General features: G+C 56.5%; 46 protein-coding genes (1 of these 46 running past the window's edge). 21 read left to right on the top strand and 25 right to left on the bottom strand.

The features are described 5' to 3' along the window. The 3 genes in view from ORG26_RS12485 to ORG26_RS12475 are tightly spaced (at most 57 nt apart) and all read left to right on the top strand, a layout consistent with a single transcriptional unit that may run on beyond the window. Positions 1 to 557, top strand: the 3' end of a protein-coding gene (locus ORG26_RS12485; RefSeq protein ID WP_266362204.1) for a sodium/sugar symporter. The gene continues 1,081 nt to the left of window position 1, outside the view; the window shows 557 of its 1,638 coding nt (coding positions 1,082-1,638); the start codon falls outside the window, past its left edge; its stop codon occupies positions 555 to 557. Between the two features lie 9 nt (positions 558 to 566). Further along, positions 567 to 1,673, top strand: a complete 1,107-nt coding sequence (locus tag ORG26_RS12480; protein WP_266362202.1) for a serine hydrolase domain-containing protein — start codon at positions 567 to 569, stop codon at positions 1,671 to 1,673. Positions 1,674 to 1,730: 57 nt separating this feature from the next. Then, positions 1,731 to 2,603, top strand: a complete 873-nt coding sequence (locus ORG26_RS12475) for an inositol oxygenase family protein (protein ID WP_266362200.1) — start codon at positions 1,731 to 1,733, stop codon at positions 2,601 to 2,603. A gap of 77 nt (positions 2,604 to 2,680) precedes the next feature. On the opposite strand, the gene ORG26_RS12470 is transcribed toward ORG26_RS12475, so the two are convergent. From ORG26_RS12470 to atpD, 9 genes are all read right to left on the bottom strand, one after another. Continuing rightward, positions 2,681 to 3,598 carry a DUF1207 domain-containing protein gene (locus ORG26_RS12470; RefSeq protein WP_266362198.1) on the bottom strand — a complete coding sequence of 306 codons (918 nt, stop codon included), beginning with the start codon at positions 3,596 to 3,598 and terminating at the stop codon, positions 2,681 to 2,683. 55 nt (positions 3,599 to 3,653) lie between these two features. Beyond that, on the bottom strand, positions 3,654 to 5,030 hold the full coding sequence (locus ORG26_RS12465; protein WP_266362196.1) for a dipeptidase: 1,377 nt from the start codon (positions 5,028 to 5,030) through the stop codon (positions 3,654 to 3,656). 82 nt (positions 5,031 to 5,112) lie between these two features. Next, positions 5,113 to 5,766, bottom strand: a complete 654-nt coding sequence (gene plsY, locus ORG26_RS12460; protein WP_266362194.1) for a glycerol-3-phosphate 1-O-acyltransferase PlsY — start codon at positions 5,764 to 5,766, stop codon at positions 5,113 to 5,115. A gap of 294 nt (positions 5,767 to 6,060) precedes the next feature. Then, the gene (locus tag ORG26_RS12455) at positions 6,061 to 10,818 is read right to left on the bottom strand and encodes a hypothetical protein (protein WP_266362192.1); all 4,758 of its coding nucleotides are present in this window, start codon (positions 10,816 to 10,818) and stop codon (positions 6,061 to 6,063) included. 42 nt (positions 10,819 to 10,860) lie between these two features. Continuing rightward, positions 10,861 to 11,709, bottom strand: a complete 849-nt coding sequence (gene prmA, locus ORG26_RS12450) for a 50S ribosomal protein L11 methyltransferase (RefSeq protein ID WP_266369403.1) — start codon at positions 11,707 to 11,709, stop codon at positions 10,861 to 10,863. 188 nt (positions 11,710 to 11,897) lie between these two features. After that, the gene (locus ORG26_RS12445) at positions 11,898 to 12,650 is read right to left on the bottom strand and encodes a DUF5672 family protein (RefSeq protein ID WP_266362190.1); all 753 of its coding nucleotides are present in this window, start codon (positions 12,648 to 12,650) and stop codon (positions 11,898 to 11,900) included. Between the two features lie 6 nt (positions 12,651 to 12,656). Continuing rightward, on the bottom strand, positions 12,657 to 13,649 hold the full coding sequence (locus tag ORG26_RS12440; RefSeq protein WP_266362188.1) for a glycosyltransferase family 2 protein: 993 nt from the start codon (positions 13,647 to 13,649) through the stop codon (positions 12,657 to 12,659). 121 nt (positions 13,650 to 13,770) lie between these two features. Further along, the gene (gene atpC, locus ORG26_RS12435) at positions 13,771 to 14,013 is read right to left on the bottom strand and encodes an ATP synthase F1 subunit epsilon (RefSeq protein ID WP_266362186.1); all 243 of its coding nucleotides are present in this window, start codon (positions 14,011 to 14,013) and stop codon (positions 13,771 to 13,773) included. 92 nt (positions 14,014 to 14,105) lie between these two features. After that, a complete protein-coding gene (gene atpD, locus ORG26_RS12430; RefSeq protein WP_266362184.1) occupies positions 14,106 to 15,629 on the bottom strand; it encodes a F0F1 ATP synthase subunit beta in 1,524 nt (507 codons plus the stop codon). Positions 15,630 to 16,035: 406 nt separating this feature from the next. Between atpD and ORG26_RS12425 the strand changes: the two genes are divergently transcribed. From ORG26_RS12425 to ORG26_RS12410, 4 genes are all read left to right on the top strand, one after another. Next, the gene (locus ORG26_RS12425) at positions 16,036 to 19,044 is read left to right on the top strand and encodes a tetratricopeptide repeat protein (protein WP_266362182.1); all 3,009 of its coding nucleotides are present in this window, start codon (positions 16,036 to 16,038) and stop codon (positions 19,042 to 19,044) included. 48 nt (positions 19,045 to 19,092) lie between these two features. Then, on the top strand, positions 19,093 to 19,587 hold the full coding sequence (locus ORG26_RS12420) for a hypothetical protein (protein WP_266362181.1): 495 nt from the start codon (positions 19,093 to 19,095) through the stop codon (positions 19,585 to 19,587). Between the two features lie 111 nt (positions 19,588 to 19,698). Next, positions 19,699 to 20,421: an ABC transporter ATP-binding protein gene (locus tag ORG26_RS12415; protein WP_266362179.1), complete on the top strand. Its 723-nt coding sequence runs from the start codon at positions 19,699 to 19,701 to the stop codon at positions 20,419 to 20,421. A gap of 169 nt (positions 20,422 to 20,590) precedes the next feature. Next, complete coding sequence (locus ORG26_RS12410; RefSeq protein ID WP_266362177.1) at positions 20,591 to 21,265, top strand: SGNH/GDSL hydrolase family protein; 675 nt, start codon at positions 20,591 to 20,593, stop codon at positions 21,263 to 21,265. An 80-nt stretch (positions 21,266 to 21,345) separates the two neighbouring features. Here the strand turns inward: ORG26_RS12410 and ORG26_RS12405 are convergent, their stop codons facing one another. Next, the gene (locus ORG26_RS12405) at positions 21,346 to 22,326 is read right to left on the bottom strand and encodes a toxin-antitoxin system YwqK family antitoxin (RefSeq protein ID WP_266362175.1); all 981 of its coding nucleotides are present in this window, start codon (positions 22,324 to 22,326) and stop codon (positions 21,346 to 21,348) included. Positions 22,327 to 22,428: 102 nt separating this feature from the next. On the opposite strand from ORG26_RS12405, the gene fcl reads away from it, so the two are divergent. After that, the gene (fcl, locus tag ORG26_RS12400; RefSeq protein ID WP_323134246.1) at positions 22,429 to 23,370 is read left to right on the top strand and encodes a GDP-L-fucose synthase; all 942 of its coding nucleotides are present in this window, start codon (positions 22,429 to 22,431) and stop codon (positions 23,368 to 23,370) included. A gap of 90 nt (positions 23,371 to 23,460) precedes the next feature. Here fcl and ORG26_RS12395 read toward each other — a convergent pair whose 3' ends face one another. Next, entirely contained in the window at positions 23,461 to 24,096 is a 636-nt protein-coding gene (locus ORG26_RS12395) for an acetyltransferase (protein WP_266362173.1), read from the bottom strand. A gap of 211 nt (positions 24,097 to 24,307) precedes the next feature. Between ORG26_RS12395 and ORG26_RS12390 the strand changes: the two genes are divergently transcribed. The 4 genes from ORG26_RS12390 (at position 24,308) to ORG26_RS12375 (ending at position 30,746) form a co-directional block, all read left to right on the top strand. After that, entirely contained in the window at positions 24,308 to 25,150 is an 843-nt protein-coding gene (locus tag ORG26_RS12390; protein ID WP_266362171.1) for a UDP-2,3-diacylglucosamine diphosphatase, read from the top strand. After that, a complete protein-coding gene (locus tag ORG26_RS12385; RefSeq protein ID WP_266362169.1) occupies positions 25,147 to 26,346 on the top strand; it encodes a glycosyltransferase family protein in 1,200 nt (399 codons plus the stop codon). Before ORG26_RS12390 ends, ORG26_RS12385 begins: the two co-directional genes overlap by 4 nt. Positions 26,347 to 26,431: 85 nt before the next feature. Next, on the top strand, positions 26,432 to 27,697 hold the full coding sequence (sbcD, locus tag ORG26_RS12380) for an exonuclease subunit SbcD (protein WP_266362167.1): 1,266 nt from the start codon (positions 26,432 to 26,434) through the stop codon (positions 27,695 to 27,697). Beyond that, the gene (locus ORG26_RS12375; RefSeq protein ID WP_266362166.1) at positions 27,669 to 30,746 is read left to right on the top strand and encodes an AAA family ATPase; all 3,078 of its coding nucleotides are present in this window, start codon (positions 27,669 to 27,671) and stop codon (positions 30,744 to 30,746) included. Before sbcD ends, ORG26_RS12375 begins: the two co-directional genes overlap by 29 nt. A 75-nt stretch (positions 30,747 to 30,821) precedes the next feature. On the opposite strand, the gene ORG26_RS12370 is transcribed toward ORG26_RS12375, so the two are convergent. From ORG26_RS12370 to ORG26_RS12330, 9 genes are all read right to left on the bottom strand, one after another. After that, positions 30,822 to 32,993, bottom strand: coding sequence for an outer membrane protein assembly factor BamB family protein (locus ORG26_RS12370; RefSeq protein ID WP_266362164.1), 2,172 nt, complete (start codon positions 32,991 to 32,993; stop codon positions 30,822 to 30,824). A 135-nt stretch (positions 32,994 to 33,128) separates the two neighbouring features. Beyond that, positions 33,129 to 33,953 (bottom strand): enoyl-ACP reductase FabI, encoded by an 825-nt coding sequence (locus ORG26_RS12365; protein ID WP_266362162.1) that lies wholly within the window; start codon positions 33,951 to 33,953, stop codon positions 33,129 to 33,131. 126 nt (positions 33,954 to 34,079) lie between these two features. Next, positions 34,080 to 35,117: an alpha/beta hydrolase gene (locus ORG26_RS12360; protein WP_266362160.1), complete on the bottom strand. Its 1,038-nt coding sequence runs from the start codon at positions 35,115 to 35,117 to the stop codon at positions 34,080 to 34,082. A 72-nt stretch (positions 35,118 to 35,189) separates the two neighbouring features. After that, the gene (locus ORG26_RS12355) at positions 35,190 to 36,545 is read right to left on the bottom strand and encodes a methyltransferase RsmF C-terminal domain-like protein (protein WP_266362158.1); all 1,356 of its coding nucleotides are present in this window, start codon (positions 36,543 to 36,545) and stop codon (positions 35,190 to 35,192) included. 112 nt (positions 36,546 to 36,657) lie between these two features. Further along, positions 36,658 to 39,177 carry an endopeptidase La gene (gene lon / locus ORG26_RS12350; protein ID WP_266362157.1) on the bottom strand — a complete coding sequence of 840 codons (2,520 nt, stop codon included), beginning with the start codon at positions 39,175 to 39,177 and terminating at the stop codon, positions 36,658 to 36,660. 156 nt (positions 39,178 to 39,333) lie between these two features. Further along, complete coding sequence (locus ORG26_RS12345; protein WP_266362155.1) at positions 39,334 to 39,819, bottom strand: DUF6702 family protein; 486 nt, start codon at positions 39,817 to 39,819, stop codon at positions 39,334 to 39,336. An 83-nt stretch (positions 39,820 to 39,902) separates the two neighbouring features. Beyond that, complete coding sequence (gene rseP, locus ORG26_RS12340; RefSeq protein WP_266362153.1) at positions 39,903 to 41,234, bottom strand: RIP metalloprotease RseP; 1,332 nt, start codon at positions 41,232 to 41,234, stop codon at positions 39,903 to 39,905. Between the two features lie 110 nt (positions 41,235 to 41,344). Continuing rightward, complete coding sequence (locus tag ORG26_RS12335) at positions 41,345 to 42,514, bottom strand: 1-deoxy-D-xylulose-5-phosphate reductoisomerase (RefSeq protein ID WP_266362151.1); 1,170 nt, start codon at positions 42,512 to 42,514, stop codon at positions 41,345 to 41,347. Positions 42,515 to 42,535: 21 nt separating this feature from the next. After that, complete coding sequence (locus tag ORG26_RS12330; RefSeq protein ID WP_266362149.1) at positions 42,536 to 44,038, bottom strand: GH3 auxin-responsive promoter family protein; 1,503 nt, start codon at positions 44,036 to 44,038, stop codon at positions 42,536 to 42,538. A 298-nt stretch (positions 44,039 to 44,336) separates the two neighbouring features. Here ORG26_RS12330 and ORG26_RS12325 point away from each other — a divergent pair, with 298 nt between their 5' ends. From ORG26_RS12325 to nadD, 7 genes are all read left to right on the top strand, one after another. Beyond that, the gene (locus ORG26_RS12325; RefSeq protein WP_266362147.1) at positions 44,337 to 45,362 is read left to right on the top strand and encodes a rod shape-determining protein; all 1,026 of its coding nucleotides are present in this window, start codon (positions 44,337 to 44,339) and stop codon (positions 45,360 to 45,362) included. Positions 45,363 to 45,467: 105 nt separating this feature from the next. Beyond that, the gene (gene mreC / locus ORG26_RS12320) at positions 45,468 to 46,307 is read left to right on the top strand and encodes a rod shape-determining protein MreC (RefSeq protein ID WP_266362145.1); all 840 of its coding nucleotides are present in this window, start codon (positions 45,468 to 45,470) and stop codon (positions 46,305 to 46,307) included. 97 nt (positions 46,308 to 46,404) lie between these two features. Then, entirely contained in the window at positions 46,405 to 46,911 is a 507-nt protein-coding gene (locus tag ORG26_RS12315) for a hypothetical protein (protein WP_266362143.1), read from the top strand. A gap of 264 nt (positions 46,912 to 47,175) precedes the next feature. Then, positions 47,176 to 47,775, top strand: coding sequence for a sigma-70 family RNA polymerase sigma factor (locus ORG26_RS12310; RefSeq protein ID WP_323134244.1), 600 nt, complete (start codon positions 47,176 to 47,178; stop codon positions 47,773 to 47,775). 85 nt (positions 47,776 to 47,860) lie between these two features. Continuing rightward, entirely contained in the window at positions 47,861 to 48,163 is a 303-nt protein-coding gene (locus tag ORG26_RS12305) for a hypothetical protein (RefSeq protein WP_323134243.1), read from the top strand. Between the two features lie 9 nt (positions 48,164 to 48,172). Beyond that, positions 48,173 to 48,772, top strand: a complete 600-nt coding sequence (gene gmk, locus ORG26_RS12300; protein ID WP_266362140.1) for a guanylate kinase — start codon at positions 48,173 to 48,175, stop codon at positions 48,770 to 48,772. Between the two features lie 89 nt (positions 48,773 to 48,861). Then, a complete protein-coding gene (nadD, locus tag ORG26_RS12295) occupies positions 48,862 to 49,434 on the top strand; it encodes a nicotinate (nicotinamide) nucleotide adenylyltransferase (RefSeq protein ID WP_266362138.1) in 573 nt (190 codons plus the stop codon). A gap of 123 nt (positions 49,435 to 49,557) precedes the next feature. Here the strand turns inward: nadD and ORG26_RS12290 are convergent, their stop codons facing one another. The 3 genes from ORG26_RS12290 to cysS are packed head-to-tail and all read right to left on the bottom strand — an operon-like array spanning position 49,558 to position 52,536. Then, positions 49,558 to 49,965, bottom strand: a complete 408-nt coding sequence (locus ORG26_RS12290; protein ID WP_266362136.1) for a hypothetical protein — start codon at positions 49,963 to 49,965, stop codon at positions 49,558 to 49,560. Between the two features lie 28 nt (positions 49,966 to 49,993). Further along, positions 49,994 to 50,998: a M28 family peptidase gene (locus ORG26_RS12285; RefSeq protein ID WP_266362134.1), complete on the bottom strand. Its 1,005-nt coding sequence runs from the start codon at positions 50,996 to 50,998 to the stop codon at positions 49,994 to 49,996. Between the two features lie 47 nt (positions 50,999 to 51,045). After that, complete coding sequence (gene cysS / locus ORG26_RS12280) at positions 51,046 to 52,536, bottom strand: cysteine--tRNA ligase (RefSeq protein ID WP_266362132.1); 1,491 nt, start codon at positions 52,534 to 52,536, stop codon at positions 51,046 to 51,048. Positions 52,537 to 52,708: 172 nt separating this feature from the next. On the opposite strand from cysS, the gene ORG26_RS12275 reads away from it, so the two are divergent. Next, the gene (locus ORG26_RS12275) at positions 52,709 to 53,893 is read left to right on the top strand and encodes a hypothetical protein (protein WP_266362130.1); all 1,185 of its coding nucleotides are present in this window, start codon (positions 52,709 to 52,711) and stop codon (positions 53,891 to 53,893) included. A gap of 108 nt (positions 53,894 to 54,001) precedes the next feature. Next, positions 54,002 to 54,916: a PfkB family carbohydrate kinase gene (locus ORG26_RS12270; protein WP_266362128.1), complete on the top strand. Its 915-nt coding sequence runs from the start codon at positions 54,002 to 54,004 to the stop codon at positions 54,914 to 54,916. A gap of 105 nt (positions 54,917 to 55,021) precedes the next feature. Here ORG26_RS12270 and ORG26_RS12265 read toward each other — a convergent pair whose 3' ends face one another. Beyond that, positions 55,022 to 56,299 carry a M16 family metallopeptidase gene (locus ORG26_RS12265; protein WP_266362126.1) on the bottom strand — a complete coding sequence of 426 codons (1,278 nt, stop codon included), beginning with the start codon at positions 56,297 to 56,299 and terminating at the stop codon, positions 55,022 to 55,024. Between the two features lie 81 nt (positions 56,300 to 56,380). Beyond that, complete coding sequence (porV, locus tag ORG26_RS12260; RefSeq protein WP_266362124.1) at positions 56,381 to 57,628, bottom strand: type IX secretion system outer membrane channel protein PorV; 1,248 nt, start codon at positions 57,626 to 57,628, stop codon at positions 56,381 to 56,383. Between the last annotated feature and the right edge of the window lie 43 nt (positions 57,629 to 57,671).

Genomic DNA, 57,671 nt, shown 5'->3' with positions numbered 1-57,671 from the left:
AGTGCAACAGTATCTCCACCATTTTCACCCTCGACATTTACAAAAAATTCTTCAACCCGGCGGCTTCGGAGCAGAAGCTGGTGCGGGTGGGACGATGGGCGGTCGTCGGGGCCTTCCTCATTGCGATTGTCATTGCGCCCATGCTGCGCTCCTTCGACCAGGTGTACCAGTACATTCAGGAATACACCAACTTCCTGACGCCCGGGGTTTTCTCGATTTTTCTGCTGGGACTTTTCTGGAAACGAACGACTACCCGCGCGGCGATGGCGGTGGCGCTGCTGACAATTCCGTTCTCGACCCTGCTTAAATTCTGGCCGGAACTCATGGGCAGTTTCGGGGTAGAGGCCGGGGAAATTCCGTTCCTGCACCGCACCATGTGGGTGTTCTGTCTGGATGTGCTGCTGATGGTTTTCCTGACGCTGACGGACTCGGCCAGCCGACAAAAACAGAAAGCCCTGGTGGTGGACCGGCAGTTGTTCCGCGTCACGCCATCTTTTGTGGCCGGATCGGCCGTAATTGTGGCCGTGCTTGCCGTTTTATATACCGTCTTTTGGTAGATTTAAGGTATGAAACGCGTGTTGCTGATGATGTTGCTGCTTGGTATGGTCCTGACGTCTGCCGCTCAGACGCTGCCGGTGGAACTGGATTCGCTGATGAGCCGCAGCTTTCCGGCCGATAAACCCGGCGGGGCGCTGTATGTCCAGCTGAACGGGAAGACGGTTTATCAAAAAGGCTTCGGCCTGGCTGACCTGACCAACGGAAAAGCCGTGACGCCCGAAACGACCTTCCGCCTGGCGTCCGTCACCAAGCAGTTTACGGCCATGTGCATTCTGCTGCTGGACAAGCAGAAAAAGCTGTCGGTCGATGATCCTCTGCTCCAGTTCTTTCCGGCGTTCAACCCGGTTCTTGGCAAAAAGATCACCGTCCGGCACCTGCTCACGCATACCTCCGGGCTGGTCGATTACGAAACGCTGCTGGCGCCCGACCGCGTGGTGCCCGTCTCCGATGCCGAGGTACTGGCGCTGGTCGGTCAGCGCGACAGCACTTATTTTGAACCGGGAACGGACTTCCGCTACAGCAATACGGGCTATTGCCTGCTCGAACAGATTGTGGAAAAAACGGCAAAACAGCCGTTTTCGACTTTCCTGAAGCAAAACATCTTCGATCCGCTGGGGATGACGGCCACCCGGCTGTACGAACCGCAGCTCATCATTCCGAACCGGGCGATGGGCTATGCCGAAGACGAATCCGGGGCCATTCAGGCGGCGGACCAGAGCGTAACGAGCGCCACCAAAGGCGATGGCTGCATCTACACCTCGATCAAAGATTACCAGAAGTGGCTGGAAGCCCTCGACCAGAACCGGCTGGTCAATCTGCCGGCGGCCCTGAGCCGGATCAGCCAGCCCCTCGGCGACGGCACCAACGCTTTCTACGGCTGCGGCTGGTTCCAGTACCGGCCCGAGGATGCGGATATGGAGTATTTTCACTCGGGCAGCACCAGCGGATTCAGCACGTTTGTGGTCCGCGTACCGGGGCAGAAACTCGCGATTGTGCTGTTTTCCAATCTGGCCAATAACACGAACCCCTTTGCGGAGGTTCTGGATATTATCACGGCCATTTCGGACAATCCGCCCCGCATCGACGTCTGGGCCATGCACGATCTGACCCGGTGATAGTCACCACATTGATTTTTTAGTATTTTTACGCAAAATCCTGAACGCCTGTTAGCTATGCAAGCCAATAACCCGACGGTTTCCGAGCAAAATCCGCTCGAAAGTCTTGAGCAGTGGGAAGACGACCTGCTCCTCCGCTATCCCGAACCGGAGCATAAAGCCAAAGAAGATTACCGCAACTACGATGACCCGGCCCGGGACACCGTTCGGGAATTTTACCGGCTCAATCACCAGTACCAGACGTATGACTTCGTGCGGCAGAAAGAAGCGGAGTTCCTCAAATTTGACAAGAAGGAAATGACCGTCTGGGGCGTGGCCGAATTCCTCAATACCCTCATCGACGATTCGGACCCGGACACGGACCTCGACCAGCTTCAGCACCTGCTGCAAACCTCGGAAGCCATCCGCGCGGACGGCCATCCCGACTGGTTTGTGCTGACGGGCTTTCTGCACGACATGGGCAAGGTGCTCTGTCTGTTCGGTGAACCCCAGTGGGCCGTCGTGGGCGATACCTTCCCGGTTGGCTGCGCCCATTCGGACAGAATCGTCTACCCCGAGTATTTCGAACTGAATCCCGACTCGAAAGACGAGCGCTTCAACACCCAGTACGGCGTTTACGAACCGAACTGCGGCCTGCGGAACGTACATATGTCGTGGGGCCACGACGAGTATCTGTACCAGATGATGAAGCCGTATATGCCCGAACCAGCGCTGTACATGATGCGTTACCACTCGTTCTACGCCCAGCACCGCGAGAATGCCTACGACTACCTCATGGACGACCACGACCGCGAGATGTTCAAGTGGGTGAAGCGCTTCAACCCGTACGATCTGTACTCGAAAAGCCCGAAGCCGCCCGTCGTGAGCGAACTGAAGCCGTACTACGAGGATCTGATTGCAAAGTATCTGCCGAGCACGATCAAATTGTAAGTTTTCAACCACAGAGTACACAGAGTTACACAAAGATTTTTTGTAGTGAACCTCTGTGTACTCTGTGGTTGAGACCCTTATATCGGACTAAAGTAAAACCCCACGCCTGCCCAGCTCACGTGCTGGCCTTCGTACAGGCTGTACGGCCGGAAGCCGTTGTACCCTTCAATCAGGAACGTCACGTGGCGGCTGGGCGTACCCAGTTCGAGGCCAAAGCCCGCATGCAGGCCGGGTTTAAAGGCGGTCTGCTCCCACACCTTCACATCCGCCCCGGCCACAAAACGGGCTTTTGAGGCTGCATTCCGCAGATTCCGGAAATAAACACCCGCCTGACCGGCCAGCCGCTTCCGCTCGGTCGGCTTCCGAAGCACAACTCCCAGCCCGACATACTTCCGAAAGCCGTTCCGCTGGTGACTGTAGGTCAGGTCCACCTGCTCGTAATTGACCGCATTGGGCAGGTAATAACTGATGCCGTTACGAATGGTGTAATCGTCGCCCAGATGCGAAGACAGGTGATAGACCCGGAAGCGCCAGGCATGTTCCCGCACTTTCAGATTGTACCAGAACCCAACCCGGTAGTCCGTATTGACCAGTTGCCGCCGCTGCCGACGGGTAGTCGGGTCGCTGTAAATTTCAAACTGCGTGAAGGAAGCTACGTCGATGGCAAATTCGCTCGACCAGCCTTCGCGATTCCAGCGCCAGAACGGCTTGCGGAGGCCAAAGGCAAACGGAACCATAGACCCTTCGTAGCGGTCACCGTTGATGGTGTAGGAAGGCAGCAGGCTGACGTAGGTCTGCGCCTCCAGCGGGTCCAGCACAATCGGCTCGAAAAGATGCCCCTGCGGCAGAAACTCGCGGCGCGGCGCGTCCGGCTCGTTCATCATGCCCTGGACCAGACTGAGGATGCTGTCGGCCTCCGCCCGGGCGGCATCCGTATCCTGAGCCGCCACGGTCACCGAAAGAAGGCTTACAAAAAGTAAAAGGACTTGTTTCATCGTAAAAAAATAACACCTCCGAAAGGTGTCCGGAGGTGTTAAGACGCAATTTCCATCAAGCGGTTACTTCTTCTTTCTTCAAAAGAGCGTAATGCTTGTAGAAAAACGGAATGGTTTCAATGCCTTTGTAAAAATTGAACAGCCCGTAGCTTTCGTTGGGCGAGTGCAGGGCGTCGATGTCGAGGCCAAAGCCCATCAGGATTGACTTGATGCCCAGTTCTTTTTCAAACAGCGCCACGATGGGAATGCTGCCGCCGCCGCGGGTCGGAATCGCTTCTTTACCCCAGGCTTCGCGGAAGGCGCGCCGGGCCGCTTCAAACTCCACCGAATCCGTCGGCGTAACGTACGGCTGTCCGCCGTGGTGCGGCCGAACCTGCACCGTCACCGTGTCGGGGGCAATGCTCGTGAAGTGTCTGGCAAACAGGTCCGTAATCTGGTCGGGGTCCTGGCCCGGCACCAGACGCATGGAAATCTTGGCGTGGGCCTTCGAGGGCAGTACCGTTTTGGCCCCTTCGCCCGTGTACCCGCCCCAGATGCCGTTTACGTCGAGCGTCGGACGGATGGAGGTGCGCTCGGGCGTGGTGTAGCCCGCTTCGCCCTTGACGGCTTTCAGGCCGAGGTCGCGCATGTATTCCTGCTCGTCGAACGGCGCTTTGGCGAGTTCGGCGCGCTCGTCGGCACTCAGTTCAATGATGTTGTCGTAAAAGCCCGGAATCGTGATGCGGCCACTTTCGTCGTGCAGCGAGGCAATCATCCGGCACAGCACGTTGACGGGGTTTTCGACGCCGCCGCCGTACACGCCCGAGTGCAGATCGCGGTTCGGGCCGGTCACTTCCACCTCTACGTACGACAGGCCGCGCAGGCCCGTTTCGATGGACGGACAGTCGTTGGCGATGATGCTCGTGTCGGAGATCAGAATGACGTCGGCCGCCAGCTTTTCCCGGTTTTCGGCCACAAACGTGCCGAGATGGTCCGAACCGACTTCCTCTTCGCCTTCGATCATCACTTTGACGTTGCAGGGCAGTCCGTCGGTCGCCAGCATGGCTTCAATGGCCTTGACGTGCATATAAAACTGGCCTTTGTCGTCGCAGGCACCCCGGGCGTAGATGCGCTCGTTGCGGATGGTCGGCTCAAAGGGCGGTGTATTCCAGAGTTCGTACGGGTCGGCGGGCTGCACATCGTAATGGCCGTAGACCAGCACCGTCGGCAGATTCGGGTCGATGATTTTTTCGCCGTAAACGATCGGGTGACCGGCCGTTTCGCAGAGTTCGGCCCGGTCCAGACCGGCGGCCGTCAGTTTCTCCCGGACCGCTTCGGCGCAGCGGCGCACATCCCCGGCAAATTTCGGATCGGCGCTTACGGACGGAATCCGCAGCAGGTCAAGCAGTTCGTTCAGAAAACGCTCTTTATTCGCTTCCAGATAGGTGTTCATAGGCTTTAAAAAAATTCGCCCGTAAGTTAAGCAGATTTGCTCGAACCTACGGGCGTTGACTTTATATCCGGATCTAAACTTATTACTTGTCTTCTTTTTTGGGTTTGATCAGAATGGTTCGGTTTTCCTTGCCGCGCAGAATCCGGCCGATGTTCTTTTTGTGGGTAATGACGACAATCAGAAAGACGACGAAACCGAAGCCGATCAGCAGCGGGCTTTCCTTCTGTCCGAAGACATTCAGCAGCAGCAGCACCGGAAAGGCCAGCGCGGCCAGCATGGAACCGAGGGAAACGTATTGCGAGGAAATCAGCACGACCAGAAAGATACCGATGCAGACGGCCGCCACCTCAGGGTGCGTAGCCAGCACCATCCCCAGCAGCGAGGCAACGCCCTTGCCACCTTTGAATCGTGCAAAAAAGGGAAATACGTGCCCGACCACGGCCACCAGTCCAAACACCAGTTTGAACATCAGCCATTCGGATTCGGGAATAACATCGAGGAAAAGTAAAATTGTGGATAAGATGGTGGCCGTATAGCCTTTCAGAACATCGATCAGCATCACGATGGTGCCGGCCCGCTTGCCTAAAACCCGAAACGTGTTGGTCGCGCCCGCGTTTCCACTGCCGTGCTCGCGGATGTCAATCCCGAAAAACGCTTCTCCGTACCAAACTGCGGTGGGAATAGAACCTAGTAAATACGCCACTACCGTCGTCAGACAAATGATCAATACGTTCATGAAAGAATTACAATACTTCCTAACTAGACTAACAAAGAAACCGGTAAGATTGATTGCACGTAATTGAAACTTATACAGTCAGCGGGTGGTGACAACAAAAATAACCGGAATACTGAAGTCTAATACATCTTCGCGGAAAGGACGTATCGATTCTGACAAATGTGCAATTATTATAAAGAGTTGCAGACCAGAATTTAACGCAAAAGAGCAGAATCGAGCGGGAACTTCCCTGCTCAACGCTGCTCTCCCGCGCTTATCCGTTCCGACGAACCGGTCGGTGCTCCTAAATTCGGCTTAGAAGCCCTCCCGTGTATCCTCCTTGTCTTTCTTCTTCTCTTCTTTCTTCGCCGGAGCCGCGCCTTTAACCACGGTTTTCGGCTGCGGCTTGACCTTCGGGCGGGTTTTGTAGGTGTCCAGGAAGCGGTCGACGAACTGCTGCTTTTCGGCCATGTCGGCCGTCGTGACGGGGATTTTGGTTTTTTCGGTCCGGCTGAACGCGGCGATTTTGTCGTTCAGCTCCGCGTCCGAGGTCACGAGCGCCAGCTGGCCGGGTTTGTAATCCCAGTAGAACCAGTCGTCGGGCGAACCTTCGAGGTAAATCGTAGCTTCGTCGCCGCCGTCGCTCTTGCGGATTTCCACAAAGCCCTCCATCTGGGCGTTGATGTCGGTATTTTCGATGTTCGATACGCCGATTGTGCCCACGCTGTAGAAGGCATTCTGCTTGTCGGCCCAGCGCAGGTTCAGGTTCGACAGCACGAGCGAGGCGATCAGCTTCGGGTCCGCCTGGGTCAGCGACACGTGCTGGTTCTGGGCTTTGGTCTGGTAAGCGTCGGCCACTTTTTTGCCGAACAGGGCCGTCAGCTTGCTATTCAGCCGGAGCAGATCGTCTTCGGCCGCTTCGTCGTTTTTCTCTTCAAGATTCACCTTGACGACCTTCTCGGCCACCGCCGCGTTGATGGGCGTCGGCAGCGGGAAGGCAAAGGCCGCCAGCGTGTTCAGCCGGACCGTGTTGCTGTCGATCTGCGCGCGTCCGGAGCCGGAGGCCAGCACAAAGCTGCCCTGGCCTTCGCCCAGCCGGGCATTCATCAGGCCCAGTTTACCCTGGAACGTCATGACGCCTTTCGGATCGTCAAAAGTAAAAGCGCCTTCGACATCGTCCAGTCCGTCGGGTCCGCGGGTCACGATGCGGTAGACTTTGTCTTTTTCGTCGTAGGCCATAACGCCCATCGCCCGAATCAGGTCTTCGTCCTTGTCGTTTTCCTTCACCGAAAGGAAGGTCGGGTAAACGCCCGTACTGCCGCCGCCCCGGAAATGCAGACCCGCCATCAGCGGCAGGTTGCCGTCGTTTTTGAGGTTCTGGTCCACTTTGACGGTAAACGTCTCGCCGATTTTATCCTTCAGCGGCAACCAGTCACTCACCAGGTTCGGCCGTTTTTTCAGGGCCATTTTGATCGCCCCGTCCAGCTTCAGGTCTTTTTCGGGGGCCAGCATGGTAATGGTTCCGCGGTACTGGATGCGCGGCGCGAGCATCAGGTTATCCCGTTCGTCCACATCGGCGGTGGCCACGGTATAGTACGTCATGGCGGGCTGGGCCCGTCCGGCGCGGCGGTTGTTCCGCGAGGCAACGGCGTTGGCGTTCGGATTGGCAACCTCCTTCAGTTCAAAGCTGCCCATTTTGATGGCCGCCGTATCGCCCTTGCTCGTGGGGAACATGTAGGTGGCGTCGCCCGAGAAGCGCGTCCGCGACAGCACCTGAATGTTGCCGTTTTTCAGTTTATGGAAAAGGCTGACCGTATCCAGTTCCAGCCGGGCGCCCTTAAGCGGCTGCATCTGCCCGTTGCGCTTGATCGATACCAGTCCTTTTTCGGGATAGATGCGGGCATCGGCCGAGGTGATGTACGGCACCCCGCTGATGTTGAGCGTGGCTTTTTCCACTTCGTACAGGGCGGCCCCGGCATTGAACGACAGCCCCTCCTGCTCATCGGCCGTAGCGGTAAACGTCGACGTTTTCACATCGCCTTTCATGGCAATGGTCTTCGCCTTGATGTCCCACTGCGCCTTGTTGATCGAGGTCCGGTAAGCGGCCGAGGGGAATTCCAGGCTCGAACCGAGCGTATCGTCGATGGCCATGGCCGTTTTGTCGGTGGAAATGGACACCAGCGATTTCACCTGATTGAAGTCCACATCCACGCGCGTCCCGAGCAGCATCGGCTTCTGGTTTTCGCCCGCCATCACCCGGAACTGGGCTTTGTCAGCCAGGAAGCCTTCTTTGTTGAACTTGATGTTTTCGGAAGAGGTCTCCGAATCCGGGCGCTTGACCAGGCCACGACCGAAAAGCCCGGTTGAGCGCATCGTCAGGTCGCCTTTCAGATTGGTGGAGCCGCCGTAGAAGCTGAAGTGGTCCGCTTTGGTGGAAATCTTCATGCTGTCGGCACCCGGCAGCCACTTCATCGTGTAGTTGTTCAGGTCCACCTCCGGGAAGTACGCTTTTCCGACCACGCCTTCCTTGATGCGTCCGTCCGTTCCGGTCGCCACGAGCGAATCGGTCATGAACAGGACGCTGGTCGCCGGAATGGAAGCCGCGAGGTGGTTGATAATGACGCCCTCGGCCCGGAGCCCCTTGCGGTCCATGATCAGATCGCCTTTGAACCGCACGTTGCCCTTGCCGCCGTAGAGGGGCAGGCCCGCCGCGGGCGCTTTGTAGACGAAGCCCAGCGAGTTGTCGGGCATGGTCTTCAGCGTAGTTTTGATGGGCGGGAAAATTCCGTCGGAATGGAACGTCCCGTCGAAGGCAATGTCGCCGTTGCCCAGCGTGTCGTTGTCCACGGCCGGGACTTTGAAGTACACTTTCTTGTTGTAAAGCAGATTTCCCCGGTACGGCTGGTTGAAGTAAACCGTCATTCCTTCGGGCATGACGAGCCGCTGGGTGGTTTTCTTGTCCTTCTGTTTCCCGGACTTATTTCCTTTATCGGCCAGAAACACCGTCCCGGGCTTTTCGTACTGAATATCGCCGCCGATTTCCTGATTCTTGCCTTTCGGCGTGAACGTGATGGAGTCGATCTTGCTCAGATTCATCGAGAACTGCTCGTAGTTGAAACCCAGGTCGCGGCCCGTGTAGCGCATGTTGCCGGATTTCAGTTGTCCGTTCAGCACAAACGCCCGGTTTTTCCCGATGCGCAGGGTTTTGTCGGACGGGACGGCAAAAATCTTTAGCGAATCACTGATGGTAAACCGCTCGACGCCCCGGACCAGCAGAAATTTGTCCGTAAGGTTCATCGTGGCGTTGGTCAAGCTGTCGTTGGAAGGATAGCGCGAATCGATGCGGAAGTTGTCGTAGTCCTGCTTTCCGGCGTTCGCCAGTACGTACAGGACGCCTTTCCGGCTCAGCCGCATCATTTCCGTCTTCGGGTCCATGAGAACATAGCCGTCGGTAATCATGCGGCCCATAATGTCGCGCATAACGTCGGGGCTGATGCGGGCCATTTTCGCCAGATCCTCCGCCATGAAGGTCTGCGTTTTGTTTTTCGAAATGTAGCTGGCGGCGACCTGCAACGGGTGGAAACCGTAATCGACGGTCATGCCCGTATACAGTTGTGGCTGGTAATAGTCGAACGATTCGAGCCGCAGGGGCACTTCCTTTTTGGCTCCGATGATGTAGAAATCCACTTTGTTGCGGGCCAGGTCCCAGCGCAGGGCTTCCGGCTGCACATAGAATCTGTGGTAAGTGTCGGCATACGGCGCGTTGGCGTACCGGGTCCGGTCGGCGCGGTACAGCTTCGCTACGCCGGCCGGCCGGTCGTAGTGGAACTGAACGCCCGGATGGTGCAACGAATCGGCGGCGTCGATGTACCCCACAAACTCGGCCAGCGGGCTGGAAATAACCGAATCCGCCGAAAACTCAAAGCGCGGGCTGATGGCCTTGAACGCCGGTTTGCCCGCCTTTTTTACGGTCAGCACAGCAGGCTGCTTGCTTACCGACGAGCTGTAGAACCGGGGACCGGCCAGGGCCACGCCCCCTTTGTAATCGAGGTCTTTGCTGAGATTGGTCAGCACGGCGTCGTTCTGCCACGACATGAACCGGGGAAATTCCGATGCGGCGCCTTTCGCCCGTTTGCGATAAACGTATTCAAAAGTGCCTTTAACCGGCTTCGCCAGCAATTTATAGTTCAGCGTGACATCATCCGCCACCAGACGCGGGCTGCTGCTCAGAAACGAATAGTCGGCCAGCGTGACGGAGGTTTCCGGCTGACCGGCCATCTCCCAGGTAAACGTTCCGCCTTTTCCGACAAACAGACCGTCTTTCAGGCCAAGGGCTCCGTCCGTTTTCTGAATGACCACCGAATCGCCCGCCGTCACCATGACCAGATCGGCGCCTTTTAGCTCCATCACGGGTCCGGCCAGGGCCGGAATGGGCCGCCGGTTGACGACGGCCACCAGCGGCGTTTTGTTGACCGAATCCAGCGGCGTGTCCCAGCCGTCGAAACGACTGGCGTCGGCTTTCGGCGGGGCGGCCCCTTTTTTGCCCGCTGTATCGGTCGGAGCGGCAGCGGCTTCACCGGCCATTTTGAACGTGAAGGAGCCGCCGTTGACCAGCAGTTTATTGTAGTTGTTGGCGTACAGCTGCCGCTTCTCGCCGAACAGCCGGACCGTCTCAAATAGCTTCGATAAATCCTTGGCGGCTAAGTTATCCACAGACTTATCCACAATTGACAGGTAGTTATCCACATCTGCCGGGCTGCTCTGCTGGGTAACCAGCAAATGATAGACCGATTCGTAGAAAGGCGCAAAGTGGGAAGCCACCGGAAAACGCTTCGTATTCATTCGCCGGCTGACGCTGACGATTCGTTCTTTCTGGCCGGTTGAAAGCGAGTTGGCGGTCCAGAGCCCTTCCAGATTTTTCTGAGCCCGCTGGGCTGCCGGGCCACCGCCGTTCATTAGCTTCTGCGTATCCGTGATGAACTGATCGGGGTTTTCCGACAGCTTCACCTGCTGCGCCCAAACGGCCGGAATGGCCAGCCAGCCAAGGAGAATGAATGCGTAAATACGTTTCATCAGTTGCTTGCTTTGCCGCCAAACCGGAGCCGAACGGCTGGTTTACTGCGGGTTGTCTTTAACAAATAAGATCGACGCCCAATTGTTTCTGGTCAGACGGGATTGCGGCCTCAGACCCGACTCACTGGCTTTCTGCTCAATATCCGGGGCGTCGAATTCGTAAAAGCCGCTGACCAACAGAACCGCGTCGGGGGCCATCCGTTGCACGTAGGCCGGAATATCCTGCAGCAGCACGTTCCGGTTGATGTTGGCCAGCACAATGTCGAACCGCTCTTCCGGGCTGACCGCGTCGATCATTCCCTGAAACACTTCGATTTGCGGACAGCCGTTCAGCCCGGCGTTTTCGCGGGCATTTTCGACGGCCCAGTCCTCCACATCGAACGCCACCAGCCGACGGGCGCCCTGCAGGGCCGACAGAATCGCCAGAATGCCCGTTCCTGAGCCGACATCGAGGACCGCTTTTCCGGCCGTCTCCAGCCCAAGCTGGTGTTCGAGCATCATGGCCGTGGTCTCGTGGTGCCCGGTGCCGAACGACATTTTTGGGTTGATGACGATATCGTAGTCAAACCGTGGGTCCGGCTCGTGGAAAGAGGCCCGGACGCGGGCGGTTCGGGAGGTGCCAGTGACCTCAATCGGCTGGTAGCTCCGCTCCCATTCTTCGTTCCAGTTCCTTTTTTCTAACGAAGCGACCTTATAGGCTATTGCCGTCTGACCGGCGTATTTGTCGATGACTTCCTGCAGCGCATCCGACTGGAAATCAGCTTCGGGGATGTAGGCGGTCAAGCCCTCGTCGGTTTCGACAAACGAGTCAAAACCCAGCTCAGCCAGCTCGGCGGTGAGAATGTCGGCATAGTCAGGCGCGACAGTTACTTGTACTTCCGTATAATTCATCATCAAATAAAACAAAAAAGGGCAAGCGGAGTGCCTGCCTGGAAAATGGTTTGAAGGTTAAAGGTTGAAGGTTGAACGCGATTCGCTGCATGATGGCTCTGTTTCACCCCGTACCGGTTAGTGGAGCAACCTCAGCATGGCCGCGTTAAACCTTAGACCTTAAACTTTCAACTTTAAACCTTAAACGTTCAACCTTCAACGTTAAACCCCAACCCAGCGATATACGGCTTCCAGAAGGGTAGATCGTATTTGAACCAGGCGTGTACGCCCATGGGCAGTTGGCCGCCGTTGATTTCTACGCTGCGGGCGGGTTCCATCTCCATCGCAAAGGCCAGCGCTTCTTTGGGCCGCGGCAGATTCATCAGGCCCCGGAACGGAATCAGACGCGGGAAATGCAGTGAGAAAAAGTGGTCTTCGTTGCCGGGCCAGTCCTTCCGGAAGCGGTGGTAAGCCTTCAGAAGCCGGATGCAGGCCGAGAGCCGCCGGAGCGACAGGCCGCCGTTCAGAATCGGCCATTGCAGGTAGGGCGACAGCTTTTCGCGCAGCGTCCGGTCGCCGGTGATGCGGGGGCCAATATCGCCGAATTGGGGCGCACCGACGTAATCGTACCCTCTGGCCGTCCACTGGTCAAGGTCGTCGCGGAACACGAAGGCATCGGTCTGACAGATCAGCATCCATTCGTGTTCGGCAAAAGCTTCGTAGAAAAATTCGGAGCAGAGGAGCCGGTTGTAGCCGCTGATGCCCGTAAAGTATTCGTTCGGAAAGGATTTGACGCGCAGATTCGGAAACTGCCTGAGCAGCGGCGAAACGTCCAGATGCTCCGGTTTGACCAGATACACAGGCCGGTTGGCAAACACCCGCACGCACTGCTGGAGCGAAACCTGCTCAAAGGGCGTCAGAGACAGGGTATAAACCGGAACGACAACGGCGGTGGAATTCATAGCGTTTTAGTTTTCCAGCAAATCCCCGAGTACCGTATGCAGCCAGTAGCCGTTGAAACGCCGGTAATTTCCCGAGCTGTATTCGCGCAGGACGGGCAGAATCCGGCGGTGGTGGAAGGGCGACAGATTAGCCCGGAACCAAAGATGATCGCGCTTCTGCGCCAGCAGCTGCAGCTTTTCCTTCGGCGTATCCGGACGGCTGTCGAGCAGTTCGTACAGTTGTTTGAAGCGGTCGTACTCCAGCTGGATAAAGTGCAGCTTTTCTTCGCGGCCGCGCATTAGCCGGTCCACCAGCGTCACCTTCTTGCGGGGCGCTTTGAAGCCGACCTGCTGGTGTTCGTGCTGCCGGTAGCTGATCAGCTGCTCGTTCGTGAAGTCGATTTTGTCTTCCAGCGCCAGAATCAGCGAAATCCAGCCGTCGTGAATCAGGTATTTGATATGCGTCGGAAAGGGCAGCACCCGTTCCAGCACGGAGCGGCGGATAGCCATCGTCGCGCCCGTCACTACATAGCCGTAATACAAAATGTCGTAAGCCTTTCCGGAGCGCCAGCGGGCCTGCTGCTCGGGCGTGAACTGGATTTCGTCGAAGATCGTCCGGCCGACTGGGTTCGACTGGCCGTCGATGAGGGTAGCGTTCGAGAAAAACCCGTCTTTATCGGGATTATCGAGGAAGAACTGCTGCGTTGCGGAGAGGCGGTCCCGGCGCCATGCGTCGTCCTGGTCGGCAAACACAAGAATATCGCCCGTGCAGTGGACGGCCGCTTTTTCGAAATTTTTTGTTGAGCCCAGGTTCGACTCGTTGATCAGGATTCGCACCGGGAAAGGCACTCGTTCGGCAAACTGCCGGAGAATCGTTGTGGTATTGTCTTTTGAAACATCGTCCACAACGACCAGTTCGTCCGGCAAATGGTCCTGCGCGGCAATGCTGTCCAACTGTTCCTGCAGATAGCGTTCGCCGTTGTACGTACACATTGCCACCGAAATGGACAATCGAGTCATAGATTCTGAATTTATTTTGTCACCGAACTGCAAATAAATGGTAATCTTCAAACAGATCGATGAAAAACAACAAAAACAGACTGTATAGCCTGTTTTTGCATTATACCAATAGATAGTTCGGTTACAGAACGGCCTCTGCCAGTACGAGTACTTTATTGTTCAGCACTTCCACAACGCCGCCATCGACGGTGAAGCTTTGCGTTCCGGTGGCCGTCACCACCGTAACCGGGCCGCGAGCCAGCGTGCTGACCATCGGGGCGTGGCTATTCAACACCTGAAACTGCCCTTCGCTGCCGGGAAACGTCACTGAAGAAGCTTCTCCGGTAAACACCTTGCGATCGGGCGTGATGATTTCGAGTTGCATGGTTTTAAAAAGGTATGAGGTATGAGGTATAAAGGATGAGGTTACGGGCAGCAGTGCCACCTCCTACTTCATACCTTATCCCTCATACCTGCTTATTTTGCGGATTCTTTCATCAGACGCTCGCCTTTGGCAGCGGCATCTTCAATCGTACCGACGAGGTTGAAGGCTGACTCGGGCAGGTGGTCCCACTTGCCGTCGATGATTTCGTTGAAGCCCTTGATGGTGTCTTCAATCGGAACCAGTACGCCTTTCAGACCCGTAAACTGCTCGGCTACGTGGAACGGCTGCGACAGGAAGCGCTGTACGCGGCGGGCCCGGTGTACAACCTGCTTGTCTTCTTCCGACAGTTCTTCCATCCCGAGGATGGCGATGATGTCCTGAAGTTCTTTGTACCGCTGCAGGATCTCCTTCACGCGCTGCGCCGTGTTGTAGTGCGCATCGCCGAGGATTTCGGCGGTCAGAATCCGGGAAGTTGAGTCCAGCGGGTCCACGGCCGGGTAGATACCCAGCTCGGCGATTTTCCGGCTCAATACGGTCGTGGCGTCAAGGTGAGCAAAGGTCGTCGCCGGAGCGGGGTCGGTCAAGTCATCGGCAGGTACGTAAACGGCCTGTACCGAGGTGATCGAACCGCGCTTGGTCGAGGTGATACGCTCCTGCATGGCACCCATCTCGGTTGCCAGCGTGGGCTGGTATCCTACGGCCGACGGCATCCGGCCCAGCAGAGCGGATACTTCCGAACCTGCCTGCGTAAAGCGGAAGATGTTGTCGATAAAGAACAGGATGTCGCGGCCCTGGCCCGTACCGTCGCCGTCACGGAAGTGCTCGGCGATCGTCAGACCCGACAGGGCAACCCGGGCACGGGCGCCGGGAGGCTCGTTCATCTGGCCGAAGATAAAGGTGGCCTGGCTTTCTTTCAGCGTCTCGGCGTCTACCTGCGAAAGGTCCCAGCCGCCTTCTTCCATCGAATGCTTGAAGTTGTCCCCGTACTTGATGATACCGGCTTCAATCATTTCGCGCAGCAGGTCATTTCCTTCGCGGGTACGCTCGCCGACACCGGCGAACACCGACAGACCTGCGTATGCTTTGGCGATATTGTTGATCAGTTCCTGAATCAAAACCGTCTTTCCTACACCGGCACCACCGAACAGACCGATTTTACCGCCTTTCGCGTAGGGCTCCAGCAGGTCAATCACTTTGATCCCCGTGAACAGAACCTCCGTCGACGTGGCGAGGTCTTCGAACTTCGGGGCCGCGCGGTGAATGGACATGCCGCCTTCGCTCTTGGGCTGGGGAATTCCATCGATGGCTTGACCAACGACATTAAAAAGACGGCCGCGGATTCCGTCGCCGGTCGGCATCGTAATTTGCGTACCAAGGTGAACGACGGTGCTTCCCCGCTCCAGACCTTCCGTCGAATCCATGGCAATGGTCCGGACGCGGTCTTCGCCGAGGTGCTGCTGACATTCGAGGATTACTTTCTGGCCGTTGGCTTTGGTGACTTCCAGAGCGTCGAGAATCGCCGGCAGCCGCGACCCTTCACCCTCGAAGCTCACGTCAACAACCGGACCGATTACCTGCGTAACCTTGCCCGTATTCGTTGCTGTTGCAGTTGTCATGCTATGAAGTAGGAAAAATTGGATAAGCGTAGTTAATGCGACCGCAAAATTAGAGTATAATTTGCTTAAACCCAAGTTGATTCTAAACCTATTTTCAGCAAAAAGCCGACCGAAACGTTTTTATTCCAATTAGTTTGCTAAAAAACCGTCATTTCCCTGATTGTTACCGGATTGCACAAAAACAAGTCTGGACCGGAATCTGGCCGATTAACGGATTTACCCGGATGGGCCGGTGGGCCTTCCCGGAGTTTGGATGGGCGGCTGATTATTTTAGCGGATTTATTTGCAAAAAATTACGGTTCCTCCGTTAATCTAATAGCCTCCGGTCGGGCTTTGAATCGGTACGTTCGTGTTCGGGGTGCCGTCATCCTCAATCGGTTAATCTGTCTAATCCAAGTTCAGGACAATGTTTTTCTGGAATAAATGGTCTCTGGCCCACCGGGTTTCGCTCGGCGTGGGATTTCTGATCCTTCTGACGGTGCTGGCGGGCTTCTGCACGGCCTGGTATCTCGGCCTGCACAATGTGGTCCGCTGGGACGTCCTCAGCGAACTTTCGGACATTCCGGCCACGCTGGCCCGCTTTACGGATGGTCTCTTCGACTTTCCCATCCAGGGCAAGGCCTATATCGTCACCGAACAGTACGTCGCCTCGGCGATGGAACCCAATGTGCTGGCAGCCCGGCTGGCGGCGCTGGGCATCTGCCTGGGGCTGGCCTTTATCCATGCGGCCATCACCCGCCTGAACCGCTGGCAGTACCTCGTGGCCTTCGGGCTGCTGATTGTTCAGCTGGCGACATTCCGGCTCGAAGCGCTGGCGCTGCCCGGCATGCTGAGTACGGCGCTGGGCGGGCGGCTGCCGTTTGTGATGCTGGTGCTGCTGTTCGGCGCGGTCAGTTATTATTTTCATGCCTTCCGGACGGACGCGCCGCTGCCGCTGCGGCTGGCGGTTTTTCTGGCCCTGATCCTGATTATCTGGGTGCTCGTAACCCGCTCCTCGGGTGTATCGGTGCCCGCTCTGGCGTTTGTCAGCTACGCCATGCCGGGTCTGCTGCTGCTGACGGTCGGCTTTCTGTTCCTTATTTCGACGGAAATCATCGCGGGACTGGTGTACATCACCTCCGTGGCACGCGCCACCTCCCGTCCGCTGGGTCTGAACAATTTTCTGGTCATTGCCGGGCTGTATCTGGTCAACCTGCTGCTGGTCTGGCTCAGCAATACCAAAGCCATCGCCTGGACGCCCATCCTCGTCAGCCCCTTCGTGCTGTATCTGGTTTCGCTGGGGCTGGGCTTCTGGGGCTTCCGGCAGCAGCTGAAACAAAGCGAAAGCGGCGTCAGCTACCGCGAAACGGGCGCCTTTCTGTATCTGGGCCTGGGTATGCTGGCTACCATTACCGTCGCTTACGCCTTTGCGTCGGCCAACGACCCGATGATTGAAGCGCTGGAAGACTCGATTATCTACATCTTTTTCGGCATGGGGGTTGTCTTTACGGCCTACATCGTCGTGAACTTCTGGATGCCGTTCCGGCAGGCGCTGCCGGTCTACCGGGTGCTGTACAAACCCACCCGCTTTTCCCTGTTTCAGACGAGACTGGTGGCCGCAATCGGCATTCTGTGTCTGCTGTCAACCCAGCGATTTTTCCCGCTGACGCAGGCTGCGGCCGGGCATTTCAACAATCTTGGCGACCTGCACGTGGCGACGGGCGAATACCGCGTGGCCGAGCAGTACTACCAGCTGGGCGTTAAAACCGAGTTTCAAAACCATAAATCCAACTACGCGCTGGCGTCGCTGGCGATGGTCCAGAACGATCAGGTAGCGGCGGCGGGCTATTACCGGCAGGCATTGCTGAAACAGCCGAGCGCCCAGGCTTTCGTGGGTCTGAGTGCGACCTACCTGCAGACGAACCTGTTTTTTGAGGCCGTCAAAGCGCTTCAGCAGGGGCTGCAGGTTTTTCCGAAAAATGGCGAGCTGCAAAACAATCTGGGTTATCTCTACGCCAGAACGAGCGTGGCCGATTCGGCATACTACTACCTGGCCGCCGCGGCGGGCAACGTGAGCCGCGACGATGTGCCGCAGACCAACCTGCTCTCGCTCTGGATTCGCAATCCGAATCTGCTGTCGCTCGACTCCCTGGCCGGCGCTACCGACGACCGGAGCTATCAGTCCTACCGGGCCAACCGGGCAGCCCTGAGTCTGCTCCGTCGCCCGGCCACCGACAGCCTGGCCCCGATGCCGCATCCCGACTGGGTGGACGCCCCCGACGACAGCGCCGGCCTGAGCGCCGGGAAATTTGCGGAGGCGTACAACTACGCGCTGCTGAACCGCAAACCCGACCCGTCTTTTCTGACCCGGCTCAAACTCGTTGAACAGAACCCGGCGAATCAGGAACTGGTGGACGATCTGATGTTCGCCCGCGCCGTGGCTAATTATTATACCGGCGACCAGAAAACGGCTTTTGAACTGACGACCCAGCTGGCGCAGGACAACACCCGCAACGGCGAGGCTTTTCAGTCGGTGACGGGTCTGTGGATGATGGAGCAGGGTCTGTACCGCAAAGCGGCCGATGTTTTTGAATTGAATACCGATACGCTTTCGGCGTACTACCGCGCGCTGGCCTTCACCAAGGCGGGCGATCCGGTGATGGCCCAGCCCCTCTGGGAAACGGCCGGGCAGAACGACGCCGGTGTCCGCGCCCTGGCCGATGTGCTCTACAACCGGAAAGAGCCGTCCAACGACATCGAACGGGCTTTTGCGTTGCTCTATGGTCAAATCCCGCCGGAGCAGGCGCAGGCCCTTGTGTCCGGAATCAAAGACCCGAACCTGCGGACCATTGCCGCCGCCGGGATGAGCCGCCGCTACGCCGCCGGGAACCAGTTGCCGGAGGCGGAACGGTGGTACGAACAGATTCCCGAGTTTGCCAACCTGAACGCCTATGCGGGTTCGCTGATTACCGTCACCTACATGCGGCTGCAGCTGCTGCGGGGCCGTTCAGACCAGACGATGGAAGCCGCCCGGCAGACCGTTGTCCCGGCGCTGCAGGCGGAAAAGGATTTTCTGCTTGGCCGGGCGTACGAAACCAAAAAGCAGGCCGCCCAGGCCCGGCAGCAGTACACGGCCTCGCTCAGACGGGCGCCCTTCCGGGCCGAAACGACCGCGGCGGCGGCGGCTCTTGAGCGGAAGCTGAAACAGCCGGAGAAAGCCTACAACCTCGTGCTGAATGCGATGGCCGTAAACGAGCAGAATCCGGACCTCCAGAAACTGTACATTGATCTGTGCCTCGATCTCAGTCTTTTCGAGTATGCGGAGGACGCCCTTCCCCGCCTGCAGGGCACATCCCCACCCGCCGATTATCAGGCGTTTCTGACCCATTATCAGGCCCGTCGTGCGTTGATTGAAAAACAGCGGCAGACGTTTTAATAAATCCGCTATGTTTGGTAGCTTGCTGAAAACAAAACCCTGCCAACCATGGAAACGAAACTGCACTGGATGAAGGAAGCCTTCAGCCGGGAAGTAGTGCTGATGGACGGCGATCATATCGTCGGACGGATGCACCGGGAACTGTTACACCGTGATGTAGATGCCGAGCTCAACAACATTCGCCTGCATTTCGACGTGCAGGGATTTCTGTTGCACAAAGTAGCCGTCAGTCAGAAAACCGAAACCGGCGAGCGACTCATCGGCCATATCGAATTCAACTGGAATAAATCTGCCGAGCTTCGGTTAACGACTGGAGAATGCTACCTCTGGAAGCGGCAGAACGTGCTGATGTATGAGTGGAGCCTGATTTCGGAAAACGACCAGCAGGAAGTGATTCATTATGACCGCACCCGGGCATTTTTTGGTGATGAAGGCGAAATTGAACTGCTCAAATCGTCGCCCAACGCCGAAGTGCTGATTCTGACAGGACTTTTTGTTCGTAATTATTTCTTAAGAAGACGCAAAATCGCCTCCGCAGGCTAAAAACAAATGAGCGAATGGTGAATGAGTGAATGAGCGAACAGCTTCGCCTCAATGCAGGAAATGGCGAAGCTATTCGCTCATTCACTCATTCACCATTCACAATTCAAGGATATGAACATCATTGAAACGCACAATATCTCCAAACGGTACATCATGGGCAGCGAGGTGATCGAGGCCCTGAAATCGGTGACCATCTCGGTAAACAAAGGAGAGTACGTGGCCTTTATGGGGCCTTCCGGTTCAGGAAAATCAACGCTGATGAACATCGTCGGCTGCCTGGACACACCGACCGCCGGACGATACATCCTGAACGGTCAGGACGTCAGCGACATGAGCGAAAACGCGCTGGCCGAAGTGCGCAACAAGGAAATCGGCTTCGTGTTCCAGACCTTTAACCTGCTGCCCCGGCAGACCGCCCTCGAAAACGTGGCGCTGCCCCTCATCTACGCCGGGTACAGCAAAGCCGACCGCACCGAAAAAGCCATGCAGGCCCTGCGGAACGTGGGGCTCGAAAACCGGGCGCACCACCGCCCCAACGAGTTGTCCGGGGGCCAGCGGCAGCGCGTCGCCGTCGCCCGTGCGCTGGTCAACGACCCCAGTATCCTGCTGGCCGACGAACCGACCGGGAACCTGGACACGAAGACTTCCTACGAAATCATGGACCTCTTCGACCAGATTCACAGCAAGGGCAACACGATCATCATGGTGACGCACGAAGAAGACATTGCCCAGTATGCGCACCGCATTGTGCGGCTGCGCGACGGGCTGGTAGAATCGGACATCGTGAACACCAACATCCGAAAGGCCCTGAAAGTAACGGAAGAGGCGCATTGAAAGCCGCCCGACGGGCAACATAGCCCCACGGGTTTAGCCTGGGGCTCGGGGTGATTTCCCCGTTGCCCCCGCAATGGCTTTAGCCATTTATTGAGAAAGGCTGAAGCCATTGCAATCAAACGATCCACTCCTTCCGGTTCCCCAGACGAAAGCCGTGGGGCTATTTTTTATGAAACTGCTGGTTCTTCTGCTCTTCTTTGCCTTTTGCTGCACGACCAGCCCCTACGCTGATTCTTCCCGAATGTCCGCTCACAAATACACCTTTCTCTCTCTTGGCGATTCGTACACCATCGGCGAAAGCGTTCCCGAAGCCGACCGCTGGAGCGTCCAGCTCGCCGGCATGCTGCGCAAGGACGGCTTCGACATCGCCAACCCGGACATCATCGCCCGTACCGGCTGGACGACCGACGAACTGCAGGAGGCCATCAAAGCCGCCAATAACCAGAAAACGTACCGCCTCGTCTCGCTGCTGATCGGCGTCAACAACCAGTACCGGGGACAAAGTCTGGAGAAATACCGGAAGGAATTTACGGAACTGATGCAAACCGCTACCCGATTTGCCGGTGGCCACAAAGACCGGGTCATCGTGCTTTCGATTCCCGACTGGGGCCAGTCGCCGTTTGCCGCCAACCGCGACCGTTCAAAAATCGCCCGGGAAATTGACGCGTTCAACGCGGTGGCGCAGGAAGAATGCCGGAAAGCGGGAATTGCCTTTGTCGATATAACTCCGCTCACCCGCGCTGCCGCAGGCGACCCCACTCAGTTTGCCAACGACGGCCTCCATTATTCCGGCAAGCAGCACCGGTTGTGGGCGGAAAAAGTAAAGGAAGAAATCAGAAAATGAGTCGTAAGTCGTAAGTGGCTCCGCTGAGTGTAGATAGAGCGGAGCTACTCACGACTTATTATGACTTACGACTTTGTTTTTTACTGCTCCTCCTCCCCGGCTTTTTCCTTGGGGCGCTCATAGACGACTTTGCCTTTTTCGTCCCATTCGCTGAGCAGCAGCGGTTCGGACTCTTCTTCCCAGCGGTCGCGGCCGTATTGGACCACGCGCTTGCGCATGCGGCGGGTGCCGGGATAGTATTCCGTCCAGCGGCCCACTTTGACGCCGGTATCGTAGCGGCCTTCGGCGGCCAGCGCGCCGGTTTCGTAGAAGGCCAGATAAGTGCCGTGGATTTTGCCGTACTCTTTCGGAAGAACTTCTTTAATCTTCGTGTGGGCCGAGTCGTAGTACGTTATCTGCGATTCAGCCGGGAATCCGTGGTGGTATTTTATTTTATCGAGCAGCTGAAAATTGGCGTCGTAACGCTCCCAGCGACCGTCTTTGGCCCCAACGTAGTAAAAACCCTCCTCGACCAGGTTGCCGTTCTGATAACGTTTATAGGGACCGTGCAGAATCAGCGCCTTGTCTTTGTCCTTGATGGCGGCATACTTCACGCGCTGCTCTTTTGGGTCGAACCAGTACGTTTCCCGGACATACGGGCTCGGCTGGCGGTACTGTTTCAGCACGGTAAATTTCTCGATGACGGTTTTATCACCGCTGCCGTATTTCGTGTAGGCTTCGGCAATGGGGATGCCTTCGTATTCGGTCCAGACCAGCTTGATTTTTTTCTTTTTTTCCGAACGGTCTTTCCGGGCTTTCTGCAGCTTCAGGCCCAGATCGGGCAGGTCTTCGGTCACCAGCCCTTCCACCCGTTTTGCTTCGGCCTTCGTATTGTCTACCGTGTTCTGCACGCCCAGCATCTTCCCGACCGTTTCCAGGGCGTTCTGTTTTTTAGCCTCCGGAATGGCGTTCGGACGCTCGGCGGTTGTCAGCGACGAAGGCGACGTGGTAGCGGGCTGCGTCTGACAAAAGGCGCAGTGAGTTAGTATTAACAGGATATTAATCAGACCAATTCGACTCATAAGGCAATGAAAGACGCCGGCAGTTTGTTACCTTTGCAACGGACAGACGGCCGCTTTTATTTCACATAAAACCGTGCCGTACTTCCTCAAAATTAACTCATTGTGGAAAAAGAAGCGAAAATTTACGTTGCCGGCCACCGGGGCATGGTGGGTTCGGCCCTCGTCCGGAAACTTGAATCGGAGGGATACACCAACATCGTAACGCGCACATCCAAAGAACTTGACCTGCGGAACCAGGCGCTTGTTGAGGAATTTTTCGCGACCGAAAAGCCGGACTACGTCTTTCTGGCGGCGGCGAAAGTCGGCGGCATCGTGGCCAACAACACTTACCGGGCCGAGTTCCTGTACGACAACCTGCTCATCGAAGCGAACATCATCCACAGTGCCTACCGCAACGGGGTGAAAAAACTGCTGTTCCTGGGTTCGTCCTGCATCTACCCCAAGCTGGCTCCCCAGCCGCTAAAGGAAGAATACCTGCTGAGCGGCTTCCTGGAACCGACCAACGAACCGTACGCCATCGCCAAAATCACCGGCATCAAGCTGTGTGAGGCTTACCGCCAGCAATACGGCGCGAACTTTATCTCGGCCATGCCGACCAACCTGTACGGTCCGAATGACAACTACGACCTGCAGGGCTCCCACGTGCTGCCCGCCCTGATCCGGAAGTTCCACGAGGCGAAGGTCAACAGCCAGCCGACCGTCGAGGTCTGGGGCACGGGTTCTCCCCGCCGCGAATTCCTGCATGCCGACGATCTGGCCGACGCCTGTTTCTTCCTGATGGAAAATTACAACGACGAACTGTTCGTCAACATCGGAACGGGCGAAGACGTCACGATCAGGGAACTCGTCGAACTGGTCAGCCAGACGGTTGGCTACGAAGGGGAAGTCCGCTGGAACACCGACAAACCGGACGGCACCCCGCGCAAACTGATGGATGTGTCGCGCCTCCATAACATGGGCTGGAAGCACACCACCGACCTCAAAGAAGGCATCGAACGGACCTACCAGGATTTCCTGGCGAACGTGGAACTCTACGTAGAGTAATTAAGAGTTAAGAATTAAAAGTGAAAAGTAGCTTCGCTAATTCAGCTTTTGGAATTAGCGAAGCTACTTTTCACTTTTAATTCTTAACTCTTAACTGATTTTTTTGGCAGGGTTGCCAAAAACCGTGGCGTTGGCTTCTACATTCTCGACCACGACGGACCCGGCTCCTATGCGGGCTCCTTTCCCGATGGTGACTCCGGCGATGACCGTTACGCCGGTTCCGATAAAAACGTCATTTTCAACCGTTACGCCGCTGTTGATGTAGCTGCCCGTCCCGACGTGGACGAAGTCGCCGAGCGTCGCCTGCGCATCGACGACGGCCCCCGACTGGATGATGCAGTGCTGCCCGACGGTCGCAAACGCGTTGATGACGGCGTTGGCGGCGACCAGATTGCCGTGACCGATGGATGCCGAAGCGGCGATGACGGCCCGGTCATGGATGGCATTGACGGGCTGCACCTTCCGGCGGTCGTTCAGCAGTTTAACCAGCCGCTTCCGCACGCGCATGTCGCCGATGGCCACGCAGGCCTCGCATTTCTGGCCGATCAGCTTCAGAAAGCCGTCGTCGTCGGTTTCGCCCAGCACGCTGACATCACCAAACTCCTTGCCGTGCAGCTCCTTCTGGTCGTCGAGCAGGCCATAGACCACGACATTGTTTCGCTGAAAAATATCGAGAGCGGTAACGCCGAGGTTTCCGGCGCCAAAGATGAGTACGGGGTTTTCCATGTTGCTGTTTTCTGAACCGGAATTACGCCGATTTATGGATTTACCGCGATTGTCTGATTGAGGCAGCGCATCATAGTAAATCCATAAATCCGTGTAATCCCGGTCCAAGATGATTTCATTGTTACCAAACCGATTTGCCGCCCCAAAAAGTTTGCAATACCATAATACCTCCGTAAAAACTGCCTAATAATCAGACAGTAATTTCGGGTATATGAAATATGGTACTCATTTTCGTACGATCGTTATTTCGGATGTACACCTGGGAACGGAAGGTTCTAAGGCAAAAGAAGTAACAGACTTTCTGAAATTCTACAGTTGTCAGAAATTAATCCTCAACGGGGATATCATCGACGGCTGGCAGTTGCGCCGCAGCGGCAAATGGAAAAAGAAGCACACCGCCTTTTTCCGGGCCGTCCTGAAGGCCATGGACAAGCACGATACGAAAGTGATCTACCTGCGCGGCAACCACGACGACTTTCTGGACAACATCATGCCGTTGAAGGTCGGGAAGTACTTTTCGGTTCGGAAAGATTACATCCTGACCTCCGGCACCCGGCGGTTCTACATCACCCACGGGGATGTGTTCGATACCGTCACGACGCATATGAAATGGCTGGCGTACCTGGGCGACATCGGCTACACCTTTCTTCTCTGGCTCAACAAAGTCTACAACGGCTACCGGTCCTGGCGCGGCCTGCCTTATTATTCCCTTTCGCAGAAGATCAAAGCCCGGGTAAAGAAGGCCGTCAGCTACATTTCCGATTTTGAGGAAAAGCTGACCGAACTGGCCAAAGCCCGCCAGTGCGACGGCGTCATCTGCGGCCACATTCACCAGCCCGCCATCCGGCAGTTCGGCAACCTGACGTATATGAATTCCGGTGACTGGGTGGAATCGCTCAGCGCCCTGGTCGAAGATCACGAAGGCAACTGGAGCCTGGTGTATTATTCGGGCGAACAAAACACGTCCGCAGACACGGCGGCGGAGAACGAACGGCCTTTGTACGCCCCGGCCCCGGAACGGCTAGTGGCGATAACGGGCCTGAAAAAGCCATGAAACGGTTTCTTTTCATCATCCAGGGCGAAGGCCGCGGCCACCTGACTCAGGCCCTTTCGCTGGCGCAGCTGCTGCGGGCGGCCGGGCACGAGGTCGCGGCGGTGCTGGTCGGTAGGTCGGGCGGTTCCGCGGCCCCGGACTTTTTCACGGAAGCGATTGACGCGCCGGTCGAGACCTTTTCAAGCCCCGGTCTGGTTTATCATCCCCGCACGCACGCCCTTGATCTGAAAGCCACCACCCGGCAGACCATCCGGCATCTGGGCAGCTATGCCCGCAGCATCCGCCAGATTCGCCGGGCCATCCGGACGCACCGGCCGGACGCCGTCATCAATTTTTACGATATTCTGGGCGGCCTGACGTTCGCGTGGTACCGACCCGCCGTTCCGCTGGTCTGCGTGGCGCACCAGTATCTGCTGGGGCATCCCCGGTTTCCACATCCGCAAGGCTGGCGGTTCGACCGCTGGCTGGTGGCTCTCAACTCCCGGCTGACGGCGCTGGGCGCGAAGCAGCGGCTGGCGCTCTCCTTTACGCCCCTGCCGGACAGACCGGGCCTGACCGTTGTACCGCCCCTGCTGCGGCAGGAGTTACTGACACGTAGGCAAGGAGGAATGCCATATCTGTCAGATACGGCATTCCTCCTTGCCTATGTATCGCAGGATGCCCTCGGCCAACAGCTTCTCGAAGAGCACCGCAAGCACCCGGAGGTGCCGATTCACCTGTTTAAAGGGGGAGTAAAAAAGGCCGTGGAGCCCGTCGATGCCACGCTTTCGCATCACCGCATCGACGGTACGGCGTTTCTGGACCAGATGGAACAGTGCCGAGCGGTCGTCACCACTGCCGGTTTTGAAGCGGTCTGCGAAGCCATGTATCTGGGCAAGCCGGTGCTGCTGACGCCCATGCCGAACCACTACGAACAGCGCTGCAATGCCCTCGATGCCGTACGGGCCGGGGCGGGTGTGGCGGACTTCGACCGGTTCAATCTCAAAAAGCTGCTCGACTATCTGCCCACCCACGACCAACGAGCCAACGAAGCCTTCCGGCACTGGCAAAGCCAGTTTCCGACCCTTTTCCTGAAAGCGCTCGACTCCGTCCTGCACCAGCCGGATTCCGTGGCCGACTTTTCAAAAAAGACCTCAGAACCAGCCGTTTCGTATCCGAGACTGGCCCTGCTCCGGCAAAAAATATCGCTTCGCTGAGCTATTTTTCATTGTTCATAATTCATTTCCCCCGCCAGCACCTCCAAAATTTTGGCTATCTTCGTCAGGAGGCACTGGAACGGGCATGAAAATACTACACACCGCAGACTGGCATTTAGGAAAACGACTTTATAAACACGACCTGGCCGACGACCACGTCCGGTTTCTGGACTGGCTGGCCGAAACCATCGAAGCGCGGGACATCGACGTGCTGCTCATCGCGGGCGACATATTCGACACGACCAACCCCAACGACGGGTCGATGTCGCTTTACTACCAGTTTCTGACGCGGATGCTGCCCCTGCAGCGCCAGATCATCATCACCGGCGGCAACCACGATTCGGCCAGCAAGCTCAACGCGCCGCGCGAACTGCTGCGCCACCTGAACATTCACGTCGTCGGCTGCACCACCGGCGATTGCGTCGATGAAGTCCTCCGGCTTTCGGCGGGCTCCTCCGATCTGCTCGTGGCGGCCGTGCCCTACCTTCGGGATGCCGACCTGCGGCAGTCCATCTCGGGCCAGACCTACGAAGACCGCGTGGAGCAGGTACGCATGGGCATCCGGAATCACTACCAGCGCATCGCCGACCACTGCCAGACGGCCTACCCAAACGTGCCGGTGCTGGCGATGGGCCATCTGTACGTCAACGGCGCGACCATCTCCCCCGAAAGTGAACGCGAAATCCACGCGGTCGGCGGGCAGGCGGCGTTTTCCACCGAGCATTTTCCGGAAGGGTTCGATTACGTGGCCCTCGGGCACATCCACGTTCCGCAGCAGATCGGGACTTCGGAACTGGTGCGATACAGCGGCTCGCCCCTGCCGCTGAGTTTTTCCGAACGGGACAACCGGCATCAGGTGCTGGAACTGACCGTAGACAACGGCAAAATCACCCGCGTCGAACCCGTCCCTGTCCCGCGATTCCGGTCGCTGCGGCACGTGGTCGGTACGCTCGATTTTGTGCGGGAAGTGCTGGAAAAAATTGAAGTGGACGAGGACGCTTTGCCTACGCTGGTCGAAGTGCTGGTTGAGGAAGAGTCCGAAAACCTAGCAATCCGGCAGCATTTCGACCAGTTGCAGCGCGATTATGCCGGGGCGCCTTTCCTGCTGGCCAAAACCCGTCTGATGTTCCGCAACAAGCTCAAAGGGCTGGCGGAGCTGTACGTGGCCGATACTTACCTGAAAGACCTGTCGTACACCGACGTGTTTGCCAAACGCCTCGAAGCTTCCGGCGTGGAGGACGGGCAGCGTCAGATTCTGCTCGAAACCTACCGCGATTTACACCGTATCGTAACTGAAAATGGGCCTTCGCCCGTACTGCTGCATGAAAATCCGGCAAATTCGCTTTCGTAACATCAATTCTTTTTACGGAGAACACCCCCCGATTCAATTTCTGGAAGGTCCGCTGGGCAGCACCGGGCTGTTTGTCATCGCCGGCCCGACCGGAGCGGGCAAATCGACGCTGCTGGACGTGATTACGCTGGCCCTGTTCAACCGGATTCCGCGGGTTTCGGGCGCTATTTCGCTGGCTAATATTGAAAACGAAGGGTTGCTGGTCAACCAGCAGGCGGCGAAGGAACCCAAAGCCACGGCGTATGCCGAGGTGGAATACGAAGTCGGTGGCAACGCCTACCGTTCGCGCTGGTCGATTACCAGAAACCGCAACGGCAACTGGAACAACTACGAAATGGAAGTCGCCCGCCTGAAGGAAGGCAGTGAGGAAGGCGAGTTGTTTCCCATCAAAAACCTCCGGGATTTTCCGGCCAAAAACGAAGAGCTGATCGGACTGACCTACGAGCAGTTTGTCCGTTCCATCGTGCTGGCGCAGGGCGCTTTCGACCAGTTTCTGAAAGCCCGCGCCGGCGACCGCAGCAAAATGCTCGAAAAAATCACCGGGACGGAAATCTACCGGCTGCTGAGTCAGAAAGCGCATGAGATCAACCGGGATTATACCCTTGTGCTTCAGGACAAACGGAAGGATCTGGCCGCCATTCAGGTGTTGCCCGACGAAGAGGTAGACCAGTTGAAGACCGAACAGAAAAAGCTCGACGCCCGCATTAAAGACCTGACCAAACAGATTCTCTTTTTTACCGAAGAAGAAAAACTGCTGACCCGAATCGAAGAAGCCGAACAAACGCTTAAACGGCTCGACGACCGGCAGGCCCTTCTTGAAACGAGCCAGGTTACGTTTGCGGAAGACGCGCGGCGGCTCGGACAACACGAAACGGTGGCCGACCTGGCAACCCCGCTTTCGGACCTGCTCCACGCGGAAACGAACCGCGACCGCGAATCCCGGCGGGCGACCGACGCCCGGCAGCTCCGGACCGAACTGGAGAAAGAGATGACCCGGCTGCTGGACGAGGCCCGGACGCTGACCCGCAACGAAGCCCTTTCGCAGGAGACGTTCATGCAGGAGCTAAACGACTTCCGTGAACGCGTTCAGCGGCTGACGCAGAGGATTCAGGACAGCCACGATGCTGCCCGGAAACCGCTTCTGGCCATCCGGGAAGCCCTTGAAACGGCGAAGGACCCGTGGATACGCGCCCTCGATCCGGCCGATCTGGAGGAAGCCGCCGCGCAGGTGTCCGAACAATACCAGCGTATCGGCGTCGAACTGGTGCAGTTTGAACAGGAATATCCCCTGCTCAACAGCGGCAACATCCGGCAGGAAATGGCCCGGCTGGTCGAGCAGGAAACCACGCTGGGCAACCTCTACCACGCGCTCAAAGAACAGCAGGACCGGCTGGGCGACGGACAAACCCTGAATGCCCGGATTCAGAACCAGAAAGAACTGCTGGAACGGGAAAGTCCAAATCTGGATGCGCTGGCGCTGGAAGTGGCAGCACTGGAACAGCGCAAAAAAGAACTGGAACAGCGTAAAATCCGGCTGGCTCAGGAAGCGAACCTCGAAGAACTCCGCAAGGCTCTGCAGGACGGCGAGCCCTGCCCGCTCTGCGGCTCCCTCGACCATCCGTACGCCCAGCATTACATCAACGAAACCGGCAAACTGGAGCTTCAGCTGCAACTGGTCGCCAGCGACTGGAGCAAGAAGAAAAGCCAGTACGACGCGCTCAACAAAGCCCTCAGCACGGCAGACGGCGAGTACAAAGCGCTGGTCCAACAGCGGGACGAACTGCGGACGCTGTATTCGCAGAAGCGGTCAGAGATCAACCGGCAGCTGGAAACTCTGGCGCTCGACCCGGCGCTTTCGCCCACGGAAGTGCAGAGCCAGATCAAGTCGGTTCAGCACCAGCGCGGCGTGTTCTCCAACGTGCAGGCCCTGTGGGAACAGGACACCCTGCTCCGGAATCTGAAAACGGGTTTTGAGCAGTTGCAGAACCACCAGCAGGAACTCCAGCAGTTGACGGCCGAGAAGAACGCCCTTTTTGCCGGAGATGCCATCAAAACCGTCTGCGAACGGATGGCCGACCGGTTCGGCAACATTCAGAAAAACCTTTCCGGACAGGACGAAGTGCTCAAAAATGCCCAAACGGCTTTCACGGGCTTTGAGGACGAATGCCGCCAGTTGACGGGCAGCCTGCGGTCGCTGCTGCTGGAACGCGGCTTTGCGGACCCTGCCGCGGCCCGCGCCGCCCTGCTGGACTCCGTCGCGGTTCAGCACCTGCGGGAGAAAAAAGCAGAACTCGAAAAAGAAGCGGCCGAACTGGCGGCCAAACGCCGGGACGAACTGCAGAAACGCACCGAAGCACTCCAGGCCCGGCAGTCGGAACGGAGCCCGGACGAAGTGCTGGAGCAACTGGCGCTGCTGAAAAAGGAAGAGTCCAAAAGCCGGGAACAGGTCGGGTACTTCAAGCACATGCTGGAGGTGGACCGGGAAAAACGGCGGAAGCAGAAAAAATATTCCGAAGACCTGACGAAGCTCGAAGGACAGGCCCGTCCGTGGCAGGAACTCAACCGCCTCATCGGCAGTGCCAAAGGCGACGAATACAGCAAATTTGCCCAGAGCCTGACGCTTTCCCAACTCATCGGCCTGGCCAACCAGCGCCTCCGCGACCTGACCGACCGCTACGCCCTGCTCAAACCGCACGACGGGCAGGAGGAATTGTACGTCATGGACCTCTACCAGGGCGGCACCGAACGGTCCGTTTCCAGCCTGTCGGGCGGAGAGACCTTCACGCTCAGTCTGGCGCTCGCCCTCGGGCTGTCGGACCTCGCCTCGCAGAACGTGCAGATCGACAGTCTGTTCATCGACGAAGGTTTTGGAACACTCGACCCCGAAACGCTCGATACGGCCATCGTCATGCTCGAAAAACTGCAGCAGGATAGTCAGAAAACCATCGGCATCATCTCGCACCGCCACGAAATCAAGGAACGCATCAGCGTACAGGTGCAGGTGGAAAAAGGCAACGACGGCAACAGCCGGATTTCAGTTAAGAGTTAAGAATTAAGAGTTAAAAGCAGGCTCCGCTAACACAAGCGACCTGATTAAGCGAAGCATACTTTTAATTTTTAACTCTTAATTCTTAATTGTAAAGGCTACGTATTTATCCCCCGACCGGGTTTTGAGTTTGCCTCCGCCGCAGGCGATGACGATGTATTGCTTTCCGTTGACGGAGTAGGTGCTTGGAGAGGCGTAGCCCGCCGCGGGGAGCTTTGCGGTCCACAGGATTTTGCCCGTTCGGGTATCGAAAGCACGGAAGACTTCGTCGCGGCTCGCGGCGATAAACAGCAGGCCGCTGGCCGTCACGAGCGGGCCGCCGTAATTGTCCGTCCCCGTCGGCGGAACGCCTTTGGCGGTCAGTTCCGGGTATTCGCCCAGCGGCACCTGCCAGCGGCGTTGTCCCGTGTTCAGGTCAATGGCCGTGAGCGTTCCCCAGGGCGGCGCACTGACGGGGTAGCCGTTGCGGTCGTACCAGCGATTGTAGCCGGTATGGTTGTACGGAAGCGTCCGTTTCCCCTTCTGCACCACGGCTTCGGCGGCACTTCCTTTCTGAAACAGAAAATCCAGAATTGCCTTGCGCTCGGCTTCCGGAAGCTGGGCAAAGGCCGGCATCATTCCCTGTCCTTTTCGTAAAATATCGCTGGTCTGGCTTACCGTCAGGCGTTTGTCCAAATTGACGAGGGAAGGATACGTGCCGTCGTGGTTGCCCCGCCGGTCGGCACCGTGGCAGGCGCTGCAATTCCGGGTATACAGTTGGGCGCCCGTCAGCCGCTGTCCGGCTTCGCTGTTTTTTTGCTGGGTCAGGGACGAGTAGACGGGGAGCTCTTTGGCGGGCACGTACAGGACGCCCTGCGGGTCGGCCGCCGCCCCGCCCCACTGCCCACCGCCGTCGGTGCCGGGGAAGAAAATGGTCATGTCGGCTCCTACCGGGATGTAATGACTCCCCGTGCGGGCCTTTCGCAGCACCCGTTTCAGCGAATCGCGGTCGGCAACGAAAGTGTTGAAGTCGTTTTCCGTAAAACGCTGGCGGGTAAACGGCACCGGCAGCGTCGGAACAGGCTGCGTCGGGTAGGGCACTTCGCCGGGCACGCCGTCGGTCCGGAACGCTTTTTCCTGAATCGGGAACAAGGGCCTGCCCGTCACCCGGTCGAACACGAAAACAAAACCCTGCTTGGTAATCTGCGCCACGGCGTCGATGCGCCGACCCCGGTGCGTCACCGTGACCAGATTGGGCGGGGCGGGCAAATCACGGTCCCAGATGTCGTGGTGAACGGTCTGAAAATGCCAGAGCCGTTTTCCGGTGGTGGCATCCAGCGCCAGCAGGCAGTTGGCAAAAAGATTGGCACCTTTCCGGTTGCCGCCGTAAAAATCGTAGGCTGCCGAGCCAGTGGGCGCGTACAGAATGCCCCGCTGCCGGTCGATGGCCATGCCCGCCCAGGCGTTGGCCCCACCGATGTTTTTGTACGCCTCTGCAGGCCACGTATTATACCCGGCCTCGCCGGGGCGCGGAATGGTATGGAACGTCCAGACCGGTCGGCCCGTTCGCACGTCGTAGGCCCGGATGTCGCCCAGCAGGGCCGTTTCGCTTTCCGACACGCGCGCGCCCACGATGAGCAGATTTTTGAAGACCACCCCCGGCGTATTGGCGACCACGTAATCGTCCGCGCCGGGCCGTTCGAGACCCTGTTTGAGATGAATCCGGCCCTTTTCGCCAAAAAGGGGATCAGGCTGTCCGGTACGGGCGTCGAGCGAGTAAAGCCAGGGGCCAATTCCAAAAAACAGGCGTTTCTGGCCTTCTTCGGCCCAGTACGCGACGCCCCGGCTGGTGGTGCCGCTGGCGTTTTCCGAAAAGTTTGTTTTCCAAAGCTCTCTTCCGGTGGCGGCATCCAGCGCAAATGCCTGTGTCCCGGCCGACACCCCGTACAGCACGCCATCGACGACGAGCGGGTTGCACTGCATCTGCGTCCGGTTGGCCACCGTATCGGCCCCGCCCGAGGCATACACCCAGGCCGGCTGGAGCTGCCCGACGTTTTCGGCCGTAATCCCGTTCAGCTCCGAATAATGATTCCGGCTGCCGTCCCCGTTGTACTCCGGCCAGTCGGCGGTCGGCGCGCCCCCGGCCGGTACGCCCGAAGCCGGTATGCCCGAAGCTGGTACACCCGATACCGGTGCCTCCATTGGCAATCCAGTGTAGCTCAGGATTCCGAAGCCCATCAGGGGGAGAAGCAAAGCGGCAAAGCGTTTCATAATCAGCGTCATTTACTTCCTAAAGTCGCGCCCTGTTGATTTCTCCCATACCAAAAGCAACGGGCCGGACTCTCCCAGAATCCGGCCCGCCGCCACTAGTCTTTTTTCTTTTGTCTAACAGTTTCCCGCCCAACACTACTTCTGCTGCTGGCCTTTGATCATGTCGATAACAGCCTCGGACATACCCGTCGACGAGAAACCGCCGTCGTGGAAGAGGTTCTGCATCGTCACTTTCCGGGTCAGGTCCGAGAACAGGGTGATGACGTAATCGGCGCATTCGTCGGCCGTTGCGTTCCCCAGCGGCGACATGGCGTCCGAGTAGCTGAAGAACTGGTCGAAGCCGCCCACGCCCGAACCCGCCGTGGTCATGGTCGGCGACTGGGACACGGTATTCACCCGTACTTTCTTTTTCATGCCGTAGTGGTAGCCGAAGCTGCGGGCGATGGACTCCAGCACCGCTTTGGCATCGGCCATATCCGTGTAGAACGGGAACGTCCGCTGCGCCGCAATGTAGGTCAGGGCCACAAACGAACCCCATTCGTTAAGGGCGTCCATCTCGTAAGCCACATGCATCATTTTGTGGAACGACAGGGCCGACACGTCGATGCTTTTCTGATACCATTCGTAGTTCAGTTCGCTGTACGGCTTGTTTTTCCGGATGTTGGGCGACATGCCGATGGAGTGCAGCACGAAGTCAATTTTTCCGCCCAGCACGTCCATGGATTGCGTGTACAGCTTCTGAATATCGTCTACACTGGTCGCGTCCGCCGGGATGATTTCCGCTTCGCACTCGTCAGCGAGTTGTTTGATGGCACCCATGCGCATGGCAATCGGGGCGTTGGAGAGCGTGAAAATCGCTCCTTCTTCTTTCGCTTTCTGCGCGACTTTCCACGCAATTGATTTGTCATCCAGCGCGCCGGTGATGATTCCGCGCTTTCCTTTCAGTAGTCCGTAGGCCATTTTTTCAATGAAAAATGAAAAATGAAGAATGAAAAGTGAGGGCTTCGAGACCCTTTACGATTCATGATCCATCATCCATTGCGGTCCGACGCCGCGGTGAATATTCATTTTAGCGCTCAAAGTTAATTACTTTTTTTTCTGTAATGCCAACGAGGCCAGTGGTTGTTGTACGGGTTGCAGCTGGAGCACTTCGCTCAGGAAGCGTTCGGACTCCCGGTAAACGCCGTTGAGGTCGCCCGACGTAAAGTGGGAAGCAATGACGTGTTCGCCCGCTTCCGGAAAGGCCGCTTTGCGTTTGTTCGCGCTTTTCGTGCCCAGCCCCTCATACATCTCCAGCATGGCGGCGACCGATACGACCTTGTCCTGGTGTTCGTCGTCTTTGTAATAATAGCCCAGAAAGACCGGCTGGTTTATCTTTTCGAAGGTTTCGTCGGTCATGTACGCGTCCAGCAGGGTCTGCAGCGTCACGAGGCCGTTGGCGTGGTATTGGGCGTACCAGTAGCGCGCCCGGTCGGGTTTGTAGCGGGTAGTGCTCAGGTAGTCGGAGCCGTTCACCTGACGCAGAATCTGCCTGCCCCAGGGGCCGGTCACCAGCTTCAGGGCCGGATTGGCGACCTCAATACAGGGCGAATACAGCACCAGCCCACTGATTTCGGGATGCCGGGCGGCCAGAAACAAGGAAAGCATGCCGCCCGCCGACGTTCCAATCAGAACTACCTTGTCGCCCAGTGCTTTGCCGACGGCCAGGGCCTGCTCGGCGGAGGCCACGTACTCGGCCGGGGTCAGGTTTTTGAGAGCATCCGGCGATTGCAGGCCGTGCCCCGCCAGTCGGGCCACGTACAGGTTGGCCCCGAAGTGCCGGGCCAGTTGCCGGTGTACGGGGTCGCCTTCCGCCCAGCTCGCCGAAAAACCGTGTAGATAGACAAAGCTGTACGGCGTTTTGTGCCGCCGGAGGCTGTCGGCCCAGAAAATACGGGCTTCGTTATCGGGCCGGACGCCCGCTTTCCGCTCCGCATCTGCTATCTCTTTTTCCAGTTGAAGCAGATTGGCGCTAACCGTTGCAGAAACGTCCGACAGGGCGGCTTTGGGAGCGCGGGGACCGAGAAAATAAGCGATGACGAAGGCGGCCAGCAGGAGGCCGAGGTTCTGCAGGAAGCGTATCATGGACGTAACCCGGTTGTCTGGCCCGGAGAGTTAGGATGGAAGGTATACACAAACGCCCGGCAGAGCCCGGACTTACTCAATCTCCATGCGAATCCGCCAGTCTTTGGGCAGGTAGTTGTTCACCCGGGTGCCCACACCCTTCATCCAGCCCAGATTTAACCCCTCATACCGGGCGACCAGCCAGCCTTTGACCGACTCCTGCAATACTAAGTTTTCTTTTTTAAAATACCGCAACGCCTCCTCCCGGTTCAGGTCCACGCCGGCCACGTCTTTCGTAACGGCCGTACTCAGGGCCAGGGCGTGCGCCGGGACGAAATCCGTTCCTTTGAAGAGGCCCATTTCCAGCCCGAAACCTTTGTTGCGCAGCGCCACATCCAGATGCCGCAGCGGCTCGGTCAGTTTTTTGGGAATCGCCATCACATCTCCGTTCGGCTTGGCGAACAGCTCAAACTGGGCGGGGTTTTGCAGAAAGGCTTGCGCCGCCGTGACCTGTCTGTTCGGCAGGGCCTTGATCGACTTGAACTGCCGGGGCGTGGGCGCATGAAACACGGGGCCCGTTTTCCGGCGAAAAATGCTTAAAAAGAATCCCTCCCCGGCGACGCGGTGCGGATAGCACTGGTAGCCCACCGCCTTGTTGGACCGTTTTTCGACGATGCCCCATTCGGCGGGAAGCGTCAGAGACAGGGCTTCGAAGCCCTGCGCGGCCAGCCAGTCGGCGTTGTTGAGGTTTTCTTCGTCGTTGTAGGTGCAGGTGCTGTAGAGCAGAAGCCCGCCTTCCATCACCAGCGGGACGGCGGCGGTCAGGATGCGCTGCTGGCGACCGGCGCAAAGCTGGACGGCGGCCTCCGACCATTCGTTCATGGCGCCCGGGTCCCGGCGGAACAGCCCTTCGCCGGAGCAGGGCGCGTCCACCAGCACCAGATCAAAGAAACCTTCCAGCGGGGCAAAGTCTTCCGGGTCGTGGTTGCTGATGAGGAAGTTCGGGTAGCCCCATTTCTCGATATTTTCCCGCAGGACCGGCACCCGGCTGCGAATCACTTCGTTGGTTACCAGCAGACTGTCGTTGGACAGCAGCGAAGCCAGCAAGGTACTTTTTCCGCCGGGAGCCCCGCACAGATCCAGCGCCCGCAGCGACCGGGTGAGTTTGGCGTGCTGCTTCACAGCCTCCGCAATGAGCATGGAAGATGCCTCCTGCACATAGTACGCCCCCGCCTGAAATAGCGGATCGAGCGTGAAGACGGGGCGTTCGGGCAGGTAGAAGCCGCCTTCGCACCAGGGAACGGGCTGTAGACCTTCCGTATTCAGGGCGGGCTTTTGCGGATTGAGTCGAATGCTGACCGGAGCCGGTTGCTGAAGGGCGGCTTCAAAAGCGGGAAACTCGTCGGCCAACTGGGCCTGCATGCGGGTGCGGAAGGATTCGGGCAGCATGGGATAAAAAAGTTCTCGCAGATTGTCGCCGATGGTGGACGCAGATGCTCGCAGAAATAAATCTGCTGTAATCTGCGACTCAAATCCGCGACAATCTGCGAGAAATATAATCTTAGTACGACTTCTCTAATTCTTTCTCCTCCGGAAACACAAACTTCATCGGCCGGCTTACCTGTTCCGGCAGCAGCGCAATGTCCAGCACCTGATTGACCGTATCGACGTAGTGAATCGTCAGCCCTTTGATGTAGTCCTGATTGATTTCCTCCACGTCCTTTCGGTTTTTGGAGCACATGATGATGTCGCGCACGCCCGCCCGGTTGGCCGCCAGGATTTTTTCCTTGATACCGCCCACCGGCAGCACCTTGCCGCGCAGGGTGATCTCGCCGGTCATGGCCAGATACGGTTTTACGCGCCGCTGGGTGTAGATGGAGGCGATGGACGTCAGCATCGTAATGCCCGCCGACGGGCCATCTTTCGGCACCGCCCCGGCCGGAATGTGGATGTGCAGGTCGTAGCTGCCGAACACCCGGTAGTCGATGCCGAATTCGTCGGCATGGGCTTTCAGGTACGACAGGGCTGTAATGGCCGACTCCTTCATTACGTCGCCGAGTTGGCCCGAAAGCGTGAGGCTGCCTTTGCCGCGGCTGAGGCTGGATTCGATAAACAGAATCTCGCCGCCTACCTGCGTCCAGGCAAGGCCCGTTACGACACCGGCCACTTCGTCTTCGGCGTACAGGTCCCGGTCGAAAATCTCGGCTCCGAGCAATTTCGGAATGTCGGCTACCTTGATGTTTTTGGTGTATTCTTCGCCCATCGCGACCGATTTGGCGATCTTCCGCACCAGCGCGCCTACTTTCTGTTCCAGATTCCGGACGCCCGATTCGCGGGTGTAGCCTTCGATGATGCGCTGAATGGCTTTATCGTCGATGCTCAGGTCTTTGGGGCCGAGCCCGTGTTCGCGCCGCTGCTTCGGGAAGAGGTATTTTTTGGCGATCTGAATTTTTTCTTCTACCGTATAGCCCGTGATGTCGATGATTTCCATCCGGTCGCGGAGTGCCGGGTGGATGGTGTCGAGCGAGTTGGCCGTAGCGATGAACAGCACCTTCGACAGGTCGTATTCCACGTCGAGGTAATTGTCCATGAACGTCGAGTTCTGCTCGGGGTCCAGCACTTCCAGCAGCGCCGCCGACGGGTCGCCCCGGAAATCGGAGCTTACCTTGTCGATTTCGTCCAGAATGAAAACCGGGTTCGAGGTATCCGCTTTCTTGATGTTTTGAAGCACCTTGCCGGGCATGGCCCCGATGTAGGTTTTGCGGTGACCCCGGATTTCGGCTTCATCGTGTACGCCGCCGAGCGCCATCCGGATGTATTTCCGGCCCAGCGCCTTGGCCACGGACCGGCCCAGCGAGGTCTTCCCGACGCCCGGAGGGCCGTACAGGCAGAGAATCGGCGCTTTCATGCTTTCCGAATGCTTGCTGCTGGCTTCCGACGCCCGCTCGGCCTTCAGTTTCAGCACGGCCAGGTATTCCACAATCCGCTCTTTGACCTTTTCGAGGCCGAAGTGGTCGGTATCCAGAATTTTCTGCGCCCGCTTCAGGTCGAAATTGTCTTTGGAGTATTCGCCCCACGGCAGGTCAACCATCAGTTCGATGTAATTCATCGTCACCGGGTATTCCGGTGCCATCGGGTTGATGCGCTGGAGTTTGCTCAGTTCGCGCTCAAAATGCATCCGGACGGCATCCGGCCACTTCTTCCGGGCGGCCTTCATCCGGATTTCTTCCAGGTCGCGGTCCGGCGATTCCATGCCCAGTTCGTCCTGCAGAACCTTGATCTGCTGACGCAGGAAATAATCCCGCTGCTGCTGGTCGATGTCCGAGCTGGCTTTGGTCTGAATCTCGCGTTTGAGTTCCAGCAGCTGGATTTCGCGCATCATGTGCTCCAGCAGCATTGTCGCCTGCTTGGCCCCTTCCAGCGATTCGAGCAGTTTCTGCTTCTCTGCCACGTCGGCGTTGGTGTTGGCCGAAAGGAAGTGGATCAGAAACGTGGGACTTTCGATATTGTCGAGGGCAATGCGGGCTTCCTGAGGAATCTCAGGGTTCAGCCGCATAATCTTATACGCCGATTCCTTGACGGACTGAATCAGCGCTTTGGATTCTTTCTTGTTGGGGTTGGGAAAGTGGTCGTCGATCTGCCGCACGGTAGCCGTCAGAAACGGCTCTTCCTGGAGATATTCTTCTATTTCAAACCGCTTTTTACCCTGAATGATGATCGTAATGTTGCCGTCGGGCAGTGAGATCATCTTGATAATGTATGCCACCGTCCCGAGCCGGTATAAATCCTCGGCCGTCGGCTCGTCCTTCTGCTGGTTGGACTGGGCCACCACACCGATGATCCGGTTTCCCTTGTAGGCTTTCTTGACTAGCTTGATTGATTTCTGGCGTCCGACAGTAACCGGAATGACCATCCCCGGAAACAGTACTGTGTTTCTTACCGGCAAAATGGGCAGTTCGTTAGGAACAACGTAGTCATCGTCAGCGTCTTCGGCCGAACCCAGCGGAATCATTTCGAGGTTATCATCGAAGTCCGACTGTGCCAACCATAATTGTGTATCTTGAGATCTTCTAAAATTCATAGTATAATCTGCCAATCTGACAGTTTATGAGTTGACTACGGCGGTTAAATGGTGTGAGGATAGTGCATCATTATACACCTGCAAGGCTTATGCCAAGATGTAGCGTAAGCTCTAAGGTAGTCAAAACAACCGACAAGGGGAAAATGTGCCTGAAAACTACCAGTTTATTTCGTGTACGGACTGAGCGGACTTGAAGACGAGCGTTTTCTTCTGCGACTGGTAGCTTACATTAACCAGATTGACCTGATCGTCAAACAGTTCCATCAGCACGTCCTGCCGCAGCGAACTGCCCTGAGGCCCTTCGGCAAACGGGATTTCGAGGTAAACCCAGGTCGCGTCACCTTCCTGCTCCTTCCCGACAAACTGAAACGCTTTGGCCTGCCTGCGGGCATTGGTCAGCGCAAAATGCTTGCGGACATACCGTTCCACCAGCGGGGCGTAGTTATCTTTCGGTGAGAGGTGTACCTTCAGGTTGTTTTCCTGGCTCAATGCTTTTTCCAGATCGTCGGTGAACATCCGGATGCTTACTTCGAATGTCTTTTCCGCCGGGTTGTACTGCATCTGCGTCACGCTCGCGTGGAAATCGTGAGCCGACCGAAAAGAGGAAAGAAGGATAAACAGGAATAAAACGGACCTTATCACAGGGGATATGAGACTAAAGACAGAGAGCACAGGAGACGCTCTGATGGCCAGAACCCTACTCCCATGCTCTCCGGAATTGTGGATTAAAATACGGCTTTGAACACGTCGTTGAAAATGGCAAACGCCATCAGGCCCAGCAGAATGACCATGCCCACCTTCTGAGCCGCCTCCAGGAATCGATCGGACGGCTTACGGCCCGACACCATTTCGTAGAGCAGCAGCACTGAGTGACCGCCGTCCAGCGCCGGAATGGGCAGGGCGTTCATGAACGCAAGGGCCATCGAAAGCAGCCCGGTGACAAACCAGAAGCGATCCCACTTCCATACGCCACCAAACAGATTCTGGGCGATGCCGATGGGGCCACTCAGGGCCTTGGAGGCCGAAACCTCACCCCGGAAGATTTTCCCGAAGCCTTTGATGTTGTCATACACGACGCCAAAAGCGCGTTCCGTCCCACGGGTAATGGATTCGCCCAGCGTGTACTGAACCTTTGTTACCGGCAGCAGCGATTTCGGGTAGAAACCGATCGTGCCTTCGGGCGTGACCGTCATATTCAGGTTCAGGTTCTGGGTGCCCCGCTGCACGCCCAGCGCGATGGTACGGCCTTTGTTGACGCTGACCGCCTGCTGAACCTCGTGGAAATACTGCGTCGGCCGGCCGTTGATCGAGACGATTCGGTCGCCGGGCTTCAAACCCGCTTTCGCCGCGGGCATATCCTTGCTGACCACGCCGATTTCGAAGGGCATGATCGGCTCGATGAACCGGGGAGCCGATTTCTTATCCGAAAACTTATCCACTAAGTCATTGGGCAAGTCGATGGTCAGGCGCTCCACCGCGCCACCGGCTCCCGTCCGCTCGACGGTGTAGGTGCTGTTTGTTCCCAGCAGTACTTCGGAGCTAAACACATCGTTGAAATCTCTGTGGGGCTTGCCGTTGATGGCGACAATCCGGTCGCCGGTTTTGAGACCAATCTGCTGGGCCAGTTCGTGGGCGACGATGCCGTACCGGGCGTCTTTGGCGGCCAGGTAGGTGTCCCCGTTTATGTACGTCAGGGCCACAAAAATGACAATGCCGGTGATGACGTTGACAATAATGCCGCCCAGCATCACGATCAGACGCTGCCAGGCCGGTTTGGCCCGAAACTCCCAGGGCTGCGGTTCCGCTTTCATCTGGGCCGTGTCGAGCGACTCGTCGATCATGCCCGAAATTTTGACGTATCCACCCAGCGGAATGGCACCCAGTCCGTACTCGGTTTCGCCCCGCGTAATGCTGAACACTTTCGGCGGAAAACCGATAAAATACTGCTCAACCCGCATGCCGAACATCCGGGCAGCCAGGAGGTGACCCAGTTCATGCAATCCTACCAGAATTGACAGCCCGAGAATGAGCTGTCCGGCCATAATTAATACTTCCATTTATTGTCTGAACTGTGATTTTCGTTGACTTAGCTAATTAATACGATGAATCTGCGTACTTCTGCGGCTTAAACTGTGCGCCTTTCTGCGAGAGATTTACCAGAAAACAATTATACCACGCTTTTAATTCGCCCCCGGGCCACCCGGCGGGTTTCTTCGTCGGTCTGCACATAATCGTCGTAATCCGGACTGCCGATGTAGGCGATTTGCTGCGTACACTGCTCAATTACATCCGAAATCTCAAGAAATCCAATTTCATCGTGAAGGAAGGCTTCTACGGCCACTTCATTGGCAGCATTGACGATACAGGGCACGTTGCCGCCGCGGTCCAGAGCGTCGAAAGCCAGTTGTAGATTCCGGAAGGTTTTCAGGTCCGGCTGTTCAAACGTCAGTGACGGGTATTTCGTAAAATCAAAACGTGGAAAGTCCGATTTTATGCGGTTCGGATAGCCGAGCGCGTACTGAATGGGCAGTTTCATGTCCGGCAGCCCCATCTGTGCCTTGATGCTTCCGTCCTCAAACTGCACCATCGAGTGAATGATGCTTTGCGGGTGCACCACGACCTCAATCTGCGCGGGCGTCAAACCGAAAAGCCATTTCGCTTCGATCACTTCCAGCCCCTTGTTCATCAGCGTGGCCGAGTCGATGGTGATTTTGGCTCCCATGCTCCAGTTGGGATGTTTCAGCGCCTGGGCTTTGGTCACGGTCGAAAGAGCCTCCCGCGTTTTTCCCCGGAACGGCCCGCCCGAAGCCGTCAGGATGATTTTTTCGATGGGATTGTGAAATTCACCCGCCAGGCACTGAAAAATGGCCGAATGCTCCGAATCCACCGGGTAGATAGGGACGCCTTTTTCTGCCGCCAGCCGGGTAATGAGTTCACCGGCCACGACCAGCGTTTCCTTGTTGGCCAGCGCAATGGGCTTGCGGGCTTCGATGGCTCTGATCGTCGGGAGCAGTCCGGCATAGCCGACCATCGCCGTCAGGACCATGTCGATGCTGTCCATCTGCACCACGGAGGCAACGGCTTTGGCTCCGGCGTAGACCTTGATACCCAGCGGGTCGAGGGCGTCGAAGACGGTATCGTATTTCCGTTCGTCGCAGATCACCACCACGTTGGGGCGGGTTTCCACGGCCTGCTGAATGAGCAGATCGGCATTGCTGTTGGCCGTCAGCACTTCCACGGCGAAGGCGTCGGGATGGGCCTTAATGACGTCGATGGCCTGGGTTCCGATGGAGCCGGTCGAGCCGAGAATGGCGATATGGCGGGGGGAATTCGTCATGAAATTGGTTACAAAATCGTCTTACACCGTTTGCGCCGTTTCCAGCAGTCCATCCGCCAGCGTCCGGTCGTTCGCCAGGCGGGGTACTTTGTTCTGTCCGCCGAGCTTGCCCTGGGCTTTCATGTACCGCTGGAAAGCGCCGCGCGGCAGGCTCGTCAGCTTCAGGGGCCGGAGGATGCTGCCCCGGATCAGGTCGTCGTAGTAAACGTTCAGTTCGGCCAGGCGGTTATCGATATCCTGCGCAAACGCCTCCGGACTGGCGGGTGGCGTGGCAAACTCCACGAGCCACTCGTGGTACGGCAGCCCTTCGGCCGGGGCGACCATCGGGGCTACGGTAAACTCCACGACCTCGGTTTCGGGATGCCGGTCCATCGCGTATTGCAGCGCTTTTTCCACTTCTTCGCCGATGACGTGTTCGCCGAAAGCCGAAATGAAGTGCTTGATGCGCCCCGTCACCAGCAGCCGGTATGGATTGCGGGACACGAATTTGACCGTATCGCCGATGGAGTAGCCCCACAGCCCGGCGTTGCTGTTGATGATGACGGCGTAGTTTTTATTCAGTTCTACCTGTTCGATGGTCAGGCGGCGGGGATTTTTGGAGAAATAATCCTCGGCCGGGACAAATTCAAAGAAAATCCCGCTGTCGAGCAGCATCAGCAGGCCCTCCTCGGTCTGGGTGTCCTGGTATGCCAGAAACCCTTCGGAAGCCGGGTAGGTCTCGATGCTGTGGATGGGTTTGCCGATGGATTCGAACAGCTTGGCCCGGTACGGTTCAAAATTGACGCCGCCGTAGATGAAGAGCGAAAAGTCGGGGAAGACGTCCTTGATCCGCTTGCCCGTCCGTTCCTGAATCCGGTCAAAATACATCTGCACCCAGGGCGGAATACCCGAAATGAGCGACATCGGCTGATGGATTGTCTCGTCGATGATCCGTTCGAGCTTCGTTTCCCAGTCCTCAATCGTGTTCGTCTGGTACGAGGGCATCTGGTTGGTGCGCAGATAAGCCGGAACGTGGTGGTTCACGATGCCCGACAGCCGGCCGGTTTTGATGCCCGCCTTTTCGCCCAGTTCAGGACTGCCCGACAGAAAGATCAGTTTTTTATCCAGAAAAGCGCCGTTGCCCGTCTCGTGGATGTAGTTCAGAATGGCGTTCCGGGCCGAATTGATATGATTGGGAATGGAATCCCGGGTGATCGGAATGTATTTCGTGCCGGAAGTCGTCCCGGACGTTTTGGCAAAATATTCCGGTTTGCCTTTCCAGAGGACGTCGGAGCCGCCCGCCAGAATCTGCTCGATGTAGGGTTTGAGGTCTTCGTAATCGCGGATGGGAACCGCCTGCCGGAAGTCGTGGTGCGTGCGGATGTCCTTGAACCGGTGGTCCCGGCCGAACACCGTATGACGGGCTTCTCCCACCAGTTTCTGGAGCCAGGCCTGCTGGGCCTCGCCGGGCCGGAACATCCACTCCCGCTGCTGCTGAACGACCAGCCGGGCCAGCGGTTTACTCAATACAGAACGAATTCCCATGGGCAATTTTCAAAGGTTGTCAGGTGAAGGGGGACAGTGGCGGCTCTTGTCGGCCCGGTTCTTCTCCCCCGGCGGCTTCCGGCCATTTTGCGGCCCTATCTGACTCCAAGATAGGAAACAAAGGTACAATTTTCCCGCGCAACTCCGTTCTTAGGGAAGCAACGTGCTGATTTATTGACGACTTATCATCTAAAAAAAGTATTAAAATACGGAACATTTCAGCCAAGTTGTCTCTAATTCTCTATATTTTTGCACACCTAAGCAACGTACTACTCCAGCGAGCTTGTAGAATTTACGAATGGGACTCTTCAATTTTTTAACCAGCGATATTGCGATTGACCTGGGAACGGCGAATACGCTGATCATCCACAAGGATCGGATTGTGGTAGACGAGCCTTCAATCATCGCGATGGACAAAGCCAGCGGCAAAGTCCTTGCGATTGGTCACAAGGCGATGCAGATGCACGAAAAGACCAACGAGAACATCAAAACGATTCGTCCGCTGAAGGATGGCGTAATTGCCGACTTTACGGCCGCCGAACTGATGATCCGGGGTCTGATTAAAATGATCGATACGGGCAACCGGCTGTTCTCGCCTTCGCACCGCATGGTTATTTGTATTCCGTCGGGCATTACGGAAGTGGAAAAGCGGGCCGTGAAAGACTCAGCCGAGCACGCCGGAGCGAAAGAAGTATACATGGTGCATGAGCCGATTGCCGCGGCCATTGGAATCGGCATCGACATCACGCAACCCAACGGAACGATGATCGTGGACATCGGCGGCGGTACGACGGAGATTGCCGTCATTGCCCTGTCGGGAATCGTCTGCGAACAGTCCATCCGCATCGCCGGAGACGTATTTACCCGCGACATCGTGGACTACATGCGCCGCGAACATAACCTGCTGATCGGCGAACGTTCGGCCGAACAGATCAAGATGGAAGTCGGCTCGGCTCTGCCGGAGCTCGACAATCCGCCGGCCGACTACGAAATCCGCGGCCGCGACCTGATGACGGGTATCCCGAAGGAAATTAAGGTGACGTACAGCGAAATCGCCTACTCGCTCGACAAATCCATCTCGAAAATCGAAGAGGCCGTCATGAAGGCCCTGGAGATTTCGCCGCCGGAGCTGTCGGCCGATATTTACACCAACGGGATTCACCTGACGGGCGGCGGAGCCCTGCTGCACGGGCTGGACAAACGCCTGGCCGCCAAAACGAAGCTGCCCATTCACGTGGCCGACGACCCGCTGAAAGCCGTCGTCAAAGGAACAGGCGAAGTCATCAAGAATCTGGACCTGTACAAGTCCGTTTTGATTAGTTAAAAGTTAAAAATTAAAAGTGAAAAGTAAGCTCCGCTGGGCCAAAAACCTGAATACGCGGAGCCTACTTTTAATTTTTAACTTTTAACTCTTAATTGTCCCCGCCGTATGTTCGAGTTGTTTCAATTCATCGCCCGCAGCCGGAATTTCATTCTGTTTATCCTGCTGGAGGTGTTGAGTTTTTATTTTATTGTGAACAACAACAACTACTGGAGCGTCGCGTTTTTCAACACGTCGAACCAGTACGCGGCGAAGCTATTGGCCTGGTCGAACGCCGCCCGCGACTATGCCCGGCTCCGGCAGGTCAACGCCGACCTCGCCGAAGAAAACCGCCGGCTCAATACCCTCCTGACCCAGTACCAGCAGATGCGGCCGGAGGTGAAAACGAATTACAAAACCGATTCGGTTTTTGCGACCCGGTTCAAGTTTACCGTCGCCCGGGTAATCAACAATACCACCTCCCACCCCAACAACTACATCACGATTGACAAAGGCACGGAGGACGGCATCCGTCCGGGCATGGGGGTAATCTCTCCAACGGGCGTGGTGGGCAAGGTCAAGAACTGCTCGGCCCATTTCTCGGTCGTTACGTCCATTCTGCACTCCGAGTTCATGGTTTCCTCCAAGCTCATCAAGGGCGGCGACATCGGACCGGCCAAATGGGACGGCATAGACCCGGGCCGGATGAAAATGCTGTATATCTCCCGGAATACGAAAATTTACAAGGGCGATTCGGTTGTCACGTCCGAACATAACTCGGTTTTTCCGCCGGGTATTCCGGTCGGGCGGGTGCTGGGTGCCCGGGCCGCGCCGGACCAGACGTTCCACGACATTACGCTGCGGATCGCCACCGATTTCAGCAACCTTTCGTTTGTCTACGTGGTGGAAAACCGCCTTCAGTCGGAGCAGGAGCAGCTGGAAAGCCAGACCGAGCCGGATAAAAAGTAATTTGTGGGAAAGGACCGGGTGACGCCGCTTTGCCCTAAGCAGACCGGGTTTATGTGCGTACTTTGTTCCTTTGCCACCAAGCTGTAAGCCTTACACAATGACGCTTCGCGAAATCTTAAATACTGCCTTTCTTTTTGTGCTGTATCTGGCGCTCCAGGTGCTCATTGTCCGGAATCTGGTCCTGTTCGATATTGCCTTCTGTTTTATCTACGTGGGCTGTATCCTGCTGCTGCCTTACGAACTGAGCCTGACGGCCACGCTGCTGATCAGTTTTGGCATCGGCATGACGGTGGACATGTTTTACAACACCCTGGGCATGCACGCCGCCGCTACCGTTCTGATGGCCTACGTCCGGCCTGCCGTGGTCCGGTTTCAGGCTTCGCAGCGGGGTTTTGAGAGCCGGATTCTGTTTTCCATCCACGAAATGGGGGCCCGTAATTTTTTCTACTACATTGTCATTCTCACGCTGATTCATCATACCGCCCTGCTTTTCATCGAAGCTAACAGCCTGACACTGCTGATTCCGACGCTGTTCAAGGCGCTTGCCAGTACCTTGTTTACGGCCTTCAGCATCATGCTGGTGCAGTATTTCACCCGTAACTAACCTTTTGCCGCTTTTTCTCCCCGCTGGTCAGGTGTTGGTTGTTCGCTGACAAAATGTCCTGTTAATTCGCTCCGGCGACGGCGGATTGATTTTTGCTATACTACCCAAACATTCCGGTTCGTTTTTGTCTTATCCATTAAATAAGCTTTTGAGAGCAACCGGCGGTCCGTTTTACTCGTATATACAAGACCAGGCAACGCAGGATCATTGTGAAATGAGCGTTTCCGAACCAGTCGTAAATTGATGACTCATATGCCCGAAATTATGTCAGATACGCAGGATACGCAGCTTCAGGGATATACCGATGAGCAGAAGTATCAGGTATTCAACAAGGAATTCATGCCGCATATTGATTCCATGTACAACTTTGCCTTCCGGTTGACCATGGATGAGGACGATGCCAATGACCTTGTTCAGGATACCTATTTAAAAGCTTTTCGCTTCATCACCTCTTTTGAACAGGGAACTAACGCCAAAGCATGGTTGTTCCGGATTCTGAAGAACAGCTTCATCAACGATTATCGGAAAAAGAGTAAAGAACCGGCAAAAGTTGATTATCAGGATGTAGAGACAACCTACAATTCTGAAGATGCTGAGACGGAACATACCGTCGATCTTCGGGCCGAGACCGTGCAGGACCTCATCGGAGACGAAGTGGCCACCGCACTAAATTCCCTGCCCGTCGATTTCCGGACGGTCATTATTCTTTGTGATATCGAAGGATTCACTTATGAAGAAATGGCCAAAATTCTGGATATTCCCATCGGTACAGTACGCTCACGACTGCACCGGGCCCGTAATCTTCTGAAAGAAAAACTTCGTGATTACGCCGCTTCAATGGGATATTCAAAAAATGACGACTAACCGGAAACTTTTTATCGTTACCAATTGGTTATCAGGGCAACAGCTTAATTGTGTAATTATTTTTGGAATAAATTAAACTTTTCCAATGTCGGGTTCATTACATCCATCCACTTCGGTCGGTGAAGAAGGCAAGCAGGAAACGGCCCCTATGAAAGAGCATTGTGAGCATCAGTCAGAATGTCTGAAACGGATTCAGGCTATTCTGGACGGCGGGGCCACGCAGGAGGAAATGGAGCATTTCAGGTTAAACATGGATGTTTGCCGCCCATGCATCGAAATGTACAAACTGGAGAAATGCATTAAAGAAGCGCTTCAGGGTAAAATGGAGAAAAAGTGCTGCCCTGATAAGGTTGCCGCCGCCATCAAATCCCAATTGTCAATCCCTTAACTCACCGTTTTGGAAGGTAAATTAATCATCTTTTCGGCTCCGTCCGGTTCGGGCAAAACGACCATTGTCCGCCATCTGCTTCAAACCAATTCGAATCTTGGCTTTTCCATCTCCGCCTGCACCCGCGACCGCCGGGGCCGCTCGGAACAGAACGGAAAAGACTATTACTTTCTCAGCCCGGAAGAATTCAAAGAGAGAATCGACAATCACGAGTTTGTCGAGTGGGAAGAGGTATACGTCGGTGCGTTCTACGGCACGCTGAAATCAGAGATCGAACGGGTCTGGAGTACAGGCAAACACGTCCTTTTCGACGTGGATGTGAAAGGCGGCCTCAAGCTCAAGGAATATTACGGCGACCGCGCCCTGGCTATTTTTGTCAAAGTACCAGACGAGGAAACGCTGAAGCAACGCCTGATGGCCCGCGGCACCGAAACGGAGGACAGCCTGTCCAAACGGCTTTTCAAGGTACACTTCGAAATGAGTTTTCAGGACCAGTTCGACGTCATTCTGGTCAACGACAACCTGGAAGAGGCATTTACCAAAGCCCAGAAACTGGTTGACGAATTTTTACAGGAAGATAAAATTCCGGCACAAGCCACGGTAATTTGAGGTATGAGGTAGGAAGTATGAGGTTTGACCGATTGGTGGCACCTCCTACTTCTTACCTCATACCTTATACCTTACAGCTCATACCTCTCATGAACGTCGGTCTCTTCTTTGGCTCCTTCAATCCCATTCATGTCGGGCATCTGATCATTGCCAATACGATGGCTACCGCGACGGATCTGGAGCAGGTCTGGTTTGTGGTTTCTCCCCAGAATCCGTTCAAGAAAAACAAAAGCCTGCTGCACGAGTTCGACCGGCTGGATATGGTCGAGCGGGCCATTGCCGACAACGCGAGGCTGAAGGCGACCGATATTGAGTTTTCCATGCCGCGCCCCAGCTACACGATTGATACGCTGACCCGGCTCTCCGAAAAGTTTCCGCAGCATACGTTCAGGCTCATCATCGGCGGCGACAATCTGGCCCAGTTTCCCAACTGGAAGAATCACGAACAGATTCTGGAGTACTACGGTCTGTACGTTTACCCGCGCCCCAACAGCGAAGCAAGTCCGCTGGAACAGCATCCTAATATCAAGTTTATTCCGGCCCCGCTGCTGGATATCTCCGCGACGTTTATCCGCGAGAGTCTGAAAGCCAACCGGTCCATCCGGTACCTGGTGCCGGAAGTCGTAGAGGAGATGATTGAACGGAAGAAATATTACTTCTGAATCTTCTGAACTTGGATTACGCAGATTAGAGGATTAACTGTGATGCTTCGCTTCAATAGGAACATCTTAGTTAATCCCCTAATCTGTGTAATCCCGACGGTCCGCCGCGTGGTTCAGACTACTCTACGGCTCGCCCCGCTGAAAGGTCACTTCCGTCACCAGCCCGATGGCGCTGATTCGTAAAGCGACCGACTGCGCCTCGGACTTTAGTTTCCGGTCTTCGCAATGGGGGCCTTTTTCCAGAAAATAGACGTAGTATTTCTGGTTGCGGTCGTCGAGTTGATTAATGTCCGGGCGACCGAGGATGCTGTTGATGTTGTTGGCCATTTCGCCCTTCAGCTGTTCGCGGACGGCCTTCAGATTGGCTACCTGCGTCAGCCGGTCGCCTTTACAGCCGCCCCGGTCGTTGCGCCATTTGACGAGATCAAGATTGCCGAGTTTATCCGGAGCCGAGCAGGATTGAATGAATAACGCACAATGAATAATGAAAAGAGTCTGAATCAGGTGGCGGCGAAATCTTAAAATATTCATTGTTAATTCTTCATTGTTCATTCAATAACTACTGATTTTCCCGGTACAGCGTCTGCAGCAGCACCTGTCCGACGGCTTTCAGCGTCGCCCGGTCGATCGGCGCCATGTTGTCCGTGTCCGTATGCCAGTGCGGGAAGAAAGCGCCCGTACCCGGCTGCGTATGGATGATGTCGATCATCGGGATTTTGGCAATCGTGTTGACCGGCACGTGGTCGTCGGTAATGGCTGACCCCAACTGGTCGACAAAGTACTGGCTGTAGCCCATATCGCTGGCCGTTTGCCAGATCTGATTCACGATGGAAGGCGCGTACTGCATGGAGTTTCCTTCCTTGAAAAATGTGGCGTTCTGAGCCCCGACCATGTCGAGCAGTACACCGTAATAAGCGGTATAATTGGGCTGGTGCTTGTTGGCCGCCCAGTGGCGCGAGCCGAGGCAGAAGCCGCCGTATTCGTCCTTCGCCAGTTCGCTGTTGCCCCAGTCTTCGGCGTCGAAGAAAATAAGGTCGATGCCCACGGTCGGCTTGATGTTGCCCTGCTGGATGCTGCGGGCGAGTTCGAGCAGCACGCCCACCCCGCTGGCCCCGTCGTTGGCACCGGGAACCGGCTTTTTGCGGTCGGCGGCGGTCGTGTCGTTATCGGCAAACGGGCGGCTGTCCCAGTGCGAAGCCAGCAGAATGCGCTTGGCCGCCTGCGGGTTGAGGCTGCCGATGATGTTGCGGCTGTTCAGCGTCTTGCCGTCGTAGGTCGTGGCCTTAAACTCCTGAACGGTGACGGTCGCGCCGAGCTGCTTCAGTTTGGCAATCAGGTAATCCCCGGCGCGGCGGTGGGCTTCCGTATTGGGCACGCGCGGACCAAAGGCCACCTGAGCATCCACGTAGGCATAGGCCGAGTCGGCGTTGAAATCCGGTGTTTTCACCAGTTCGGCCGCGCTTTTCGACTCCGCGCTTTCCTGCTGGTTCTGCTTGTTGTCGCTTTTGCACGAAGCCACCAGCAGCGAGGCGGCAAGGACGAGAGAAACGTATTTCGGGATCATGTTACGGGGCTTTAGGCCACAGAAGTCAAGGAGTATAGGAGTATGATTTATTCTTCGTAAGCCCAGTCAATGCGGTGTTTCATGTCTTTGATGACAAGTCCCTGCGTCTTGAAGTACGAACGAATCTGATCGACTTTGTCGTATTGTTTTTCCTCTTTGTATTCGCGGTACAGCGTCAGCATGCCGTTCAGAACGGCGTCGCTTTCGCTGGGCTCCTCCGTCAGACCCAGCACCTCTTCCATGAACGCCACGAACTTTTCTTTCAGCTGCCCGAAAGTGTCCGCCCCGATGGCCGCGGGTGCCAGCTGGTTCATGTAGATCATGTTGACGTACTTGAGCAGATTGAACAGGCTGGCGATGGCGACGGCCGTGTTTAGGTCGTCGTTCATGGCGTCATAGAAAGCCTGGATGGATTTCTCGATGTCGGCCTTCTTTTTCTCGTCCGTCGTTACGCCTTCCACGTCGGCAAACTCCAGGGTTTTGATAATCCGCAGGCCGTTGGCGAGGCGGCGGTAGCCCTTCTGAGCGGCTTTCAGGGCTTCGTTCGAGAAGTCCAGCGTACTGCGGTACTGCGATTGCAGCATGAAGAACCGCACGGTCATGGGCGAATACGCCTGCTCGAGCAGCGGGTGACTCCCGGCAAAAAGCTCATTCGGCAGGAACGAATTACCCAGCGACTTCGACATTTTCTGCCCGTTGACAGTCAGCATGTTCGAGTGCATCCAGTAACGGACGGGTTCTTCGCCCGTCAGGCCCCGGCCCTGGGCGATTTCGCATTCGTGATGCGGGAACTTGAGGTCCATCCCGCCGCCGTGGATGTCGAACTGCCGACCGAGGTACTTGCTGCTCATGCAGGTACATTCCAGGTGCCAGCCGGGGAAACCTTTGCCCCAGGGCGAATCCCACTGCATGATGTGCTCGGGAGCGGCCCGTTTCCAGATGGCAAAATCGAGCGGACTGCGTTTTTCGGCCTGGCCGTCAAGTTCCCGGGTTTCGTTCAGCAGGTCGTCGAGCACGCGGCCCGAGAGTTTGCCATATTCGTTGCCCTGCTGGTTGTATTCGCTGATGTTGAAATAAACCGAACCATTCGATTCGTAGGCCAGCCCTTTGTCGAGCAGGGTCCGTACGGCTTCGATCTGTTCGATAAGGTGGCCCGTGGCGGTGGGTTCGATGCTCGGGGGCAGGATGTTGAACGCCCGCATGACCTGCCGGAAGTCGTTGGTATATCGCTGGACGATTTCCATCGGCTCCAGCCGTTCGAGCTTGGCCATCCGGCCGATCTTATCCTCACCGTCGTCGCCGTCGCCGACCAGATGGCCCACATCCGTGATGTTCCGCACATACCGAACCTTATAGCCGATATGGGTCAGGTACCGAAACAGGCTGTCGAAGGTGAGAAACGTACGGACGTTGCCGAGGTGCACGTAATTGTAGACCGTCGGACCGCAGACGTACATGCCTACATAGGGCGCATTCAGGGGTTCAAAAAGGTCCTTCTGACGGGAAAGCGTATTGTATAATTTCAGGGGTTGCTGCATACCGATTGTCTCAAAGCAGTGCCTTACGGCGAATCCCGCAAATCTACAAAAGGTTAAGCAGTCGAGACGCACATCGCTAACCGGTAGAGACGCAAAATTTTACGTCGCTACAAAACTTACCCCTCCCCTCCGTATCTTCGCGTTTTGATTTTCAGAGACGATACCGCTCCGTATGAAGATTGTTGAAGTGGGTAGCAACCCGACCTACCGTACCGAGTTCCTGCGGCTGCCTGTCCGCCTGTACCAGGACAGTCCCTGCTGGATCCGGCCGCTCGACCAGGACATTGAAGACGTGTTTGATCCGGAAAAGAACAAACACTTCCGGACTGGCGAGTGCGTCCGCTGGCTGCTGCAGGACGAAGCGGGCCGGACAATCGGCCGGGTGGCGGCCTTTTATAACCGGGAAACGGCCAATCGCCACAGCGATCAGCCCACGGGCGGGGTCGGATTCTTCGAGTGCATCGACAATCAGGACGCGGCGTTTCTGCTGTTCGACACCTGCCGGGAATGGCTGCGCAGCAAAGGCATGGAGGCGATGGACGGCCCGATCAACTTCGGAGAACGCGACCGCTGGTGGGGCCAGTTGATCAGGGGATTCGACCGCGAACCGACCTACGGGATGCCGTACACCAAGGAATACTACATTCGTTTTTTTGAGGAATACGGCTTTCAGGAATATTTCCGTCAGTTCGTCTACTGGCTGCCCATGCCGGAAGCCGCCGTAAAGCACCGGCTGCACCCGTCGGTGTTTGAGCGCTCCCAGCGGACGCTGAACGACCCGCAGTACGAATTCCGGCATATCGAAAAGAAGAATCTGGAGAAATACGCGGACGACTTTCAGGTGATTTATAACAAAGCCTGGGCGAAGATTCTGGGTCAGGGCGACATGACGACCGAGAAATCGCGGGCCATTATGCGGCGGATGAAGCCCATTCTGGTGGAAGAGCTCATGTGGTTCGGGTATCACGATGGCCAGCCCGTTGCCTTTTTCATCATGCTCCCGGAGCTGAACCAGATTTTCAAGCACGTCAACGGGAAAATGAACCTCATCGGTAAGCTGAAATTTTTGTACCACAAGCTGATGAAGACCAATCACAAAGCCTTTGGCGTAATTTTTGGGATTGTTCCCGAATACCAGGGACGCGGCATCGAGTCGGCCATCGCGCTGGCTTTTTCCAAGATTGCCTGGCAGACCGATTTTCAATACAAAGAACTGGAATTGAACTGGGTTGGCGACTTCAACCCCAAAATGAACCGGTTTGCCAAAATGCTGGGTGCCGAAATCATCAAGGAATACAGCACCTACCGCTACCTCTTCGACCGAACGAAGGAGTTCAAGCGGCATCCGATTGTTTAGAAGGGTTTAGGGTTCAGAGTTTATGGTTTGCTCCGCATTCAGAACACCAATCATAAACTCTGAACCCTAAACTATAAACCATATACTGTAAACCATAAACTGTTTTCAATGAGCTTACTCACTGTCGGTTCCGTTGCCTTCGATGCGCTGGAAACCCCGTTTGGCAAGACCGATAAAATCATCGGCGGAGCAGCCACGTACATTACGCTGTCTGCCTCTTACTTCACGAAAGACAACAATCTGGTCGCCGTGGTGGGCGGTGACTTTCCCCAGGAGATGATCGATGTTCTGGAGGGACACGGCGTCAATACCGACGGGCTGGAAGTGCGGCCTGACGAAAAAACGTTCTTCTGGTCGGGCAAGTACCACAACGACATGAATACCCGCGACACCGTGGAGGTGCAGCTGAACGTGATGGAGCATTTCGACCCGCAGATTCCGGCCGCTTACCAGGACTGCGAGTTTCTGATGCTCGGCAACACGGCTCCGGCCATTCAGAAAATGGTCATCGAGCGCATGACCAAACGCCCGAAGCTCATCATGCTCGACACGATGAACTTCTGGATGGACATCGCCATGGACGACCTGAAGGAAGTGCTGAAGCTGGTTGACGTGATTACGGTCAACGACGAAGAAGCCCGCCAGCTTTCCGGTGACTATTCGCTGGTGCGGGCCGCGGCGACGATTCGCTCGATGGGACCCAAAACGGTGATTATCAAGAAAGGCGAACATGGGGCGCTGCTGTTCCACGGCGACCATATTTTCTTCGCTCCGGCCCTGCCGCTGGAAGAAGTGTTTGACCCTACGGGCGCGGGCGACACCTTCGCGGGCGGGTTCATCGGCTACCTCGCCAGCACGGGCGATGTTTCGTTTGCCAACATGAAACGCGGCATTATCTACGGGTCGGCAATGGCCTCCTTCTGCGTCGAGAAATTCGGCTCGGAGCGTCTGCACAACCTGACCACCCAGGAAATCAACCAGCGGGTCGCGCAGTTCGTGCAGCTGTCGGCGTTTGAGATATAAGTATCTGAACCGGGATTTACGCTGATTATAGTGATTGACACGATGGGCTCTGTTTCGATCAACATCATGGTAAATCATTAGAAGCAGCGTAAATCCCGGTTCGGACTACTTCCCTCCCACCACTACTTCGATCAGTTCGTCCTCCTTAAGGTATTTGTTCGCCATTTCGAGCACCTGGACGGCCGAAACGCGCTGGATGTAGTCAATGTACCGGTTCAGATAATCCATCGGCAGTTTGTCAAACAGGACGCCTTTGTAGCGGTCGGCAATCTCGAACGGCGTATTGAGCGAGCCGACGAACGAGCCGATCATGTAGTTCTTGACGACTTCCATTTCCTCCTCCGGCACCAGCTCCTGCCTAAGCGTCCGGATTTCCTTCCAGGTCTCGTCCAGCGTCTGCTGGGTGAATTCCCGTTTTACATCCGTACCGATCACAAAGTAACCCGCCCGCGGAAAGGACGCCACGTTGGACCAGATTCCGTAGGTGAAGCCCTTTTCTTCCCGAATGTTCTTCATCAGCCGCGAGCCAAAATAACCGCCGAGCACTTCGTTCAGCACCAGAAAGGGAAAATAGTCTTCGTGCTTACGGGTAAACAAGAGCCGCCCGAGCCGGATCGACGACTGCAGGCTGTCTTCTTTTTCAACTACCGTGACCCGCTCCCGGGTCGTTTCTACCGGCGGCAGCTCGTCGCAGGGCGTCGCCGGTTCAAAGTGCTGCCGGCCGAAGGCTTCGTTCAGCAGGGCCACTTCGGTATCGGTCAGGTTCCCCGACAGCATCAGCCGGAAGGGTCGATTCTGAATGCGCTGGGCGTAAAACCGCTCCACCTTTTCGCGCGGCATGGCGTCCAGCGTTTCGAGCGTCTGGCTGTAGCCGTAGGGATGCCTGGCGCCAAACACCTTTTCCCGGATCAGCATGCCGGCCACATAACTGTTTTTTTCCAGATTCACCCGCAGGTTTTGCCGCGAGATGTTGAGCTGGTTCTGCATTTCGGTCTCCGGCAGCACCGAATCCATCAGCATTTCCTGCAAAAGCGGCAGGATTTCGGACAGGTGCTTGTTCAGGCAGTAGATGGTCAGGGTAGCGCGGTCGGTGCCGCTATGGGTTTCCAGAAAGGCGCCAAACTGGTCGAGGTAACTGCTGATCTGGGCCGAAGTCCGGGTGCGGGTTCCTTCCGCCAGCATCTTCATAGCCAGCGTGGATACGCCCGGATGGCTTTCAAAACAGGCCCCGGCATCGAAAATGAATTCCAGCCGGAGAACGGGCTGTTCGCCCGCCCGGACCAGATAAAGCGGCAGGCCGTTGTCCAGTTGAACGGTTTCTACGGGCGGCACCCGGACTTCCGTGAGCGTTCGGTAAGCCGGTGCCTGAGTTCTGTCGATCATGGTAATAAAAAGCAAAAGCTATACTGCGAAACAAAAAAAGGCATCTCCGTAGAAATGCCTTTCTTACTATGTATCAAGTGTTTATTCTTCGATTTCCTCGTCCAGTTCGGCCGAGCGGTCCTTTTTCTTCAGGTCCAGAATGAGGGAAAGGCGGAAGGTCTGCGCCAGCGGGCTTCCCTGCCGCATCGGAATCAGGTAAGCGAAATCGACGCCGTACTTGTTCTGCACCCGCAAACCGATACCGGTCGTGAAGTACTTCCGGTCGCCTTTGATACGGGCTTCGTGGGCATAACCCAGACGGGCCGCAAAGGCATCGTTGTACCAGTATTCGACCCCGGTGTTGATGTTGACTTCTTTCAGTTCCTCGGCAAACCCATCCGGAGCGTCCGCAAACGACCCAAAAGCGCCTGAAAGCGAGGTGAGATTGTCGTACTCACGGCCCTTCAGAACCACTTTCTGACCATTGACCAGCACCGGCTGCCCGTTGACCGTCTGGTACAGCGGCGGCGTCGGGGTCATCAGTTTGTTGAGATCAACGGCAAAATTGAATTTATTGAACCGGTCGGTGTAATACGTGAACGTGGTGCCGAGGCGCAGGTTCGTCGGGAGGAAATACCGCTGGGTCGTGCCGTAGCTAACCTTGCCGCCAACGTTCGAGAGCATGCCGCCGAAGGCCCACTTGATGCCTTTGCCGGACACTTCGTCCCGAATCTCGTTTTCGTAATAGCCGCTGATGTCGGCCATCACCGTCGAAGCCGGCTTGATGGTCATGCCGTTCAGGCTGTAGTTGCCCGCCAGGTTGGAGTTGGCGTATTTGGCATTGACGCCCATCGAGAAGTTGCGGAACAACCGGCGTGAGTACGAAAGCGTAAACGCGTATTCCCGCGAACCAAACGAGCCTTCCGACTGACCCGAAGAGTTGGTGAACTCGATGGTGCCGAGGTCAAAATACAGCAGCGAGAAGCCCAGAACCTGGTTTTTGCCCAGTTTGCGGAAGCCCGACAGATACGTGAAATACATATCGTCGGTCAGATTTCGTAGCCAGGGCGTATACGACAGTGCAACGCCGCGTTCTTTTTCGGCGAATACTAATTTCGAAGGATTCCAGAAAATGGCGTTGGCGTCCATCGGGCTGAGTGCTACTCCGACATCCCCCATCCCGGCGCTACGGGCGTCGGGCGTGAAGCCCAGAAACGGCATAGCGGAGGTTGGAATGCGGGCAGCCGTCGTGTCCTGACCGCTCAGCAGACCAGAAGAGCCCTGGCCTTTTGAGAAAAAAGGCATCGACAGACAACCTAACAGACAAAGAGACGTTAGCGTACGTATCATATAAGGATGTGATTTACCCACAGTTTTTTGCACGAGTCGATGG

Source organism: Tellurirhabdus rosea (genome assembly GCF_026278345.1).
In the GTDB taxonomy this organism is placed as follows: Bacteria; Bacteroidota; Bacteroidia; order Cytophagales; family Spirosomataceae; genus Tellurirhabdus; species Tellurirhabdus rosea.
Note: the sequence above shows the minus strand (reverse complement) of the source record. Positions and strands in the feature narration are given on the sequence as shown.

What these genes read in the sequence shown, in the direction of transcription:
- ORG26_RS12455 (WP_266362192.1), bottom strand. Translation starts at nt 10,818, where the DNA reads ATGAAACGTATTTACGCATTCATTCTCCTTGGCTGGCTGGCCATTCCG.
- ORG26_RS12420 (WP_266362181.1), top strand. Translation starts at nt 19,093, where the DNA reads ATGGAAACGAAACTGCACTGGATGAAGGAAGCCTTCAGCCGGGAAGTA.
- ORG26_RS12375 (WP_266362166.1), top strand. Translation starts at nt 27,669, where the DNA reads ATGAAAATCCGGCAAATTCGCTTTCGTAACATCAATTCTTTTTACGGA.
- ORG26_RS12370 (WP_266362164.1), bottom strand. Translation starts at nt 32,993, where the DNA reads ATGAAACGCTTTGCCGCTTTGCTTCTCCCCCTGATGGGCTTCGGAATC.
- porV (WP_266362124.1), bottom strand. Translation starts at nt 57,628, where the DNA reads ATGATACGTACGCTAACGTCTCTTTGTCTGTTAGGTTGTCTGTCGATG.
- ORG26_RS12315 (WP_266362143.1), top strand. Translation starts at nt 46,405, where the DNA reads ATGACGCTTCGCGAAATCTTAAATACTGCCTTTCTTTTTGTGCTGTAT.
- ORG26_RS12475 (WP_266362200.1), top strand. Translation starts at nt 1,731, where the DNA reads ATGCAAGCCAATAACCCGACGGTTTCCGAGCAAAATCCGCTCGAAAGT.
- atpC (WP_266362186.1), bottom strand. Translation starts at nt 14,013, where the DNA reads ATGCAACTCGAAATCATCACGCCCGATCGCAAGGTGTTTACCGGAGAA.
- ORG26_RS12360 (WP_266362160.1), bottom strand. Translation starts at nt 35,117, where the DNA reads ATGATACGCTTCCTGCAGAACCTCGGCCTCCTGCTGGCCGCCTTCGTC.
- nadD (WP_266362138.1), top strand. Translation starts at nt 48,862, where the DNA reads ATGAACGTCGGTCTCTTCTTTGGCTCCTTCAATCCCATTCATGTCGGG.
- ORG26_RS12480 (WP_266362202.1), top strand. Translation starts at nt 567, where the DNA reads ATGAAACGCGTGTTGCTGATGATGTTGCTGCTTGGTATGGTCCTGACG.
- ORG26_RS12445 (WP_266362190.1), bottom strand. Translation starts at nt 12,650, where the DNA reads ATGAATTCCACCGCCGTTGTCGTTCCGGTTTATACCCTGTCTCTGACG.
- atpD (WP_266362184.1), bottom strand. Translation starts at nt 15,629, where the DNA reads ATGACAACTGCAACAGCAACGAATACGGGCAAGGTTACGCAGGTAATC.
- ORG26_RS12410 (WP_266362177.1), top strand. Translation starts at nt 20,591, where the DNA reads ATGAAACTGCTGGTTCTTCTGCTCTTCTTTGCCTTTTGCTGCACGACC.
- ORG26_RS12265 (WP_266362126.1), bottom strand. Translation starts at nt 56,299, where the DNA reads ATGATCGACAGAACTCAGGCACCGGCTTACCGAACGCTCACGGAAGTC.
- ORG26_RS12425 (WP_266362182.1), top strand. Translation starts at nt 16,036, where the DNA reads ATGTTTTTCTGGAATAAATGGTCTCTGGCCCACCGGGTTTCGCTCGGC.
- ORG26_RS12290 (WP_266362136.1), bottom strand. Translation starts at nt 49,965, where the DNA reads ATGAATATTTTAAGATTTCGCCGCCACCTGATTCAGACTCTTTTCATT.
- ORG26_RS12270 (WP_266362128.1), top strand. Translation starts at nt 54,002, where the DNA reads ATGAGCTTACTCACTGTCGGTTCCGTTGCCTTCGATGCGCTGGAAACC.
- mreC (WP_266362145.1), top strand. Translation starts at nt 45,468, where the DNA reads ATGTTCGAGTTGTTTCAATTCATCGCCCGCAGCCGGAATTTCATTCTG.
- ORG26_RS12415 (WP_266362179.1), top strand. Translation starts at nt 19,699, where the DNA reads ATGAACATCATTGAAACGCACAATATCTCCAAACGGTACATCATGGGC.
- ORG26_RS12275 (WP_266362130.1), top strand. Translation starts at nt 52,709, where the DNA reads ATGAAGATTGTTGAAGTGGGTAGCAACCCGACCTACCGTACCGAGTTC.
- ORG26_RS12465 (WP_266362196.1), bottom strand. Translation starts at nt 5,030, where the DNA reads ATGAACACCTATCTGGAAGCGAATAAAGAGCGTTTTCTGAACGAACTG.
- ORG26_RS12325 (WP_266362147.1), top strand. Translation starts at nt 44,337, where the DNA reads ATGGGACTCTTCAATTTTTTAACCAGCGATATTGCGATTGACCTGGGA.
- ORG26_RS12440 (WP_266362188.1), bottom strand. Translation starts at nt 13,649, where the DNA reads ATGACTCGATTGTCCATTTCGGTGGCAATGTGTACGTACAACGGCGAA.
- ORG26_RS12405 (WP_266362175.1), bottom strand. Translation starts at nt 22,326, where the DNA reads ATGAGTCGAATTGGTCTGATTAATATCCTGTTAATACTAACTCACTGC.
- ORG26_RS12310 (WP_323134244.1), top strand. Translation starts at nt 47,176, where the DNA reads ATGTCAGATACGCAGGATACGCAGCTTCAGGGATATACCGATGAGCAG.
- rseP (WP_266362153.1), bottom strand. Translation starts at nt 41,234, where the DNA reads ATGGAAGTATTAATTATGGCCGGACAGCTCATTCTCGGGCTGTCAATT.
- ORG26_RS12285 (WP_266362134.1), bottom strand. Translation starts at nt 50,998, where the DNA reads ATGATCCCGAAATACGTTTCTCTCGTCCTTGCCGCCTCGCTGCTGGTG.
- ORG26_RS12470 (WP_266362198.1), bottom strand. Translation starts at nt 3,598, where the DNA reads ATGAAACAAGTCCTTTTACTTTTTGTAAGCCTTCTTTCGGTGACCGTG.
- ORG26_RS12390 (WP_266362171.1), top strand. Translation starts at nt 24,308, where the DNA reads ATGAAATATGGTACTCATTTTCGTACGATCGTTATTTCGGATGTACAC.
- cysS (WP_266362132.1), bottom strand. Translation starts at nt 52,536, where the DNA reads ATGCAGCAACCCCTGAAATTATACAATACGCTTTCCCGTCAGAAGGAC.
- ORG26_RS12305 (WP_323134243.1), top strand. Translation starts at nt 47,861, where the DNA reads ATGTCGGGTTCATTACATCCATCCACTTCGGTCGGTGAAGAAGGCAAG.
- plsY (WP_266362194.1), bottom strand. Translation starts at nt 5,766, where the DNA reads ATGAACGTATTGATCATTTGTCTGACGACGGTAGTGGCGTATTTACTA.
- sbcD (WP_266362167.1), top strand. Translation starts at nt 26,432, where the DNA reads ATGAAAATACTACACACCGCAGACTGGCATTTAGGAAAACGACTTTAT.
- lon (WP_266362157.1), bottom strand. Translation starts at nt 39,177, where the DNA reads ATGAATTTTAGAAGATCTCAAGATACACAATTATGGTTGGCACAGTCG.
- prmA (WP_266369403.1), bottom strand. Translation starts at nt 11,709, where the DNA reads ATGAATTATACGGAAGTACAAGTAACTGTCGCGCCTGACTATGCCGAC.
- ORG26_RS12385 (WP_266362169.1), top strand. Translation starts at nt 25,147, where the DNA reads ATGAAACGGTTTCTTTTCATCATCCAGGGCGAAGGCCGCGGCCACCTG.
- ORG26_RS12335 (WP_266362151.1), bottom strand. Translation starts at nt 42,514, where the DNA reads ATGACGAATTCCCCCCGCCATATCGCCATTCTCGGCTCGACCGGCTCC.
- ORG26_RS12355 (WP_266362158.1), bottom strand. Translation starts at nt 36,545, where the DNA reads ATGCTGCCCGAATCCTTCCGCACCCGCATGCAGGCCCAGTTGGCCGAC.
- ORG26_RS12365 (WP_266362162.1), bottom strand. Translation starts at nt 33,953, where the DNA reads ATGGCCTACGGACTACTGAAAGGAAAGCGCGGAATCATCACCGGCGCG.
- ORG26_RS12395 (WP_266362173.1), bottom strand. Translation starts at nt 24,096, where the DNA reads ATGGAAAACCCCGTACTCATCTTTGGCGCCGGAAACCTCGGCGTTACC.
- ORG26_RS12330 (WP_266362149.1), bottom strand. Translation starts at nt 44,038, where the DNA reads ATGGGAATTCGTTCTGTATTGAGTAAACCGCTGGCCCGGCTGGTCGTT.